Source organism: Streptomyces sp. NPDC050485 (genome assembly GCF_044458185.1).
GTDB lineage: Bacteria > Actinomycetota > Actinomycetes > Streptomycetales > Streptomycetaceae > Streptomyces.
In genome coordinates this window covers 1-57,671 of sequence record NZ_JBITHR010000002.1, presented here as the reverse complement: position 1 = coordinate 57,671, position 57,671 = coordinate 1, and the positions used below count along the sequence as shown (strand labels likewise).

Genomic DNA, 57,671 nt, shown 5'->3' with positions numbered 1-57,671 from the left:
TCTGCTACTGAACTACACCCGCACGCTGCGTGAGGTTTGGGGCCTTGCGGCCTCGCCCCTCGGCGTGTTCCAGACTCTAGCCGATCAGCAGGGGGGGTTTGCAACTCCGTTGGCCGGGGCGGCCGCAGAGCAGCCCCGGCCGGGGGGATCAGCCGGCCTGGGCGAAGGCCTCGTAGACCTTCTTCGGGATGCGGCCGCGGGCGGGCACGTCCATCTTGTTGGAGCGGGCCCAGGCGCGGACGGCCGCCGGGTCGGGTGCGACGGCGGTGTGCCTGAAGGTCTTCCCGGACTTCGACCGCTTGCGGCCCGCCGACACGTAAGGCGCGAGCGCCTTGCGCAGTTTCTTTGCATTGGCGGGATTGAGGTCGATCTCGTAGACCTTTCCGTCCAGGCCGAACGTGACCGTTTCCGCCGCTTCTCCGCCGTCGATGTCGTCGAAGAGTGTGACCACTACGCGCTGAGCCACGGATATCGGTTCCTTCCTACGGTGTCACCAGTCGCATGTCGCCAGTGGCGCATGCCTGACGTGCGGTGATACCGGCCTTCCGGCTGTTTTGGAGCAATGTTGCTTTCGCTGGGATTCCTTTGTACAGCGGCACCCATTGCAATGTGAAGCCCAGCCAATTGCATCAGCGTGTCTCAACGCAATGACTTCGGCGACTTTTTCTTGGGATTTTTCCCACGTGTTGTCGCTGCCGAAACCGGAACGTGATCAGGCCTTACCGATATCTACCCGCGTAGATTTTCTGGGCGGGTACTCTGAGGGAACCGCCTTCGCACCACACCACACCGGGAGTGCCAGTGGCACGCGTCGTAGTCGACGTCATGCTCAAGCCGGAAATCCTCGACCCGCAGGGACAGGCGGTGCAGCGTGCACTGCCCCGTCTCGGCTTCCAGGGGATCGGCGACGTACGTCAGGGAAAGCGTTTCGAGCTGGAGGTGGACGGGCCGGTTGACGAGGCCGCCCTCGCCCGCATCCACGAGATGGCCGAGACCTTCCTCGCCAACACCGTCATCGAAGACTTCACCGTCAAGGTCGAGGAGCAGTCCAAGTGACTGCTCGCATCGGCGTTGTCACCTTCCCCGGCACTCTGGACGACCGGGACAGCCTGCGGGCCGTCCGCATCGCGGGCGCCGAGCCGGTCTCGCTCTGGCACCGCGACAAGGACCTCAAGCAGGTCGACGCGGTCGTCCTCGCCGGTGGCTTCTCCTACGGCGACTACCTGCGGGCCGGGGCCATCTCCCGCTTCTCGCCGGTGATGGAGACGATCATCGAGCAGGCGAAGGCCGGTCTGCCGGTCCTCGGCATCTGCAACGGCTTCCAGATCCTCACCGAGTCGCACCTGCTGCCGGGCGCCATGCTCCGCAACAACCACCTGCACTTCATCTGCCGCGAGCAGAAGCTGCGGGTGGAGAACGCGGACACCGCCTGGACCGCCGACTACTCGGCCGGCCAGGAGATCCAGGTCCCGCTCAAGAACATGGACGGCCGGTACGTCGCCGACGAGCGCACGCTGGACGAGCTGGAGGCCGAGGGTCGCGTCGCCTTCCGGTACCTGGCCCGCGGCGAAGCCGCTGACGGATACGGCAACCCGAACGGCTCGCTCCGTGACATCGCCGGCATCACCAACGCCGCCGGCAACGTCGTCGGCCTGATGCCGCACCCCGAGCACGCCGTGGAGCCGCTGATCGGTACGGGACGTACCGACGGCCTCGGATTCTTCACCTCGATCCTGAAGAAGTTGGTCAACGCATGACGCTGGACACCGTCAAGCACGCCGCCGAGACGCCCGACGTCGAGCAGCCCTGGAAGGAGCTCGGCCTCAAGGAGGACGAGTACGCGCGCATCCGGGAGATCCTCGGCCGCCGCCCCACCGGTGCCGAGCTCGCCATGTACTCGGTCATGTGGTCCGAGCACTGCTCGTACAAGAGCAGCAAGGTCCACCTGAAGCAGTTCGGCGACAAGGTCCCGGCCAACGACGCGATGCTCGTCGGCATCGGCGAGAACGCGGGCGTCGTGGACGTCGGCCAGGGGTACGCGGTCACCTTCAAGGTCGAGTCGCACAACCACCCCAGCTACATCGAGCCCTACCAGGGCGCGGCCACCGGCGTCGGCGGCATCGTCCGCGACATCCTCGCGATGGGCGCCCGCCCGGTCGCGGTGGTCGACCCGCTGCGCTTCGGCGCGGCCGACCACCCCGACACCAAGCGCGTCCTGCCGGGTGTCGTCGCGGGCATCGGCGGCTACGGCAACTGCCTGGGCCTGCCGAACATCGGCGGCGAGGTCGTCTTCGACGCCTGCTACCAGGGCAACCCGCTCGTCAACGCCGGCTGCATCGGCGTGATGAAGCACGAGGACATCCACCTCGCCAAGGCGAGCGGTCCCGGCAACAAGGTCATCCTGTACGGCGCCCGTACCGGCGGCGACGGCATCGGCGGCGTCTCGGTGCTTGCGAGTGAGACCTTCGAGTCGACCGGTCCGGCCAAGCGGCCCGCCGTCCAGGTCGGCGACCCGTTCCAGGAGAAGCTCCTCATCGAGTGCACCCTGGAGATCTTCCAGGAGAAGCTCGTCGCGGGCATCCAGGACCTCGGTGGTGCCGGGCTGTCCTGCGCGACCTCCGAGCTGGCCTCGGCCGGTTCCGGCGGCATGCGCGTCGAACTGGACACCGTGCCGCTGCGCGACGCGACGCTCTCGCCCGAGGAAATCCTCATGAGCGAGTCGCAGGAGCGCATGTGCGCGATCGTCGAGCCCGGCAAGGTCGAGCGGTTCCTGGAGATCTGCGAGAAGTGGGACGTCATCGCCACCGTCATCGGTGAGGTGACCGAGGGCTCCCAGCTGGAGATCTTCTGGCACGGCGAGCAGATCGTGGACGTACCGCCGCGCACGGTGGCGCACGAGGGCCCGGTCTACCACCGGCCGTTCGCGCGCCCCTCCTGGCAGGACGCGCTCCAGGCCGACGACGCGGGCAAGCTGCCGCGCCCGACGACCGGCGACGAGCTGAAGGACCAGGTCCTCAAGCTGGTCTCGTCTCCCAACCAGGCCTCCAAGTCCTGGATCACCGACCAGTACGACCGTTTCGTGCAGGGCAACACGGTGCTCGCAATGCCCGAGGACGCGGGCATGGTCCGGATCGACGAGGAGTCGAACCTGGGCGTGGCCATGGCGACCGACGGCAACGGCCGGTACGCCAAGCTCGACCCGTACACGGGCGCCCAGCTCGCGCTGGCCGAGGCGTACCGCAATGTCGCCGCCTCCGGCGCCAAGCCGCTCGCGATCTCGGACTGCCTCAACTTCGGCTCCCCCGAGGACCCGGACGTGATGTGGCAGTTCGCGGAGGCCACCCGCGGCCTCGCGGACGGCTGCTTCCAGCTCGGCACCCCGGTCACCGGCGGCAACGTCTCGCTCTACAACCAGACCGGCGAGACCGCCATCCACCCGACGCCCGTCGTCGCGGTGCTCGGCGTGATCGACGACGTGAACCGGCGCACCCCGATCGCGTTCGCGGAGGAGGGGCAGCTGCTCTACCTCCTGGGTGACACGAACGAGGAGTTCGGCGGCTCGGCCTGGTCCCAGGTCATCCACGACCACCTCGGCGGTCTGCCGCCCAAGGTCGACCTGGACCGCGAGAAGCTGCTCGGCGAGATCCTGATCTCGGGCTCCCGCGACGGCATGATCGACGCCGCGCACGACCTGTCCGACGGTGGTCTGGTGCAGGCCGTGGCGGAGTCCTGCCTCAAGGGCGGTAAGGGCGCACGGCTGGTCGTTCCCGACGGGCTCGACGCCTTCACCTTCCTCTTCTCCGAGTCGGCGGGCCGCGCGATCGTCTCCGTCCCGCGCTCCGAGGAGCTGCGCTTCACCGACATGTGCGGTGCGCGCGGGCTTCCGGCGACCCGGATCGGTGTCGTGGACGGCGAATCCATCGACGTCCAGGGCGAGTTCACCCTCGAACTCAGCGAACTGCGCACGGCCCACGAGGCGACCATCCCGGGCCTGTTGGCCTAGGTACGTATCAACTCCTCGGCCCCGTACGTCTGTTGAAGACGTACGGGGCAGCGGGGTGTCCAGCCGGAGACGAGCGCGCTCCCGGCCCGGCTGAGCGGTCTTGTGGAACTCCGGTGCAGCACCGCGCCCTGAAGGGGCGCGGGGAACTGCGCGACCAGCCACGGTCGCCCCGCAGCCGACGAAGATCGTCTCTATCGCCACTTCCCGCGGAGCGCTTACGCTCGGGTTCATGCCTCCGGCCAAGAAGCGCACCCGCAGCTACGACCCGGTGAAGATCCGGGCCGCCGTTCTCGCCCAGTTCGGCCACGTACGCGACGCCGTGCGTGCGCTCACGCCCGAGCAGCTCGCCCGGCCCACCCGGCTCGGCGACTGGACGGTGCGCGAGCTCGCCGTGCACCACACCATGGCGCTCGGCATGCTGGAGCGCCATCTCGCCGAGGACGAGCCGCTCAAGCAGGAGGTCGCCCTGCTCGATTGGCCGTTCGCGACGGCTGCCGCAGCTGGCCAAGTCGCCGACGGTACAAGGGAGTTGGCGGCAGAAGTCGCCGACCTCGACGCGCTGTACGAGGAGCGGGCGGTCCGCACCGCGGAGCTCTTCGCCGGCACTGCGGACAGCCGGCTGATGCCGACCCGGTTCGGCGCGATGACCTTCGCCGACGTCCTGGTCACCCGGACCGTCGAGCTCTGCGTCCACACCGACGACCTGAACGACGCGGTGCCCGGTCTTGAGGTCCCCTACGACCGGCAGGCGCTCGCCGCGTGCACCCGGCTGCTCGCCGACGCGCTCGCCGTGAAGGCGCCCGGCGGCTCGGTCGAGGTGCGGATCCCGCCGTACGCGGTGGTGCAGTGCGTGGCCGGCCCCCGGCACACCCGAGGCACCCCGCCGAACGTCGTCGAGACCGACCCGCTCACCTGGCTCCGCCTCGCCACCGGGCGTACGGGCTGGGCCGAGGCGCTGGACGCGGCGAAGGTCGCGGCGAGCGGGGAGCGGGCCGACCTGTCGGCGCTGCTGCCCGTGATGTCGTAACAGCCGGTGCTGTCGTAACAGGAGCCTCACGCAGCGCACGCGCCCCGCGTCAACGACCGTCCCCAACCCCAGACGCGAAGCGAACTCGGTCACACTCGGCCCGGTCGCGATCCGTCACCGCAAGCAGTCGCAAACACTGCGAACGGCCCTGGCGCAGCCGGGCCCACCTGCGGTGACGCCGTGTCGGGGGCGGCGCAGGTCCGCCGCCGGAGCCCGAGGCGCGAAAGCTACAAAGGCGGCTGTCGCGGCCACCTGTCGGTATCCCCAATTCGGACCAGTGGTCGATCTCGCCTACACTCGGTGGCGTGCCACGTGGTGACGGACGACTCAACCACGACCTGCTCCCCGGTGAGAAGGGCCCCCAGGACGCTTGCGGCGTCTTCGGTGTCTGGGCTCCGGGTGAAGAGGTCGCGAAGCTCACTTACTTCGGGCTCTACGCCCTCCAACATCGGGGCCAGGAATCCGCGGGCATCGCGGTCAGCAACGGCTCCCAGATCCTCGTCTTCAAGGACATGGGACTTGTCTCCCAGGTCTTCGACGAGACCTCGCTCGGTTCCCTCCAAGGTCATATCGCGGTCGGTCACGCCCGCTACTCGACCACCGGTGCCTCCGTGTGGGAGAACGCTCAGCCGACCTTCCGGGCGACCGCCCACGGCTCGATCGCTCTCGGTCACAACGGCAACCTGGTGAACACGGCGCAGCTGGCGGAGATGGTCGCCGAGCTGCCCAAGGAGAACGGCCGCGCCACCCAGGTCGCTGCCACCAACGACACCGACCTGATCACCGCGCTGCTCGCGGGCCAGACGGACGACGACGGCAAGCCGCTGACCGTCGAGGAGGCGGCCGCCCAGGTCCTTCCGCAGGTCCAAGGCGCCTTCTCGCTCGTCTTCATGGACGAGCAGACCCTCTACTGCGCCCGTGACCCGCAGGGCATCCGCCCGCTGGTGCTCGGCCGCCTGGAGCGCGGCTGGGTCGTCGCCTCGGAGACCGCCGCCCTCGACATCTGCGGCGCCAGCTTCGTCCGCGAGATCGAGCCGGGCGAGCTCGTCGCCATCGACGAGAACGGACTCCGTACGTCCCGATTCGCAGACGCGAAGCCCAAGGGCTGTGTCTTCGAGTACGTCTATCTGGCGCGCCCCGACACCGACATCGCCGGCCGGAACGTCTACCTCTCCCGGGTGGAAATGGGCCGCCGTCTCGCCAAGGAAGCACCGGTCGAGGCCGACCTGGTGATAGCGACTCCGGAGTCCGGCACCCCCGCCGCGGTCGGATACGCGGAGGCCAGCGGCATCCCGTACGGCTCGGGACTGGTGAAGAACGCCTATGTCGGCCGTACCTTCATCCAGCCCTCGCAGACCATCCGCCAGCTCGGCATCCGGCTCAAGCTGAACCCGCTGAAGGAAGTCATCCGGGGCAAGCGCCTGGTGGTCGTCGACGACTCGATCGTCCGCGGCAACACCCAGCGCGCGCTGGTGAAGATGCTCCGCGAGGCGGGCGCCGCCGAGGTCCACATCCGGATCTCGTCGCCGCCGGTGAAGTGGCCCTGCTTCTTCGGCATCGACTTCGCGACCCGCGCGGAGCTGATCGCCAACGGCATGACCATCGAGGAGATCGGCACGTCCCTGGGCGCCGACTCGCTCTCGTACATCTCGACCGACGCGATGATCGAAGCGACCACGATCCCCAAGGACAACCTCTGCCGCGCCTGCTTCGACGGCGTGTACCCGATGGAGCTCCCCGACCCCGAGCTGCTCGGCAAGCAGCTCCTGGAGTCCGAGCTGGCCTCCGGCCCCGCCGCGACCGCGGCCGCCGACGCCCTGCGCCGTCCGTAAGACCCTGCAGTACGACACGAAAGTTCTCCAGAGCCATGTCATCTGCTGAATCTGATCAGCGTGCTCCGCACTCGGGCACTGGTGCCAGCTACGCCGCGGCGGGCGTCGACATCGAGGCGGGCGACCGCGCCGTCGAGCTGATGAAGGAGTGGGTGAAGAAGACGAAGCGCCCCGAGGTCCTCGGCGGCCTCGGCGGGTTCGCCGGACTCTTCGACGCCTCGGCCCTCAAGCGCTACGAGCGCCCGCTGCTCGCCTCCGCCACCGACGGCGTCGGCACGAAGGTCGACCTCGCCCGCCGGATGGGCGTGTACGACACCATCGGCCACGACCTCGTCGGCATGGTCGTGGACGACCTGGTCGTGTGCGGCGCCGAGCCGCTGTTCATGACCGACTACATCTGCGTCGGCAAGGTCCACCCCGAGCGGGTCGCGGCCATCGTGAAGGGCATCGCCGAAGGCTGTGTCCTGGCGGGCTGCGCGCTGGTCGGCGGCGAGACCGCCGAGCACCCGGGCCTGCTCGGCCCCGACGACTTCGACGTCGCCGGCGCCGGTACGGGCGTGGTCGAGTACGACCGGCTGCTCGGCGCGGACCGCATCCGCGAGGGTGACGCGGTCATCGCCATGGCGTCCTCCGGTCTTCACTCGAACGGGTACTCACTCGTACGTCATGTGGTGTTCGACCGGGCCGGGATGACCCTGGACCAGCACGTCGAGGAGTTCGGCCGCACGCTCGGCGAGGAGCTCCTGGAGCCCACCAAGATCTACTCGCTGGACTGCCTGGCCCTGACCCGCACCACCGAGGTGCACGGTTTCAGCCACATCACCGGCGGCGGCCTTGCCAACAACCTGGCCCGGGTCATCCCGGACCACCTGCACGCCACCGTCGACCGCTCGACGTGGACGCCGGGCGCGGTCTTCGACCTCGTCGGCACGGCGGGCAGGGTCGAGCGGCTCGAACTGGAGAAGACGCTCAACATGGGCGTCGGCATGATGGCGATCGTCCCCGAGAGCTCGGTCGACGTCGCGCTCCAGACCCTCGCGGACCGGGGCGTGGACGCCTGGGTCGCGGGTGAAATCCTGGAGCGGGGCGACCACCGCGACGGCGCCGAGCTGACCGGTGACTACAGCAAGTAAGCCGCTACAGGCAGCACGAAACCCGGTCTGGGGCGAAGGCCCCGGACCGGGTCGGTGTGCTCAGAGCAGCGGAAACGAAGGCTGCTGCGGAAGCGGGATCAGCGAAGTCAAGCGCCGCGGCGCTGCGACGACGGACTGGACTCTTCGTCCTCGTCTTCGTCGTCATTCCCGTACAGGTCCGCATAGCGGGCGTACGGGTCGTCCTCCTCGTCCTCCAGTGGCTCCGCGTTCGGCGGTTGGCTCACTGTCGGGTTCGGAGTAGATGCGCCCAGCTCGTTGGCCAGACGCGACAGGTCAGTCCCGCCGCTGCTGTACTTCAGCTGGCGGGCGACCTTCGTCTGCTTGGCCTTTGCCCGGCCGCGCCCCATGGCTCGACCCCCTCGGTGACGGGGCTCGACGGCCCCAGAGTCTTGACACGCGTTCATGATCCGGAACGGACTCTCCATGGAGAGACCGTGTCCGTAGGGCTTCAACGGTACCTGCTTCCGCGGCCATACGGTACGCCGCCCGCATGACGCGCCACTTGGCAGAACCAACAAAGAGCCCTGTCCTCGCTGGTCAACCGCGATTTTAACCTCTTATTGGCGCCCGACCCGCCGACCGGCGTGAGTCATGTCTCTCAGCCCGGTCGGCGGGCCCTTACGAGGCTCAGTGTTGACGTGCCTCCGCCATCCGCTGTTCGGCGATCCGGTCGGCCGCGGCGGCCGGCGGAATGCCGTCTTCCTTCGCACGCGCGAATATGGCGAGCGTGGTGTCGAAGATCTTCGCCGCCTTCGCCTTGCAGCGCTCGAAGTCGAAGCCGTGGAGCTCGTCGGCGACCTGGATCACGCCACCGGCGTTCACCACGTAGTCGGGCGCGTACAGGATCGAGCGGTCCGCGAGGTCCTTCTCGACGCCCGGGTGCGCGAGTTGGTTGTTGGCCGCGCCGCACACCACCTTCGCGGTGAGCACCGGCACGCTGTCGTCGCTCAGGGCGCCGCCGAGCGCGCACGGGGCGTAGATGTCGAGCCCCCCGGTACGAATCAGGGCGTCCGTGGAGGCGGCGGTGGCGACCTCGGGGTGCAGGTCGGTGATGGTGCGTACCGACTCCTCGCGGACGTCCGTGATCACGACCTCGGCGCCGTCCGCGAGCAGGTGCTCCACCAGGTGGCGGCCGACCTTGCCGACGCCCGCCACGCCCACCTTGCGGCCGCGCAGCGTCGGGTCGCCCCACAGGTGCTGGGCGGAGGCCCGCATGCCCTGGAAGACGCCGAACGCGGTGAGCACCGACGAGTCGCCCGCGCCGCCGTGCTCGGGGGAGCGGCCGGTGGTCCACTGGCAGGTGCGCGCCACGACGTCCATGTCGGCGACGTAGGTGCCGACGTCGCAGGCCGTCACGTAACGCCCGCCGAGGGAGGCCACGAACCGGCCGTAGGCCAGCAGGAGTTCCTCGCTCTTGATGGTGTCGGGGTCACCGATGATGACGGCCTTGCCGCCACCGTGGTCGAGCCCGGCCATGGCGTTCTTGTACGACATGCCCCGCGAGAGGTTGAGGGCGTCGGCGACGGCCTGCGCCTCGGTCGCGTACGGGTAGAAGCGCGTCCCGCCCAGGGCCGGGCCCAGGGCGGTGGAGTGGATCGCGATGACTGCCTTGAGCCCACTGGCTCGGTCCTGGCACAGCACGACCTGTTCGTGGCCGCCCTGGTCGGAGCGGAACAGGGTGTGCAGTACGTCATCGGCGCCGGTCACATCGGTCACGGTGGTGACTCCCAAGTACGAAGCGGCGGTTGGCGGCCCGCCGGTGGGTGGTGGCGGGCCTGGTTGTGGAGCAGATTAAGTCCTACGCGGCCGTAGATCAGGCGCAGTGCTGAGGATCACCCCCGCGGGCGCGCACGGGCGCGCACCCGTGGGACGATGCGGCACATGGCGCTGGTGTCCTCGCTGATCGTTCCGTACGCGTCCTACCTGCGGGTGTACGAGCCGCTGGCCGCCTTTCCCGAACCGGAACGCGACCACTGGCTGCGCTACGCCGAGCGCGGGCGCACCCCAACCGCCCAGGACGAACTCCGGCGCGCGCTGGCCGACTTGGTGCCCACGCCGCCGGTCCCGGTGCCGGTGCACGAGAGCGCGGACGCCTTCGTGGCGGAGGTCGACGGGGTGGTGTGCGTCTGCCCGTGGCGGACCCGGCTGCGCGGCTGGCAGGCGCTGGAGGGTCTGGAGGGCCAGTTCCCGGCGCCGGTGCTCGACGCGCTGCTGCCCGAGGTGGTGCGCCGGCAGGCCGCGGCCGACTACGAGCGCTGGCGGGAGAGGAACCCGGACGCCCGGCCCTGGATCTTGACCAGTGTTTGGCACATTCCTGTGAGCTGGTTCACAGTCTTTTCGGATGAAGAGCGGGAGTATGTCCGAGGTAAGGGCGCGGCGGCGCCCGTGCTGCGTTACCGCACCCCGATGGTCCAGGCCCGCCGGCGCCTGGCCAGGTCGCTCAAGGCGGTGCGGGACCACATCGACGAGGGGCCGCTGACCGAGGGCCTGGTGGATGTCGGGCGGTGGCTGGAGGAATTCCATCCGCGCTCGATGGTCGAGCTGGACTACGGCGGTCTGGTGCACGCTCTTCCTCCGGCGAGTCTGGAGGCGGACCGCTCGGCGGCCGATGTCGCCGAAGGGGTCGCCGCACTGCGGGCCGGTGACGAGGCGGGCGCGGAGGAGGCGTACAGCCGCTTCACGGAGCGCTGGCGGGTCGTCAAGGAGCGCCGGATGGCCAACTGAGGCCGTGGGTCCCTTTCTGAGGGGCCTTCGCGTGTTTGCCTCGGGACGTAGGTCCTGATACGGGCCTTTGCCTCAAGCGTGACGGAACGCACTTATCTCACCCTTGCGCCCAGACCCCACCCTCGTGCCAAAATAGGACAAGGGGTCCGGGGAGGATCCCTTCCGCCCAACTAAGGGCGGATTGCTCGGTATTGCTCGCTATGGGGGGTCTGACGACTCCTGATCGCTCTGTGACTGATCGTCACTGTGGCGTGACTGTCCGCTATGGCATGGTCCATCGGCTTCCGTCGCTGATGAACACCTGGGAGGGCAATTCCATCGGTTTGGCCGACGTGGCTGGACGGATGGTGTAGTTGTAGTGCCGAGGACAAGCCGTTCGTCCTATAACCGACTCGGCTCGCGTCCGCCATTTCGGGCAACGCGGGTCAAGGTGCAGAATTTAGAGGAAAGAACCGAGAAGGTTCGGTTCTCCCGAGGAGGCCGCTCATGACCGCTCGCACCCCTGATGCCGAGCCGCTGCTGACCCCGGCTGAGGTCGCCACGATGTTCCGCGTGGACCCGAAGACGGTGACCCGCTGGGCCAAGGCTGGCAAGCTCACGTCCATCCGCACGCTGGGTGGGCATCGCCGGTACCGCGAGGCAGAGGTCCGCGCACTGCTGGCGGGTATTCCGCAGCAGCGCAGCGAGGCCTGAACAACACCCCAATAATCCGGGCGTACCGGGGCCCCCACCCCGGCCAGGCCCGCCTATAGCTCCACATGACGCATGCCCGCCCCAACGGGCCGCGTCGTTGATCGCGCTGGACTCCGCCGGGTCCAGCGCGATCTTTTTATGTCCGGGCTTGTCCGGCACGTCCGGCAGCTCCCCGGGCCGGCTGGCGGCCATTCGGCGGTCACTGCGGAGGGGGGAATTCCGCCGGCTCGCACCGGCCACCGTTCGAGGTGGTGCAATTGCACATATTAAATGGGAGCGTTGTATGAGGTGTGTAAGTTCACCCGTTCCGGAAACTCATTCCGTGACTCCCGTCACACCGTCAAGGCTCCTCTTGTTAGAGCCTGCCACTGCCGGGGCGGTCGCCGGCCCGCCAATGGTCACCGCTTGGAGGGTCTTTCGTCCTCGGGGTGCGCGGCCTCGGCGGGGTCCATGGCGAGCCGCAGCAGCCGGTGGCAGACCGGGCAGTGGCGGGTGAGGTGGCGGTAGCCCGAAGCGGCCGCCAGGTGGGCGCGCAGCAGCGCCCGCGTCTCGTGCCTCGACGACCCGGTCATGCGCCACCTCCTGGGGAGGGCCCGGCCTCCCCTCCTTGCAGGGGTACCGGCGGCAGGTGCCCCCGTCAAGACGGAAGCTCCCGGGAAAGCGCTGAAGCCCCGCTTCCGTTACCGGAAGCGGGGCTTCAATTGCTGCGGTCCTGACGGGATTTGCTGTGTCGTTTCGCGGCTCCGCCGCGGGGGCGCGGCCTGGCGGGCTGCGCCGAGAACACCGAAGCCCGCATCCAGCGCGGATGCGGGCTTCGGCCTACTGCGGTCCTGACGGGATTTGAACCCGCGGCCTCCACCTTGACAGGGTGGCGAGCACTCCAAACTGCTCCACAGGACCTTGTTTCGCAGCCCGTTGGCGCTTGGCTGCGAAACAGACTGTACAGCAGGTCAGCGGGTCAGGTCGAACTCACTCACAGCGATGCCCGCGCTACGGCGCCGCCGCGTCGATCGCCTTCGCGATGCGCTTGTCGGAGACCGGGTACGCGGTGCCCAGCGCGTGCGCGAAGTAGCTCACCCGCAGCTCCTCGATCATCCAGCGGATGTCCAGGACCTGCTGCGGCACCGGCCGGCCCTGCGGCAACTGCTCAAGCAGCCACGCGTACTCGTCCTGCATCTCGTGGACCTTCTCCATGCGCGTGGTGTCGCGCTGGACGGCCGTCGGCATCTGCTGGAGCCGGCGGTCCACCGCGACCAGGTAGCGCATCAGGTCGGGCAGGCGGCGCAGCCCCGTCTTCGTGACGAAGCCGGACGGCACGAGGACCGCCAGCTGGTCGCGTACGTCCGTGACGTTGCCGACCAGGGTCAGGCTGCTGGTGGCCTTCAGGCGGCGCTCACAGGCCTGCCAGGCGGCCAGGATCTGCTGGACCTGGCCGACGGTCCGCACCGTCGCGTCCACAAGGTCCGCGCGGACCTTGTCGTACAGCTTGCGGAACGATTCCTCGTCCCAGGCCGGGCCCCCGTGGTCCGCGATCAGCTTGTCCGCCGCCGCCGTCGCGCAGTCGTCGAAGAGCGCCTGGATCGAGCCGTGCGGATTGCGGGACAGGGCGAGCTTCTGCTGGTTGGTGAGCTTGTCCGAGGCGAACTTCGCGGGGTTCACCGGGATGTTCAGGAGGATCAGCTTCCGGGTGCCGCGCCACATCGCCTGCTGCTGCTCGGCCTCGGTGTCGAAGAGCCGTACGGAGACGGTCTCGCCCGCGTCGACGAGCGCGGGGAAGGCCTTCACCGGCTGGCCGGCCCTCCGGGTCTCGAAGACCTTCGTCAGGGTGCCGATCGTCCACTCCGTGAGGCCCGAGCGCTCGATGGACTCGCCCGAGGGACCCGCGGTCGCCGCGGCGGCCTGGGAGAGGGCCTGACGGGCCTTCGGGCGCAGCTGCAGCTTGAGCGCCTCCAGGTCCTTGTCCTCGGCGAGCTTGCGGCGCCGCTCGTCGACGATCCGGAAGGTGATCTTCAGGTGGTCCGGGACGCGGCTCAGGTCGAAGTCGTCGGCGGTGACCGGGACGCCCACCATGCGCTGGAGTTCCCGGGCGAGGGTGACCGGGAGCGGCTCCTGCTGCGACATTTGGCGGCCAGAGGCCGACGGCACCGCCCGCTCCAGGAACTTCGAGGCGTAGTTCGGCGCCGGCACGTAATGGCGGCGGATCGGCTTGGGGAGGGAACGGATCAGCTCCGTGACGACCTCCTCGCGCAGACCGGGGATCTGCCAGTCGAAGCCCTCGTCGGTGACCTGGTTCAGGACCTGGAGCGGTACGTGCACGGTCACGCCGTCCGCGTCCGCGCCCGGCTCGAACTGGTAGGTCACCCGGAACTTCAGCGGGCCCTGGCGCCAGGAGTCCGGATAGTCGTCCTTGGTGACCGCCCCGGCCTTCTCGTTGATGAGCATCTCGCGCTCGAAATCGAGGAGTTCGGGCTCGTCGCGCTTCTTGTGCTTCCACCAGGAGTCGAAGTGCGCGCCGGACACGACGTGTTCGGGCACCCGCTGGTCGTAGAAGTCGTACAGCGTCTCGTCGTCCACCAGGATGTCGCGGCGGCGGGCGCGGTGCTCCAGCTCCTCGACCTCGGTGAGGAGTTTGCGGTTGTCGGCGAAGAACTTGTGGTGCGTGCGCCAGTCGCCCTCCACGAGGGCGTTGCGGATGAACAGCTCGCGGGACGCCTCGGCGTCGATGCGGCCGTAGTTCACCTTGCGGTTCGCCACGATCGGCACGCCGTACAGCGTCACGCGCTCGTACGCCATCACCGCGGCCTGGTCCTTCTCCCAGTGCGGCTCGCTGTAGGTGCGCTTGACCAGGTGCTGGGCGAGCGGCTCGATCCACTCCGGCTCGATCTTCGCGTTGACCCGCGCCCACAGCCGTGAGGTCTCCACCAGCTCCGCCGACATGACGAGCTTGGGCTGCTTCTTGAAGAGCGCCGAGCCCGGGAAGATCGCGAACTTGGCGCTGCGGGCGCCCAGGTACTCGTTCTTGTCGGTGTCCTTGAGCCCGATGTGCGAGAGCAGACCGGCGAGCAGGGAGATGCGGACGGACTGCTCGGGGGCATCCTCCTCGTTGAGGTGGATGCCCATGGTCTTGGCGACCGTACGCAGCTGCGAGTAGATGTCCTGCCACTCGCGGATGCGCAGGAAGTTCAGGTACTCCTGCTTGCACATCCGGCGGAAGCTGGAGGAGCCGCGCTCCTTCTGCTGCTCGCGGACGTACCGCCACAGGTTGAGGAAGGCCAGGAAGTCGCTGGTCTCGTCCTTGAAGCGGGCGTGCTGCTGGTCGGCCTGCGCCTGCTTCTCGCTCGGCCGCTCGCGCGGATCCTGGATGGAGAGCGCGGCGGCGATCACCATGACCTCGCGTACGCAGCCGTTGCGGTCGGCCTCCAGGACCATCCGGGCCAGGCGCGGGTCGACGGGGAGCTGGCTCAGCTTCCGCCCCTGCTGCGTAAGGCGCTTCTTCGGATCCTTCTCCGTCGGGTCCAACGCGCCCAGTTCCTGGAGGAGTTGGACGCCGTCGCGGATGTTGCGGTGGTCCGGCGGATCGATGAAGGGGAACTTCTCGATGTCGCCGAGGCCGGCCGCGGTCATCTGGAGGATGACGGAGGCCAGGTTCGTCCGGAGGATCTCCGCGTCGGTGAACTCCGGCCGGGTGACGAAGTCGTCCTCGCTGTACAGGCGGATGCAGATGCCGTCGGACGTACGGCCGCAGCGGCCCTTGCGCTGGTTGGCGCTGGCCTGGCTGACCGGCTCGATCGGCAGCCGCTGCACCTTGGTGCGGTGGCTGTAGCGCGAGATGCGGGCGGTGCCGGGGTCGATGACGTACTTGATGCCCGGGACGGTGAGGGAGGTCTCGGCGACGTTCGTGGCGAGCACGATCCGGCGGCCGGCGTGCTGCTGGAAGACGCGGTGCTGCTCGGCGTGGGAGAGCCGCGCATAGAGCGGGAGCACCTCCGTCGACCTGAGGTTCTTCTTGATCAGCGCGTCCGCGGTGTCGCGGATCTCGCGCTCGCCGGAGAGGAAGACCAGGATGTCGCCGGGGCCCTCGGACTGGAGCTCGTCCACCGCGTCGCAGATCGCGGTGATCTGGTCGCGGTCGCTGTCGTCGCTGTCCTCTTCGAGGAGGGGGCGGTAGCGCACCTCGACGGGATACGTACGCCCGCTGACCTCCACGATGGGCGCGTCGCCGAAGTGGCGCGAGAAGCGCTCCGGGTCGATGGTCGCCGAGGTGATGACGACCTTGAGGTCGGGGCGCTTGGGCAGCAGCTGAGCCAGATAGCCGAGCAGGAAGTCGATGTTGAGGGACCGCTCGTGGGCCTCGTCGATGATGATCGTGTCGTAGGCGCGCAGCTCGCGGTCCGTCTGGATCTCGGCGAGCAGGATGCCGTCCGTCATCAGCTTCACGAAGGTCGCGTCCTGGTTCACCTGGTCGGTGAAGCGGACCTTCCAGCCGACCGCCTCGCCGAGCGGGGTCTTCAGCTCCTCGGCGATCCGGTCCGCGACCGTGCGGGCCGCGATCCGGCGGGGCTGGGTGTGCCCGATCATCCCGCGCACCCCGCGGCCCAGCTCCATGCAGATCTTGGGGATCTGGGTGGTCTTGCCGGAGCCGGTCTCGCCCGCGACGATCACGACCTGGTGGTCGCGTATCGCCTGAAGGATGTCCTCCTTCTTCTGGCTGACCGGGAGCTGCTCGGGGTACGTGACCTCGGGCATGCGGGCGGACCGCCGGGCGATGCGCTCGGCGGACCGCTGGGCCTCGGCGGCGATCTCGTCGAGCACGGCCTGCCGGGCCTCGGGCTTGCGGATGCGGCGGGCGCCTTCGAGACGGCGGCCGAGCCGGTGGGCGTCGCGCAGCGAGGACCCGTCGAGCAGCGTCTGGAGATCGGCGAAGGAAGTAGACATACCTGATTCAGGATCTCACCCGCCGCGGACGAGTGGCGAACGCATTTCGGTGTCACGTGGTGAACACCCCGTACCATTTCGGGCATGCCCCGCTCCCGTGCCCCGCGCCGCCGCCTCACCGCGGTGCTGGTGATGGTGCTCGGGGTGCTCGCGGTGGCGCTGTGCGGGCCGGCCCCGACGGCTTCGGCGGCGCCCGGTGGCGTACCGGCGCAGAAGGCGTCGGCTCCCGCGTTCACGGACGGTCCGGCCACGCCCGGCTGCAAGAAGCGCGGCCAGAACGAGGGTTCCGAGCCCGCCGCGCCGGTCCGCGCCCGCACCGCCCACGACCAGGCGCCGGTCCTGGAGGACCGCATCGCACCGGCCGCCCTGTGCGGGCTCTACGCGGCGCACCGCAACCCGCCGGCGCGCGGGCCGACGCTCGCCGCACCCTCCCCCGTCGAACTCTCGGTGCTCCGGGTCTAGACGGCCGGTCCGCCCCACCCGGCGACCGCCCGTCCCTTTCCCGTACGCGTCTTTCTCGTACGCGCCATTCGTACGCACCGGAGTTCCCGCATGCCCAAGAACACGAAGTCCACGAAGAACACGAAGACCGCCAAGGCCGCGCAGTCGACGAAGGCCCGCAAGCCCGGCACGGCGTCGCCCGCCAAGTCCCGGAAGCCGTTTCTGATCGGGGCGGCCGTGGTGGCCGCGGCCGCCGTCCTCGGAATCGCCTCCTACCAGGCGACCTCCCCGGACCCCAAGCCCGCGGTCAACGACTCCGCCGCCGCCGACGCGCCCGCCGACACCCACCCCGAGCTGACGAAACTGGCCCGCCGCGACGCCAAGGACCCGCTGGCCCAGGGCCGCGCGGACGCGCCCGTCGTGATGATCGAGTACGCCGACTTCAAGTGCTCGTACTGCGGGAAGTTCGCCCGCGACACCGAGCCGCAGCTGGTGAAGAAGTACGTCGACAACGGCACCCTGCGCATCGAGTGGCGCAACTTCCCGATCTTCGGCGCCGAGTCGGAGGCCGCCGCGCGCGGGGCCTGGGCGGCCGGGCAGCAGGGGAGGTTCTGGCAGTTCCACGCGGCGGCGTACGCGGAGGGCTCGAAGGAGAAGGGGTTCGGCGCGGACCGCCTCAAGGAGCTCGCCAAGGAGGCCGGCGTGCCGGACGCGGCCCGCTTCGCGGCCGACCTCGACGGTGACGCGGCCAAGGCGGCGGTGAAGAAGGACCAGGACGAGGCGTACGGCCTGGGCGCGAGCTCGACCCCCTCCTTCCTGATCAACGGCACCCCGCTCGCGGGCGCCCAGCCGATGGACTCGTTCGCCCAGGCCATCGACGCCGCGGCGAAGGCGGCGGCGAAGAAGTGACCCCGGACATCGGCTACTTGGCCGCTTTCCTCGGCGGTCTCCTCGCGCTCCTCAGCCCGTGCAGCGCGCTGCTCCTGCCCGCGTTCTTCGCGTACTCCATCTCCAGCCGCACCAAGCTGCTCGCCCGCACCGGCATCTTCTACGCGGGACTGGCGACCACCCTCGTCCCGCTGGGTGCGGCGGGCTCGTACGCGGGGCGGCTCTTCTACGGCCACCGGGACCAGCTGGTCCTGATCGGCGGCTGGCTGATCATCGCGCTGGGTCTCGCCCAGATCGTGGGCATGGGCTTCGCGAGCCGCCGCATGACGGAGCTCTCGGGGAAGATCCGCCCCACGACCGCCCTCTCCGTGTACGCGCTGGGCGCGGTCTACGGTCTCGCGGGCTTCTGCGCGGGGCCGATCCTGGGCAGCGTCCTCACCGTCGCGGCGGTGAGCGGCAGCCCGGTCTACGGCGGCCTGCTGCTCGCGGTGTACGCGCTGGGCATGGCGGTCCCGCTGTTCCTCCTGGCCCTGCTCTGGGAGCGCTTCGAACTGGGCGGCCGCAGGTGGCTGCGCGGCAGGGCCGTGAAGCTGGGCCGCTTCGAACTCCACACCACGTCACTGCTGTCGGGCCTGTTCTTCATCGCCCTGGGCGCGCTGTTCCTCGCGTACGACGGCGCGACGGCCCTGCCCGGCCTGCTCGACGTCGACGACTCGTACGCGGTGGAGGAGTGGACCAAGAGCATCGGCGACGCGGTCCCGGACTGGGCCCTGCTGGTGGGCCTGGTGGCGCTGGCCGCACTGGTTCTGGGCGTACGGGGCTGGCGGGGCCGGACCCGCGCGCCGGAGGAAACCTGAGCCGAGGGGGCCCGCCCAGGGGGCGGGTCCCGCCCGGGTACGGCGAAAGCCCCGACCGGATCGGTCGGGGCTTTCGGGTGGTGGCTGGGGCCGGGGTCGAACCGGCGACCTATCGCTTTTCAGGCGATCGCTCGTACCAACTGAGCTACCCAGCCACGGTGTTTCACGTGAAACACCAGCGGTCCTGACGGGATTTGAACCCGCGGCCTCCACCTTGACAGGGTGGCGAGCACTCCAAACTGCTCCACAGGACCAAGCTGTTGTGTGAAACAGTGTCTCACACGATGTTGCGTGCCCCCAACGGGATTCGAACCCGTGCTACCGCCTTGAAAGGGCGGCGTCCTGGGCCACTAGACGATGAGGGCTAACTGACCAGTACTGCCTTGCTTCTTAAAGTTTCCCGGGTGCGAGCCCCGAGGACGTGAGAAGCATGTGACTCCGCTTTCCCCCGGAGGGTTCGGCTTTTCCTTCGACCGTGTGGTCTCGGGACGGTCAAGCCCTGACCGTTGCCCTTGGGCAGGTCAAGACTTTACACGGCGCTGGGCGGACGGCCAAACCGAATAGATCACGGGCCGCTCAAGGCTGGTTCCCCTTCAGCCGGGTGCCCTGAGGACGCGCCCGTGTGCCGGTGTGTGACCGACAATGGGCGGGTGCTGGAGATGACGCGCGAGGAGTTCGAGGAACTGGTCGGCGAGGCGCTGGACCGGATCCCGCCGGAGCTGACGCGGCTGATGGACAACGTCGCGGTGTTCGTCGAGGACGAGCCCGCCGCGGACCACCCCGAGCTGCTCGGCCTCTACGAGGGGACCCCGCTCACCGACCGCGGCGAGTGGTACGCCGGTGTGCTCCCCGACCGGATCACCATCTACCGGGGCCCGACGCTGCGGATGTGCGAGACGCGCGAGGAAGTGGTCGCCGAGACGGAAGTGACGGTGGTTCATGAAATCGCCCACCACTTCGGCATCGATGACGAACGGCTGCACGCGCTCGGGTACGGGTGAGACCGGGTACGGGTATGGGTGAGCTCGGCGGCGGGTGAGGTCCGGCTGGGTGAGGCCGGCCAGTCCGGCCAAGGCCCCGGCCGGGGTTTTTGACGTGGCTCGGACGAATGTCGGGGGCAAGCCGGGTGCGGCCCGGGCGTGTCCCTGGTGGGGGCGCGGGAGTTGGGAAGTACGACCCCGCTGCTCCCCGTGTCCCGGAGGTGCCCCCCGTGCGCCAGTTGACCACCCCTGTCCGCCTGGCCGAGCTGGCCGTGACCGTCCTGGTGCTCACGGCGTCGGCGGGCTGCATGAGCGTGAGCGACAACGGGGGCAGGCCGAAGCCCTCGGCGCCGGCCGGGCAGCACGGCGAGGGGGCCAGGTCCGGCGGCGGCAAGGGGGCGCCCGAGGCGTACCGGGGGCGTACCGGCAAGCACGACCCGAAGGAGCCCGAAGGGGCGTCCGGAACGCCCAGCCCCAGCGGGTCCGCAGCGGCGCCGGGTGCGGCCACGCCGCCGGTGGGTGCCCCGCCGAAGCCGGTCGGCCCCGGCCCGGCCAGGCCCTCGCGGGGTCCCTCGCAGCCGCCGCCCTCGCCCAGCCGCCCGGCGCCGACCCCGCCGCCCCCCTCGCCGACCCCGCCGGCGCCGACCCCGGACCCCTCGCCGTCCACGACCCCGGGAGCCGACACCCACAACAGCGCGCTGCGCCGCAGCGGGGCCGCGGTGGAGAAGGAGCCGACCGCATCGCCGCAGGTGGGACCGGTTTAGGGGGACTCGGTTTGCCTTAGGGGGGTGAGGGTGCGTATGGTAGTAGATCGTTTGATCCCATTGCCCGGCGCCGACACAGAAGAGCGCCGTGTGGCGCGTACTCTCCCTAGCCGTGGCTGACCGCATCGAGGCGGTCGAATTGCGAATCACGGAGTTGACGGGCGCGTGCCGAGACTCCGGAAGGTTTCGCATTTCGCATGTCCATTTCCAGCACTGATCACTCCGTCCTGCCCGAGAACGAGAACATCGCCCTTGAGAACGACGTCGTGGAGGCCGTAGCGGCCTCCGACGTCATCGAGGTTGTCGAGATCGTCGAGACCGAGGCGGACGAGAACACCGAGCCCACCGTCACCTTCGCGGACCTCGGTCTGCCCGAGGGCGTCGTGCGCAAGCTCGCCCAGAACGGGGTGACCACCCCCTTCCCGATCCAGGCCGCGACCATCCCGGACGCCCTGGCCGGCAAGGACATCCTCGGCCGCGGCCGCACCGGCTCCGGCAAGACCCTCTCCTTCGGTCTGCCGACCCTGGCCGCGCTGGCCGGCGGGCACACCGAGAAGAAGAAGCCCCGCGCGATCATCCTCACGCCGACGCGTGAGCTCGCGATGCAGGTCGCGGACGCCCTCCAGCCGTACGGCGACGTACTCGGCCTGAAGATGAAGGTCGTCTGCGGCGGTACCTCGATGAGCAACCAGATCTACGCCCTGGAGCGCGGCGTCGACGTCCTCGTCGCCACCCCGGGCCGACTGCGCGACCTCATCAACCGCGGTGCCTGCTCGCTCGGCAACGTCCAGGTCGCCGTCCTCGACGAGGCCGACCAGATGTCCGACCTGGGCTTCCTGCCCGAGGTCACCGAGCTGCTCGACCAGATCCCCGGCGGCGGCCAGCGCATGCTCTTCTCCGCCACCATGGAGAACGAGATCAGCACGCTGGTCAAGCGCTACCTGACCAACCCGGTCACGCACGAGGTCGACAGCGCGCAGGGCAACGTCTCGACCATGACCCACCACGTCCTGGTCGTGAAGCCGAAGGACAAGGCGCCGGTCACGGCCGCCATCGCCGCCCGCAAGGGCCGCACGATCATCTTCGTCCGCACCCAGCTGGGCGCGGACCGCATCGCCGAGCAGCTGTGCGAGTCGGGCGTCAAGGCCGACGCGCTGCACGGCGGCATGACCCAGGGCGCGCGTACCCGAGTCCTGGAGGACTTCAAGAAGGGCTACGTCAACGCGCTCGTCGCCACCGACGTCGCCGCGCGCGGCATCCACGTCGACGGCATCGACCTGGTCCTGAACGTGGACCCGGCCGGGGACCACAAGGACTACCTGCACCGTTCGGGCCGTACCGCCCGGGCCGGCCGGTCCGGCGTCGTCGTGTCGCTGTCCCTGCCGCACCAGCGCCGCCAGATCTTCCGGCTGATGGAGGACGCGGGCGTCGACGCCTCGCGCCACATCATCCAGAGCGCCGGCGCCTTCGACCCCGAGGTCGCCGAGATCACCGGCGCCCGTTCGCTGACCGAGGTCCAGGCCGACTCGGCGAACAACTCCGCCAAGCAGGCCGAGCGCGAGGTCGCCGAGCTCACCCAGCAGCTGGAGCGCCTGACCCGCCGGGCCGGCGAGCTCCGCGAGGAGGCCGACCGCCTGGTGGCGCGTGCCGCCCGCGAGCGCGGTGAAGACGCCGAGGGCGTGGCGGCCGCGGTCGCCGAGGTCGCCGCCGAGGCCGAGGCCGAGGTCGCGGCTGCTGCCGCTGCCGCCGCCGTTCCGGCTCAGCCGGAGGCCCGCGAGTCCCGCGACGACCGCGGTGGCTTCCAGCGCCGCGACGACCGGGGCAACTTCGACCGCCGCGACAACCGCGGTGGCGACCGTGGTGACCGTGGCGGCGACCGTGGTGGCTTCAACCGCGACCGTCGTGACGACCGCGGTGGCTTCCAGCGCCGTGACGACCGTCCTTCCGGTGGCTTCCGTCGTGACGACCGCCCCTCGGGTGGTTTCCAGCGCCGTGACGACCGTCCGTCGGGTGGTTTCCAGCGCCGTGACGAGCGTCCCTCCGGTGGCTTCCGCCGTGACGACCGTCCCTCCGGTGGCTTCCGCCGCGACGACCGCCCCTCGGGTGGTTTCAACCGTGACGACCGCGGTGGCGACCGTGGCGGCTTCCGCCGCGACGACCGCCCCTCGGGTGGTTTCAACCGCGACGACCGTGGCGGCGACCGCGGCGGGTTCAACCGCGACCGTCGTGACGAGCGTCCCTCGGGCGGCTTCAACCGCGGTGGCAGCGACCGCCCGTTCAACCGCGACCGTCGTGACGACCGCCCCGCGGGTGGTGGCTTCCGCACCGGCGGCCACGACCGCCCGTACGGCCGCCGTGACGACCACCGCGGTTCCGGTTCCAACACCGGTACGAACACCGGCTCCTTCGGCCGCCGCGACGACAAGCCCCGCTGGAAGCGCAACGGCTGACGCACTGGCTGAAGCCGTCGCCTGATGGCTCAGAGCCTCAACAGGGCCCGTACGACACCTGGTTGGTGTCGTACGGGCCCTGTTCGTATGGTGATCCACCGGATTTCGGCCACTCAACGGCGCATGCGGTCCCCCCGGCGAGGGAATCGCTGGGGGCATGACAAACGACGCCAGCTCCACCTCCCCAGGGAAGCAAGGAACCGCCGGCGTACCGACCGACGAGGAACGCCTGGCGCAGCTGGGCTACAAGCAGGTCCTCGCCCGCCGCATGTCGGCCTTCTCCAACTACGCCGTCTCGTTCACGATCATCTCGGTGCTCTCCGGCTGCCTGACGATGTACGCGTACGGCATGAAGACCGGCGGTCCGGCCCTCATCACCTGGGGCTGGGTCGCGGTGGGTCTGATGACGCTGGTCGTCGGGCTCGCGATGGCCGAGATCTGCTCGGCCTACCCCACCTCGGCGGGCCTGTACTTCTGGGCCCACCGGCTGGCGCCGCCGCGCAGCGCCGCGGCCTGGGCGTGGTTCACGGGCTGGTTCAACGTGCTCGGCCAGATCGCGGTGACCGCGGGCGTCGACTTCGGCGCGGCGTCGTTCCTCGGGGCGTACCTGAACCTCCAGTTCGGCTTCGTGGTCACCCCGGCCCGCACGATCCTCCTCTTCGCGGCGATCCTGCTCCTGCACGGCCTCCTGAACACCTTCGGAGTGCGCATCGTCGCGTTCCTCAACGGCGTGAGCGTGTGGTGGCACGTGCTCGGCGTGGCGGCCATCGTCGCGGCGCTGGCGTTCGTCCCCGATACCCACCGCTCGACGTCGTTCGTCTTCACTCACTTCGTGAACGAAACCGGCTTCACGAACAGCGTGTACGTCGTGCTGATCGGCCTGCTGATGGCGCAGTACACCTTCACCGGGTACGACGCCTCCGCGCACATGACGGAGGAGACCCACGACGCCTCGACGGCGGGCCCGCGGGGCATCGTCCGCTCCATCTGGACGTCCTGGATAGCGGGGTTCGTGCTGCTGCTCGGCTTCACGTACGCGATCGGCGCGTACGACACCCAGCTGAACTCCGACACCGGCGCGCCGCCCGCCCAGATCCTCCTGGACTCGCTGGGCGAGACGGGCGGCAAGCTGCTCCTGCTGGTCGTGATCGGTGCGCAGCTCTTCTGCGGAATGGCCTCGGTGACCGCCAACTCCCGCATGATCTACGCCTTTTCACGCGACGGCGCGCTTCCGTTCTCGCGGCTCTGGCACACGGTGAGCCCCCGCACCCGCACCCCCGTGGCGGCGGTCTGGCTGGCGGCGGGGGCGGCCCTCGTCCTCGGCCTGCCGTACCTCATCAACGTGACGGCGTACGCGGCCGTGACCTCGATCGCGGTGATCGGCCTCTACATCGCGTACGTGATCCCCACCCTGCTGCGCCTGTTCCGCGGCGACTCCTTCACCCGGGGCCCCTGGCACCTGGGCCGCTGGTCCCGCCCGGTCGGCATCCTGGCGGTGGCCTGGGTGGCGCTCATCACAGTCCTCTTCATGCTCCCCCAGCTCTCCCCGATGACCTGGGAGAACTTCAACTACGCCCCGGTCGCGGTGCTGGCCGTCCTGGGCTTCGCAACGGCCTGGTGGCTGGTATCCGCACGGCACTGGTTCCTCCGGCCGACGGGCGAGGCTGAGCCTCGCGGGTAGCGGGCGCGGCGGCGGGGGTTGCTGATGCGGATGCCCTCGCGGCGGTGCGGCTTGGTGATGGCGGCGCCCTCGCGAGGGCACGGTGGCTGATACTGAATCTCCTCGCGAGGGCGCGGCGGATGACGAGGATGCCCTCGCGACGGGCCCGACAACCGATACCCGATCGGCTGCCGGGCGCTGTCGGGCTATGCTCGTGGGTGACTCGCCAAGGGCCATTAGCTCAATTGGCAGAGCAGCGGACTTTTAATCCGTTGGTTGTCGGTTCGAGTCCGACATGGCCTACCAGCAGTGGGGGAGGGGTTCGCCCCCTCCGACCTGCGAAAGGAACGCCCCAGCCGGGGATCATCGGCTGGGGCGTTGCGGCGTTCTGGGGTCGCTCGGGGTCTGTGACCGCCCTTCAACTCGGCTGTGCCGCAGGTCACATCGGCTCCATGTCACGGATGGGCGGGCAGCTCCCATCTGGTGGTCGTCAGCAGCGAGCGACGGAAGGCAGAGCGATGAGCACGCAGCACGAAGCCGGCCCGGCGACCACCCACCGTGTCCTGATCCTGGGGGCGGGATACGCGGGCCTGTCCGCGGCGATCCAGTTGGCGGCCCGGGTCAAGCGGGGCGAGGGCGTGGAAGTGACCCTGGTCAACCCGCAGGAGCGGTTCACCGAGCGGCTGCGGCTGCACATGGCCGCGACCGGGCAGCAGCTCGCCGAGCTGAGCATCCCGGAGCTGCTGGCGGGTACGGGTGCACGGTTCGTACGGGGCTGGGTGACCGCGGTGGACGCGGACGCGCGGACGGTGCGGATCGATGACGACCGGGTGCTCTCCTACGACACGCTGGTGTACGGGGTGGGCAGCGTGGCCGACACGGCGGCGGTGCCGGGTGCCGAGGACCATGCGTACACCCTCAACACTCCCCAGGACGCCGAGGTGCTGGCCGGCCGGCTCGCCCGGTTGGGCAGCGGCACGGTGGTGGTCGGCGGCAGCGGACTGACCGGCATCGAGTCGGCCGCGGAGATCGCCGAGCAGTACCCGCGGTTGGACGTGGTGCTGCTGGGCCGGGGCGAACCCGGCGCGGCCATGAACCGGAAGGCCAAGGCGTACCTGCACGCCGCGCTCGACCGGCTTGGCGTGCGGGTACGCAGCGGGGTCGAGGTGATGAAGGTGCTGCCCGGTGCGGTCGAGCTGGCGGGCGGGGAGAGCGTCGCCGCCGATGTGGTGGTGTGGACCAGCGGTACGCGGGTGTCGCCGCTGGCGGCCGCCGCCGGACTGGCCGTCGACGAGCGCGGCCGCATCGTCACCGACGCGGCGCTGCGGTCGCTGTCGCACCCGGAGGTGTTCGCGGTGGGCGACGCGGCCGCGATCCGCCAGGGCTACGGCGTCCTGCACGGCACCTGCCAGGGCGGCATGCCGACCGGCGTGCACGCGGCGCTGTCGATCCTGCGCGTACTGAAGGGCAAGCAGCCCAAGCCGTTCCGGTTCGGCTACTACCACACGCCGGTGAGCCTGGGCCGGGCGGATGCTGTCGTGCAGTTCACCCGCCCCGACGACAGTGCCCGGCGGATCTGCCTGACCGGCCGCACGGCGGCCCGGTATAAGGAGGCGGTGACCGCTTCCCCCTGGCCGACCTTCGGCCGCATGAAGAAGATGCCCGCCTCGGGCGCGTTCTGGCCGCACGGCGGCCGCTTCACCCGGATACGGGTGGCGCGGTGACCCGGCCGGTCCCGGAACACCCGGATACCGGTGGCGCGGTGACTCGGCCAGTCCCCGACCACTCGGATACGGGTCGCGCGGTGACCCAGTCGTTCCCGGACGTCGACCAGCAAGTGTTCCACCAGCACCGCAACCTGCTGTTCTCGGTGGGCTACCGCATCCTCGGCAGCGCGGCCGATGCCGAGGACGCGGTCCAGGACGCCTGGATCAAATGGTCGGCCGCCGACCGCTCCCAAGTGGCCGAACCCAAGGCGTACTTGACGCGGATCGTGTCGAACCTCGCGCTGGAACGACTGCGCTCCACCCGGAACAAGCGGGAGACCTATGTGGGCCCCTGGCTTCCGGAGCCCATCCTCACCTGCGGCGACACCGCCGAGACCGTCGTGGACGCGGAGTCCGTGTCGATGGCGGTACTGGTGGTGCTTGAGACGCTGAGCCCGCTGGAGCGCGCGGTGTTCGTACTCAGAGAGGTCTTCGGCTTCAGCCACGCCGAGATCGCGGAAGCGGTGGAGCGTTCCGAGTCCGCGGTGCGGCAGGCCGCCCACCGCGCCCGCGAGCACGTGCGGGCCCGGCGGCCGCGCTTCACCACGGACCGCTCGCAGCAGCGCGAGGCCACCGAGCGGTTCTTCGCCGCCGCGACTGGCGGTGACGTCAACGCCCTGATGGAACTGCTGTCCCCGGACGTCACCCTGTGGACCGACGGCGGCGGCAAGGTCCGCCAGGCCCTGCGGCCGGTCGTGGGCGCGGCCACGGTGGCCGCATGGTTCGCCGCCATCGGTACCGTCACCTACCAGGGCATCGAGCCTGCTGACATGAACGCCGAACTCGTCGAGATCAACGGCGGGCCGGGCATGGTCTTCACCGGACCGGAACGCGTGATCGCCACGGTCACCTTCGACTTCGACTCCGACGGCCGCATCACCGCCATCCACAACGTGGCCAACCCCGACAAGCTGCACGCCGTCACCAAGGGCACCGCCCACGACGTCGGCACGCGGTAAGACCTGCCTCAGGCTGCCGGCGCCCCGGTCCACAGCCAGGCCAGGGCGCACGCAGGCCACCAGGAGCTGCGTGGTCAGCGCGTCAGGCGTTCCACGAGGAGGAACGCGCCAATGGCGATCATCATGGCGCCGGAGGCACGAGTGACCGCGCGAGCGGCGGTCGGCCGGGTCTTCAGTACGGTGCGGGCAAGGACGCCGACAGCGAGGTAGACCACGGCGCACACTGCCATGTGGAGGGTGCCGAACAGACCGGTCTGGGCGGCGACGGGCCAACTCGCCGCGGGGTCGATGAACTGCGGGAACAGCGAGAAGTACAGCAGCAGCGCCTTGGGGTTCAGGCCGCTGGTCCCGACTCCCTTCAGCACGATCTGCCGGCGCGAGGAGGCCGCGGACTCCGTGGCGGCGCTCAGTGCGGCCGGCCGTGCCAGGACGCTCCCGCCGAGCCACACCAGATAGGCGGCGCCGAGAACGGTCAGTGCGGTGAGCAGGGTCGCGGAGCTCGCGACGATCACCACCAGGCCGGCCACGGCGAGCAGGGTGTACCCGGCGTATCCGGCTATCAGCCCGGCGACCGCGGGAACGACCGACCGGTCCCGCAGCCCCGCCGCGATCGCAAAGGCCCAGTCCGCGCCGGGGGTGAACACCAGCAGAAGATCCACTGCCAGGAAAGCCGCCAGCGTGGTCGTGTTCATGGATCGGTCCTTCTCGCGTTGTGCTGTTACGAGAGGAAAGGCTAGGTTCGTTGTGCCCGAAAGTGTTTCTGTATTTACCCCATGATCGCGAAATTTGGGGGAGAATCTTCTCCATGGATGCCCTGGACCGGAAGATTCTTACCGAGCTGCAGCTGGACGGCCGTCTGACGGTGACCGAGCTGGCGGCCCGCGTGAAGCTGAGCGTCTCGCCGTGCCACCGTCGCGTGCGCGACCTCGAACGCGAGGGCGCGATCCGCGGCTACCGCGCCGTCGTGGACGCGGCCACGGTCGGCCTGAACTTCGAAGCCCTGGTCTTCGCCACCCTGCGCTGGGAGGACCGCGACACCGTCACCGAATTCGAGAAGGCCGTGTCCGCCGTCCCGCACGTGATCCAGGCCCAACGCCTGTTCGGCGAACCCGACTACCTCCTGCGCGTGGCCACCACCGACCTGGCCGCCTTCCAGCAGCTCTACGACCAGCGGCTGGCCACCCTGCCAGGTGTCCAGCGCCTGACGTCCACCCTCGTCATGAAGCACGTCGTCGAGGACCGCCCACTGCCCGAGTAGCCACCCCGGCGAGCCATGTTCCGCGCCGTCGGCATGAGCAACTGCCGGGCCTCGTAAGCCACTTCGTGCGCCGCCACGTACGCGACCCCGCACGGCTGCTGCGTACGGCCGCCTCCCGATCGGCGGCCTGTTCGCCGGGCGGCCGTAAAGTACCGGCACGTGACCGACACCACCGACCTCGGCCGGGCGGACCTCGCCGGGCTCCTCGATGCCGTCCGCGGTTCCGTCACGCGGCTCGGCGACACCCTCGACGGGCTGACCGACCGTCAGGCCCGCGAGCCGTCCGCGCTGGCCGGATGGAGCCGCGGGCACGTCCTCACCCACCTCGCCCGCAGCGCCGACGTCTACTGGTGGCTGCTGACCCTGGCCCGCACCGGCGCCGAGCCCGGGCCCCGCGCCGACGGCCCCGCGCTGGAGCGCGCGCTGCGCGAGGGGGCCGGACGCGACGCCGTCGGACTTGTCGGTGACGTGTCCGGCAGCCTGGACCGGTTGCTCGGGGTGGCCGCGGCGATGCCGACTGGGCGATGGAGCACGCTGGTCAGCGCCCTCGCGGGCTGGCGGCACCCCGCTTGGTTCACCCTCCACCGGGCGTGGCGCGAACTCGAAACCCACCACGTCGACCTGAGCCTCGGCTACAGCACCGCCGACTGGCCCGCCGACTACGTCGCCTGGGCCCTCGACAGCACCGTCGCGGCGCTGGCGGTACGCGGCTTCCCGGTCGCCCGCATCGAGGCGACCGACCTCGGCCGCTGCTGGCCCCTTGCCCGGACCGGCCCCACCGCCACGGGCCCGGGGCGGGACCTTCTCGCCTGGCTCTCCGGCCGCGGCACGGCCGCCCGCCTCCCGGCGGATCACCCGCTGCCGACCCCGCCGACCTGGCCGCTTCCGCCGTCCCCGGGCTGGTCCTGACACCTGCCCGCGCGCTACGGGTGCGGGAGCCGTGCACTCCTACGGTCAGGGCGACTCGGGCAGGATCTCCTTGATCAGCCCGTCGATACGCTTCTTGATCTCGTCCCGGATGGGGCGGACCGCCTCGACGCCTTGACCCGCCGGATCCTCAAGCTGCCAGTCGAGGTAGGTCTTGCCCGGGAAGACGGGACAGGTGTCGCCGCAGCCCATGGTGATCACCACGTCGGACGCCCGCACCGCCTCGACCGTGAGCACCTTGGGGGTCTCGGCGGAGATGTCGATGCCGACTTCCGCCATCGCGGCGGCGACAGCCGGGTTGACCTGATCGGCGGGGGCCGACCCGGCGGAGCGGACCTCGACGCGGCCGTCCGTGAGATGGGTGAGGAAGGCAGCCGCCATCTGCGAGCGGCCGGCGTTGTGGACGCAGACGAACAGCACGGACGGCTTGGCATCAGACGTGTCGGATGCGTCCGGCGCGCTGGGCGCTTCAGGTGATGCGGGTGATGCGGGCGATGTAGGCAGTGCAGGCGATTCAGACATGGGCGGGACCTTCGGTGGTGGCGGCCAATGGAGGGGCCGGAGCAGGGGAGTTGGGGAAGTAGCGCCGGGCGGCGAGGGCGACGTACACCAGGCCGATGAGGACGGGCACCTCGATGAGGGGGCCGACCACTCCGGCCAGGGCCTGCCCGCTGGTGGCGCCGAAGGTGGCGATGGCGACCGCGATGGCGAGTTCGAAGTTGTTGCCCGCGGCGGTGAACGCGAGGGTGGCGGCGCGCGGGTAGCCGAGTCCGACCGCGCGGCCCAGGGCCAGCGAGCCCGCCCACATGACCGCGAAGTACACCAGGAGCGGCAGCGCGATCCGTACGACGTCCAGGGGCTGGGAGGTGATCGCGTCCCCTTGCAGGGCGAAGAGCACCACGATGGTGAACAGCAGCCCGTACAGGGCGAACGGGCCGATGCGTGGGATGAGTCGGGTCTCGTACCAGGTGCGGCCCCTGGCCTTCTCGCCGAGCCGGCGGGTGAGGAATCCGGCCAGCAGGGGGATGCCGAGGAAGATGAGGACGCTGCGGGCGATCTCCCATACGGATACGTCCAGGGCGGTCTGCTCCAGGCCGAGCCAACCGGGCAGGACGGAGAGGTAGAACCAGCCGAGCAGGCTGAACGCCAGTACCTGGAATACGGAGTTGAGGGCGACCAGGACGGCGGCTGCCTCGCGGTCGCCGCAGGCCAGGTCGTTCCAGATGATGACCATGGCGATGCAGCGGGCGAGGCCGACGATGATCAGGCCGGTGCGGTAGTCGGGCAGGTCCGGCAGGAAGATCCAGGCGAGCGCGAACATGAGGGCGGGGCCGACGACCCAGTTCAGGACCAGGGAGGGGATCAGCAGGCGCCGGTCGGCCGTTACGGTGTCGAGGCGGTCGTAGCGGACCTTGGCCAGGACCGGATACATCATCACCAGCAGTCCGAGCGCGATCGGCAGCGAGACCCCGGTGACGGTGACCTTGGCGAGCGCGTCCCCGAGCCCCGGAACCAGGCGTCCGAGCCCCAGCCCGGCCGCCATCGCGGCGAGAATCCACACCGCCAGGAAGCGGTCGAGGAACGACAGGCGCCCCGCCACCGGGGCGTTCTTGCTCATGGGGCGGTCCCGGCGGGCGCGGTGGGGCGGGTCAGGATGCCGGCGAGCTTGTCGGTCGTCTCGGGCAGCAGCCAGTAGTAGACCCAGGTTCCGCGCCGTTCGCAGTCGATGAGCCCGGCCTGCCGGAGCAGCTTGAGGTGGTGGGAGATCGTCGGCTGGGACAGGTTGAAGGCCGGGGTGAGGTCGCAGACGCAGATCTCCCCGCCGTCGCGCGAGGCGATCATCGACAGCAGCCGCAGCCGCACGGGGTCGCCGAGCGCCTTGAAGACCTTCGCGAGCTCTACCGCCTGCCCCTCGTCCAGTGGGGCGGTCAGCAGGGTCGGGCAGCATTCGTCGGCGTCGTCCTGGCCGAGCACCACAAGCTCTTGTTTCGACATGCTTCTATGTTGACGTTTTTCGATCCAGGGCGCAAGGTTGCATCGAGGAACGTCAATGCAGCCCGATCGGGGTCCCGCCAGGCCCTGGCATCGAGGAGTGAAGGCCATGAGCGAGCAGTCCACCGACCTGCGCGAGACCGTCCGGCGCCGGTACGCGTCCGCCGCCGTCCAGGTCACCGAAGGCGGCACCGCCTGTTGCGGACCGGCCGCGATCGAGGTCGACGAGAACTTCGGCCCCACCCGCTACGCCGCCGCCGAGCGCGAGGCGCTGCCCGCCGAGGCCGTCGCCGCCTCCCTAGGCTGCGGCAACCCCACCGCCGTCGCCGACCTGCGCGTTGGCGAGCGGGTCCTGGACCTCGGCTCGGGCGGCGGCATCGACGTCCTGCTCTCCGCGCGCCGGGTCGGCCCCACGGGCAAGGTGTACGGCCTCGACATGACCGAGGAGATGCTCGCCCTGGCGCTCGCCAACCAGAAGAAGGCCGGCGCCACCAACGTCGAGTTCCTCAAGGGCACGATCGAAGCCGTCCCGCTCCCCGCCAACACCATCGACGTCGTCATCTCGAACTGCGTGATCAACTTGTCCACCGACAAGTCCGCCGTCTTCGCCGAGGCCTTCCGCGTCCTGGTCCCCGGCGGCCGGATCGGCGTCTCGGACGTCGTCGCCGACGACACCCTGACCCCCGAGCAGCGGGCCGAGCGCGGCGACTACGTCGGTTGTATCGCCGGTGCGCTCTCCTTCGCCGAGTACCGGCAAGGCCTCGAAGACGCCGGGTTCACGGACATCGGGATCACACCCACGCACGCGGTGGCCGACGGCATGCACTCCGCCATCGTCCGGGCAACCAAACCCGACACACCCTAAGACTTGAGGTCGATCCGGCGAACGGGCTGGGCCGTTGTCCGGGCGATCGTCTCGAAGTCCTGGTCGTAGTGGAGCGGTGGGCGGCGGGCACCTCGGACGCCGTGGGTCGTAAATGGTTCGGAGCACCCCTCCGGATGGCGTACAGTTGTGTTTACCGACGCGGGGTGGAGCAGCTCGGTAGCTCGCTGGGCTCATAACCCAGAGGTCGCAGGTTCAAATCCTGTCCCCGCTACTGAACGAAGAGGACCGGCACTTTCAAGTGCCGGTCCTCTTCGCGTTCCCGGATGCGGCCCGCGAACCCGCCCGTTGCCCGGCGCGCATGAGTGGAGCACGTGGAGTAGCCTCGCGTGCGCCATGAGTGAGTGTGCGGTGGTTCTGCGGAGATGGGTGCGGGCGCGGGACACCGTGCTGCTCGCGCTCCTCCTCTGTGTGGTCGGGCTGAGCGGGTGCGATCGGGTGGGGGAGGCCGGGCTCGTCACGGGGGGTGGTGCGCGGGCTCCCGTGTACGTCGATCCCGGGCACGGGTGCCGGCTGAGTGCCGGCGACTGGGGCGCGCTGCCGTGCGGTGCGGCCGACCAGGCGGCCAACCACCGTCACACCAGGGGGAGTTGCGGCCGGGGTCGGCCGGGGCCGCATCGCTGCCGCCGCCATTGACGGCGGGTTCGGTCCGGCTGCCGCTGATCTTGACGCGTCCCCCGGCGCCGACCCTGCCCTGCGGATCCCGCCGTTCCCTGGCGCCGACTCTGCCCGCGGGATCCCGCCGTCCCCCGCCCCGCCCCGCCCGGCACCGGGACCCGCACCCGCTCGGCCGCTCCGGAGTCGCCGTCGGCGGTCGGGCGGGGCAGGCTGGACGGGTGCGGCAGCGAGCAGAGGGCGAGAGGCGCCTGGTACGGGCGCTCCCCGTACTGCTCATCGTCGTCGGCTTCGTTTTCGACGCCTCGACCCCGCCCGACCTGACCGCCGTCGCCCTGTTCGCGGGCGCCCCGGTGGTCGCCGCCCCGTTCTACTCGGCCCGCGCCACCGCCGTCGTCGCGGCCCTTTCGGTGCTCGCCGTGGTGGGGCTCTGGTTCCTACAGGGCATCCCCAGCCTCGGCGAAGGCGCCAGCGAGCTGTTCACCGTGCTGTTGGTGGGCGGCCTGGCCCTCGTCATCAACCGCATCCTGCGCCGCAGCGGCGAACAGCTCGCGTCGGCCCGCGTCATCGCGGAGACCGCGCAGCGCGCCGTGCTGCCCACGCCTGCGGCCCGCATCGGCGGCCTCCACGTCGCCGCGCGGTACGAGGCGGCGCAGGCGGACGCGTTCATCGGCGGGGACCTGTTCGCCGTGCAGGAGACCCCGCACGGGGTGCGGCTCATCGTCGGTGACGTACGCGGAAAGGGGCTCCAGGCGGTGGAGGCCGTCGCCGTGGTGATCGGGGCGTTCCGGGAGGCCGCCGAGCAGGAGTCCTCGCTGGAGGCGGTGGCCCAGCGCCTGGAGCGGGCGCTGGCCCGCGAGGGCACCCGGCGCGACCGGCTCGACGCGGTCGAGGGGTTCACCACCGCGGTGCTCGCCGAGATCCCCCGCGGCGACGGCACCGTACGCCTGGTCAACCGGGGGCATCCCGAGCCGCTGCTGCTGTACCCGGACGGGTCCGTGGACATGCTCGTCCCGGCCGAGCCCGCGCTGCCGCTCGGCATGGCGGACCTGGGCGTGTGGCCGGACCGGTCCGATGCGCGGCCGTTCCCGGCCGGGGCGACGCTGCTGTTCTACACCGACGGGCTGTCCGAGGCGCGCGACGGGCGGGGCGTCTTCTACGACCCGCGGGCCCGGCTGCGCGGCGCGGTCTTCCCCGGCCCGGAGGCGGTCCTGGACGCGCTCGTGGACGACGTACGGCGCTACACCGGCGGCGGCGCGAACGACGACATGGCGCTGCTCGCGGTGGCCCGGCCCACCGAGGGGCAGCCCGACCGCCGCCGCACCGTCAGGATCGTGAAATGAGCCCGGCCGGAGCCTGCCACGGAGGCCGTCCCGGATCCTGTCACCGTGGGTGCCCGAAAGGTGTCCCTCCGCATAACATTTGACACACCGTCAGGAAACGCTGTGAACGCGAGTCGCGCTGAATCGCCGTCAACTCGTCCGGTTTGACCCGGCTGTGGCCGCTAAGTCCAGGCCAAGACCGTTAACGATCAGTGGGAACGGCTTGGAATCCGGACCGGGTGTCTATTAACGTTCGATAACGCAGCGCGGTCGGCCCAGCCGCCGCAACGGCGGCACCGCGCGCACGCGCCGAATCCCGAAAGGGAACCGGGGAACCACCAACTTGGGGTGAATCAGGCGCCTTTACGGGTGCCTGTAGGAGACCTTCCTGCTCCGAACCCGTCAGCTAACCCGGTAGGCGAGAAGGAAGGAAAGGAGCGCGCCCTCGTGGCGTCCAACGAGCCTGCCCTCGACACCCCCATACCTCTCGATTCCCGGTACGGCGACGTGCCCGGCGACAGCGAGAGCTGGGAGGAGTGGGACCCGACCGCGGAGTCCGTACGTCCGGTACGCGGCCGGCACCGGGTGGCCAAACAGCGCGGCGGACTCGCCCGCAGCTCCACCGTGCTGGGCGTCGGCGTCATCGCCGCGGTCGGCGCGGGCGGCATGGCCACCGCGCAGCCCAAGCCGCCGGTCTCCATCTCGCTGCCCGACTCCCTCACCCAGAACCTGCCGGACCTCGGGTCGCTGCCCGGCGTCGGCGAGCTGGTCTCGCACAACGCCCCGGACACCCCGAAGAGCGAGGCCGCACAGGCCGACCAGAAGATCGCAGCCTCCCCGCTGACCATGACCGGCCTCTCCACCGCCGAGGCCGAGCAGGGCGCCACCGACGCCGGTGAGGCGCTGCGCGCCCGCATCCTCCAGCAGGCCGAGCAGCAGAAGGCGAGCGCCGTCGCCGAGGCGAAGGCGGCCGCGCAGAAGGCCGCCGCCGAAAAGGCCGCGGCCGAGGCCAAAGCCAAGCAGGACGCGGCGACGGCCAAGGCCGCGGCCGAGAAGAAGGCGGCCGAGGAGGCCGCGGCGAAGAAGGCGGAGGAGGAGCGGCTGGCCAAGCTGGCCGCGAGCTACTCGCTGCCGGTCGGCTCGTACACGATCACCTCCACGTTCGGCGAAGCCGGCTCGATGTGGTCCTCGGGCCACCACACCGGCCTGGACTTCGCGGCCCCCACGGGCACGCCGCTCAAGGCGATCCACTCCGCGACGGTCAAGTCGGCGGGGTGGGCCGGTGCGTACGGCTACCGCACGGTGCTCACCCTCGACGACGGCAGCGAGCTCTGGTTCTGCCACCAGTCGTCCATCGCGGTCAGCGCGGGGCAGAAGGTGGCGACGGGGGACGTCATCGGGCGGATCGGCGCGACCGGCAACGTCACCGGGCCGCACCTCCACCTGGAGGTCCACACCCCGGACGGCACCGGCATCGACCCCATGACCTGGCTCCAGTCCAAGGGGCTCAACCCCTGATCGATCCGAACGGGTCCGGAGTCGTCCATGGGGCTCGACCGCTGATCGATCCGAACGTGTCCGGAATCAATCGTCCATGCGGCTCGACCCCTGATCCGAACGGATGCGGAATAGCGCCCGGCGCACGGGAGTTGATCACCACATGACCTCTCTCCGTGCGCTCGGCGGCTCCGATCTGTCCGTCTTCCCGCTCTCCCTCGGCGGCAACGTCTTCGGCTGGACGGCCGACCAGGACCAGTCGTTCGCCGTCCTCGACGCCTACACCTCGGGCGGCGGCAACTTCATCGACACCGCCGACGCCTACTCCCAGTGGGCCCCCGGCAACTCCGGCGGCGAATCCGAGACGATCATCGGGAAGTGGCTGGCCGCCCGCGGCAACCGGGCCGATGTCGTCGTCGCCACCAAGGTCGGCGCCCACCTCCAGCACAAGGGGCTGGCCGCGAACACCATCAAGACCGCCGCCGAGGAGTCGCTGCGCCGCCTCGGCACCGACTACATCGACCTGTACTACACGCACTACGACGACCCCACCGTGCCCGTCGAGGAGATCATCACCGCCCTCGACCAGCTGGTCCAGGACGGCAAGGTCCGCGCGATCGCCGCCTCCAACATCACCCCGGAGCGGCTCCAGGAGTCCCTGGACTTCTCCGACCGCGAGGGCCTCGCCAAGTACGTGGCGCTCCAGCCGCACTACAACCTGGTCTCCCGCGACACCTACGAGGGCGCCCTCCAGGAGACCGCGTCCCGCGCGGGCCTGGCCGCCGTCCCCTATTACTCGCTCGCCTCCGGCTTCCTCACCGGCAAGTACCGGCCGGGCCAGACCGTGGACAGCCGACGCGCCGAGGGCGCGGGCAAGCACCTGGAGACCGAGCGGGGCCGCAAGGTGCTCGGCGCGCTCGACCGGATCGCCCAGGAGCGCGGCGCCGAGATCGCCACGGTCGCGCTGGCCTGGCTGGCCGCCCGGCCCACCGTCGCCGCCCCCATCGCCTCGGCCCGTACGGTCGAGCAGCTGCCGGCGCTGCTCGCCGTCGCCGACCTGGAACTCACCGACGCCGAGGTCTCCGAGCTGACGGCCGCCTCGGCATAGGCCTCAGCGTAGGTAGGGGTTGTACTGCGCCGGGCCCGGCAGCGGGCCCGGCTGACCGTACGGCGCGTACTGCGCGTGCTGGGTATAGGGGTGCGGCGGGGCGAACTGCGGGGGCAGCCAGATCCGGCCCGTCGCCTGCGCCGCGTACAGCAGCGCCGGGGCTGCGACCGGCTTGCGCTCCCACAGATGGTGGAGGAGCTCCTGCTCGCGGGCCGCGAAGTCGGGGTCCGGGCCGGTCGCGCCCGCGCTCCGGTAGGCCCGGTGCCGCAGGAAGGCGAGCGAGGTCGCGAACGCCTCGTACTCGGCGACCGCCCGCGCCGCGGGCTTCCCGCCGAAGCTGTGGTGGGCGAAGTCCCGCGCGGTGGCGCGGGCCCGCATCGAGGACAGGGCGAGCGGCTCCACTGGCCCGAGCCAGCCGGCCGCCGCGTACGCGGGCAGCTCGGCGGCGACCGTACGCAACTCCCGCTGCCGGCTCCAGATCGCGAGCCAGGTGAGCAGCCCGAACACCGGCACCATGAAGGCCCCGTACACGATGTAGAAGCCGTACACCCCGAACAGCGTCGAGCTGTTCCACAGGGCGTGCATGCCCATCGCGAGCACCAGACCGAACAGCGGGAACGCGATGCGGCGCAGCCGCTTTGCCGGCGGCGAGAGCGCGGCCGCGCCGAAGCCGATGCCGGTCAGCACGGTGAACAGGGGATGCGCGAACGGCGACATGACGACCCGGACGAAGAAGGTCGCAGCCGTGGTCGAGGCAAGGCCAGCGCTGTGACTTGCCTGGTCCTCGCCGAAGGCGTTGCCCAGGTAGAGGATGTTCTCGGTGAAGGCGAAGCCCGTCGCGGTGAAACCGGCGAAGACCACGCCGTCGACAATGCCCGTGAAGTCGCGTCGGCGGAACAGGAACAGCAGCAGTACGGCCACCGCCTTCGCGCTCTCCTCGACAACCGGGGCTATCACGCCGGCGCCCAGGTGATCGGCCGAGGAAGGGTCGGCGGTGGCCGTGGCTATCCAGCGCGTCGCGAACGAGTTGGCGATGATCGCCACCAGCGCGGCGGCGCAGGCGCCCCACGCCAGGGCGAAGAGCAGGTTGCGCCAGGGGCCCGGGTCCACCCGGTCCAGCCAGCGGAACGCGGCCCCGAGCAGCGGCACCGGCAGCACCGCGAGCCCGAGCCCGACCAGGAAACCCTCGGTGCCGGTCTGTGCCCGTACGAGCGCGAGGATGACCAGACCGCACAGCGCGAGCAGGGTGATCAGCGCGCCCGCGCGGACCGCTTTGGAGCGCCAGAAGTCGCGGCGCGGCCGGTAGCGCCACTTCGCCCGGTCGGGCGGCACGGCCTCGAACCGCGGCTCGTCCGCGCACGCCGGAACCGGCCGGCCAGGACAGGCCGGGCCGGCCTGCTGGGGCGGCTGCCCGGGGTGCGGGCGATGCGGAAGCGGCTCGAAGGACACCAGACGACCCTAACGAGGGTCACTGACAATGCGCGACGGTGTCCGCACTACCCGCACTACCCGCACTACCCGCTGTGCCCGACCCGGCGGAAGAGGAGGTCGTGCACGACGTGGCCCTTGTCGAGGCCCTGCCCCTCGAACCGGGTCAGCGGCCGGAACGCGGGCCGGGGCGCGTAGCCGCCGCCCGCCACCGTGTTCTCGAAGTCGGGGTGCGCGGTCAGCACTTCGAGCATCTGCTCGGCGTACTCCTCCCAGTCCGTCGCGCAGTGCAGTACGGCGCCGGGCTTCATCCGCGTCGCGGCGAGCGAGAGGAACTCGGGCTGGATCAGGCGGCGCTTGTGGTGGCGCTTCTTGGGCCAGGGGTCCGGGAAGTACACACGGAGCCCGTCCAGGGCGTCCGGCTCCAGCATTTCGCGCAGCAGGATGATCGCGTCGCCGTTGGCCACCCGGATGTTGCTCAGACCGGCCCGCTCGGCGAGGCCGAGGAGGTTGCCCTGGCCGGGGGTGTGCACGTCCACCGCGAGGATGCCGGTCGACGGGTCCTCCGCGCCCATCTGCGCGGTGGCCTCGCCCATGCCGAAGCCGATCTCCAGGACGACGGGAAGGCCGTCGAACATCTCGGCCGGATCGATCTTCCGCAGCCCGTCGATGTCGAAGCCCCAGACCGGCCACAGCCGCTCCAGGTACTCGCCCTGGCCGGTGGTCACCCGGCTGCGGCGGGGCTGGAAGCTGCGGATGCGGCGTTCGTGGTGCGAGCCCGCCGGGTCGGCGGCGGGGCCGCCGGGGAAGCGGGGCGCCTTGTCGCGCGGCAGGACTTGGCGGGCGGGGTCTACTGGGGTGCGGATTGGCTCAGACACAGTGCCGTCAATTCTACGACCCTGCTGTCGGCGGGGCCCGGCCCCGGACCCCGGGCTGCCCCGGTGGGGCGGGGTGCTTCCGCGGCTGATCGGTTGGGTGCGGGTTGTGGGTGGCTGGTCGCGCAGTTCCCTGCGCCCCTTTAATGCGCGCCCAGGGTTGCGAGGACCCGGTCCGCGACCTCCCTCCCGATCGGCAGCGATGCCGTCGCCGCCGGGGACGGGGCGTTCAGGACGTGGACCGTGCGCGGGGTCTCGCGGATCAGGAAGTCGTCCACCAGCGTGCCGTCGCGCAGCACCGCCTGGGCTCGCACGCCCGCCGGGGCGGTGCGCAGGTCGGTCTCCTCGACGGCGGGGAGCAGTCGGCGCACCGCTTCGGTGAAGGCGCGCTTGGAGAGCGAGCGGTGCAGTTCGCCCGCGCCGTACCGCCAGTGTCTGCGGGCTATGTGCCAGGTGCCGGGCCAGGCGAGGGTGCCGGCCAGCTCGCCGGGGCGCACCGTCCGCCAGTCGTAGCCCTCGCGGGCCGCGGCCGGCACGGCGTTGGGGCCGACGTGGACCGAGCCGTCGACGCCCCGGGTGAGGTGGACGCCGAGGAACGGGAAGGCGGGGTCGGGCACCGGGTAGACCAGGCCCTTGACCAGACCGGGCCGGGCCAGCTCGTAGTACTCGCCGCGGAACGGCACGATCCGCACGCCCGGCTCGTCGCCCGCGAGCCGGGCCACCCGGTCGCAGTGCAGGCCCGCGCAGTTCACCAGGGCCCGGGCGCGCAGCACCGTGCCGTCGGCGGTGCGCACCGCGACGCCCTGCGCGGGGCGCCGCGCGATGCGTACGACCTCCGCGCCGTACCGCACCTCGGCGCCGGAAAGCTCCGCGAGGCGGGCCGCCACCGCCCGGTAGTCGCACACCCCCGTCGTGCCGACGTGGATCGCCGCGAGGCCGCGGACCTCCGGCTCGTACTCCGCTATCTGCGCCGGGCCGAGCTCGCGCACCGGGATGCCGTGCTCACGGCCGCGCTGGACCAGGGCGTGCAGCCGCGGCAGCTCGGCGCGCTCGGTCGCCACGATCAGCTTGCCGGTCACCTCGTGCGCGATGCCGTGCCGCGCGCAGAACTCCACCATCTCGGCCGCGCCCCGCACCGCGAAGCGCGCCTTCAGCGAGCCCGGCCGGTAATAGATGCCGCTGTGGATGACTCCGCTGTTGCGCCCGGTCTGGTGCCGGGCGGGGCCGCTCTCCTTCTCCAGGACGACCACCCGTGTCCCGGGCGCGGCCCGGCTCAGGGCGTAGGCCGTCGACAGGCCGACGATTCCGCCGCCGACCACCAGCACATCGCAGTCGTACGTCGTCACCCACACACCTCCCGCCCCGGCCGCGTCTTTCCCGGAGGACCGCCCCGGATCCCCTCCTCCACATACTGCACTGACCCACTGACAATCCCGGTAAACGCCCAGTGGAAGTGATCTACGCCGGAGCCACCAGAAGCGGCCGCGCCCGCTCCCGCAGTTCGGCGACCCGCGGCTCGTCCCCGTACGGCTCCAGGCGGTGCAGCAGATCGCGTACGTACTCCGTGGTGCGGGCCGAGGAGATGCGGCCCGCCACCTCCACCGCCCGGGTGCCCGCCGCGCACGCGGCGTCCAGGTTCCCCGACTCCAGCTCGGCCACCGCGCTCACCACCAGACGCAGCCCGTGCGAGCGGACGAACTCCTCGGTGGGCCGCGACAGCGCCTGCTCGGTGAAGCGGCGCACCTGCCGGGGCGCCTTCAGGTCGCGGTAGCACTCCGCGGCGTCCGCCGCGAAGCGGTCGTAGGAGTAGAAGCCGAGCCAGGACGGGTCGCAGTCGCCCTCCCGCGAGCGCTCCAGCCAGGACTCGGCGGCCTTCAGCGCGGCCTCGGCCGGGTGCCCGTCGCCCGCCTTGGCGTGGGCGCGCGCCTCCACCAGGCGGAAGAAGGACATGGTGCGGGCGGTGGCGAGCCCGCGGTTGCGTTCGACGGCGGCCTGCGCGAGGTCGACGCCCTCGTCGGCGAAGCCGCGGTAGGTGGCCTGGAGCGACATCGAGGCCAGGACGTAGCCGCCGAGCGGGACGTCGGCCGCCGCGCGCGCCAGGCGCAGCGCCTGGATGTAGTAGCGCTGGGCGGCTTCCTGCTGGCCGGTGTCGAAGGCCATCCACCCGGCGAGCCTGGTCAGTTCGGCGGTCGCGCCGAACAGTCCGCGCCCCACCTCGTCGCTGTACGAGCCGAGCAGCAGCGGGGCTGCGTCGACGCGTAAGCATTCGGGGACCATGGACGAACGCCAGTCGCCCCCGCCGTACTTGGAGTCCCATCTGCGCGCGTCCTCGGCCGCCTCGCGCAGCTTGGCGACATCGCTGTGGCCGACTTTCAGCGGTGGCAGATCGCCGGGTTCGGCACTGCGGGCCACCGAGGAGTCGGCGGGGGTTATGAGCCAGCGGGAGGCGGGTGTCGCATAGGCGCTGACCGCGAAGGAACCGGCGAGGGACTGCCAGATGCCGCCGCTGCCGGCCCGCCGCCCGGCCAGATCCAGCCGGTACAGGTCGGTCGCCGAGCGCACCGCCTCCGACACGTCGCGCGGGAAGGCGAGCCCGACCTCGGGGGCCGGGTCCGCGTCCGCGAGGCCGATTTCGTGCAGCGGGACGGGCCGGCCCAGCTTGGCGCCGATCGCCGCCGCGATCAGATGGGGCGCGGCGCCCTGGGGCACCATGCCCTTGGAGACCCACCGGGCCACGGAGGTCTTGTCGTAGCGAAGGGTCAGACCGCGCTGCGCGCCGAGGTCGTTGACCCGTCGCGCGAGGCCCGCGTTGCTGATTCCCGCGAGGGCGAGAACGGTGCCGAGCTTCTCGTTCGGCCCGCGTTGCTCCCTGGACATGAGCCACCCCTCGACACAGACGGCGTTCCCCGGGTGGTGTGGTGTCCGGTTCGTCGGCCGCAAAAGCATGTGGCCGAGCCCCCGGGAATATGCCACCCGTGGAGAACAGCAGTAAACACAGCGTAGTTCGCCGCATCCCGACCGTTAAGAGGCGGTCTTCCGTATGGCGAGATTGCTTTCCGTACGGACGACTGCCGACACCTGTCGTCGCGAAGTGGTCGCGGTCGCCGTTGCGCCGGGGGTGCGGCGGGCCGGCCGCCGTCGCGCTCCCGCCGTGTGGCCGTGCGCCCGGCCGTGCGCTCTCGCCGGTCCGCCGGGGGAGCGCTTCCATGTGTGGTGCGTGGGTCGGCCCGCTGTACTGGATCCAGTGGGCTGGGGGAAGCCGCCGCCTCAATCCCCGCGGGCGGCGGACCGGTCCGGGAGGCGGACAGCGTCTCCCGGACTGTGTTTTCGGTGTCCCCCGAGCCGGTGGTGGTGAAGCTTCAGCCGCCCGAGAATGGCTGAATATCGACCGTCGCCCGGAGGCTCAGGGGGGCCTCCGTGATCGCGCGGGCGCTGTCCCGTACGCCCCCGGAACGACGCCAATCGGCCATCGGCCGGGGCGAATTCACTTGTTGCGCGCGATACCCGGGGTCCCTCCCGGGCGCCGTTGTCGTGGCAGCATGGGGTCCCGGACCCTTCGGTCCGTGCTGAATGTTGTCCACGAGTTGTCCACAGCCTGTGGAGGCGGCGATGCGGTGGTTGGTGGGGTGGAGCAGCGTCGCCGCAAGTTTCCGCGCGGGCTCCTCCTTCGATACGGCCTCCTTCGGTACGGCCGGCTCCAGTACGGCCGGCTCCGTCGGCGAGCCCGAGGAGGGCCGCACCGTCCACCCCGTCGGCGCCCAGCTCCTGTGGGGCGACCCCGATCCGCTGTGGGCGGTGGGCGACTGGCGCCCCGACGAGATCCGGGTGGTCAGTGTCGGCGCCGACACCCGCCTCGCCGTACTCGGCTGCTGCGCCGCCACCGACGAGGAGCTCAGGGTCGGCCTGTTCGCCGCGCGCGGCGGCGCACTGCGCCACCTCTCCGCCTGGCCGGGCAGCTACACGGCCATCGCCCAAGTGGCCCGCCGCGTCACGGTCGTCGGCGATCTCGCGGGCGCCCGGCCCGTCTTCTACACCCCCTGGGCGGGCGGAACCGCCTACGGAACGGCGGCACTTCCGCTCGCCGACCTCATCGAGGCCCAGCTCGACATCGGCCACCTCGCCGCCCTGCTCGCCTGCCCCGACGTGCCGGAGGCGCTCGGCGACTCGACCCCCTACGCGGGGGTCCGGCGCATCCCGCCCGGCCACGCGCTCGTCCTGCGCGAGGGCTCGCGCGAGATCACCGGGTACGAGCCGGTCGCCTCCCTCGCGGTGGCCGCGCCCCAGCGGGAGACCGCCGCCGCGGTGGACGGCGTGCGCGACGCCCTGGTGTCGGCGGTACGGGCCAGACTCACCGCGCCGCGGCACGCCCCCGAGACCCTGCCGCCCGACCCCGGCCCGGTCCCCGGCATGGGCCCCGCCGAGCGGCGCGCCGCCCGCGGGGGCCCGGCCCCCGGCATCGGGTCCGACCTCTCCGGCGGCCCCGCCTCCGCCACCCTCGCCCTGCTCGCCGCCGGACTCCCGGGCGTACCCGGCACCGTCCTCGGCCACGGCACCGGAGCGGGCGAGCGCCTGCTCGCCGTCACCTTCAACGACCTCGCCGTGCCCGGCGCGGGCCGCCAGGCCGAACTGGAACGGGCCGGCGCGATGGCCGCCAACCCGCGCCTGCACCACGTCGTCGTCACCGGGTCCGAAGAGTCGCTGCCCTACGCCGAGTTGGAGGGTCCGCTCACCGACGAGCCCGGTCCCTCGCTGATCGCCGCCGCCCGCCACCGGCGCCGCCTCCTGGCGGGCAGCGCCGACCACTTCACCGGCAGCGGCGCCCGCCAGGTCCTGGACGCCCATCCGGCGCGCCTGGCCGACCTCCTGATGGATCGTCAGCGCCGCCATCTGCTCCGCCCGGCCACCGCCCTGGCGAAGGCGGGCGGCCCCTCGGCGAACTCCCTCTTCGTCCCGCTCACCGTCTACCGCGCCGCCCGGCGCCTGGCCCGTACGCCCTACCGCACCGGCATCGAATCGGCCGCCGACGCGCTGCGCGAGCCCCAGTTCGACGATCCAGGAAGCCCGCTCTCGATCTCGCTTGCCGCCCTGTCCTGGACCCGCCCGGGTCCGGCGGCCCGCTGGCTCACCGGGGAAGCACTCGCCGAAGTATCGGTTCGCCTGATGGCCTCGGCGACCCGCCCGGCCCCCTCGCAGCGCCCCGGCGAAGCCCGCGCCGGAGCGGCCCTCGCCCGCTACGCCGCCGACCACCGCATCCTCGAACAGGCTGCCGAGGTACGCAGTCAGCGCCTGCACGCGCCCTTCCTCGACAACCAGGTCGTCCGCGCCTGCCGCGCCCTGCCCGAATCCCTGCGGGTCCAGCCGGGCGCCCGCGCCACGATCCTGCGCACGGTGCTCTCGGCGTCCGGCGTACGAGACCTGCCGCCCGGCTGGGGCGCCCCCTCGCACGCCCCCTCGGCGGCCGCCGCCCGAGCGGGCCTGCGGCTGGCCGCCGACCCGCTGGTCTCCCTCTTCGAAGCCCCGCTGCTCGCGGACGCGGGCCTGATCGAGGCCCGCACCGTACGCAAGGCGGTGCGCGCGGCGGCGGCGGGCGAGCCCCTCCCGCTGGACGGCCTGGCCGACCTGATCTCCACGGAACTCTGGCTCCGCCGCCTCCTCTCCCGCCGGGGCACCTGCTGGACGGGTACGGCCGCGCCGCGGCAGCGGGCGGTGGCGGGCGGAGTGGCGCCACCGAGGCGCCCGACGCTGCGCTCCTGACGCGAGGGCCCGCGTGCCACCGGCGGACGGCCGCCAAGGGGGCGGCACCCACCCACTGGTGGCCAGGCCTGTGCATGGGCAGAACGGGCGGGCGGGAAACGTCTGCCCGCCGCAGGCGGGTGTCGTCCCACCGGCGGGCGGGACCCGGCGGCGGCACCGCGCACGGGTGAAGCCCGGCCTCGGGGGAGGGCCCGCCCCTCAACTCCGCCCCGCACGACACAATGGCCTCGTGCGGTACCTGATCCTGGGCGTCACGGAGGCGCGAGACGACACCGGCACCGCCATCCCCCTCGGCGGTCCCCGCGTGCGCGCCCTGCTGGCCGCCCTCGCCCTGCACCCCACCCGCCCCGTGCCCGTACCCACGCTGATCGACGACGTATGGGCGGACGATCCGCCCAAGGACGCGCCCGCCGCGCTGCAGGCCCTCGTCGGCCGGCTCCGCCGCGCCCTCGGCAAGGAGGCCGTCGAGTCCGGCCCGGCGGGCTACCGGCTGGCCGCGGCGCCGCACGAGATCGACCTGTACGCATTCGAGGAGCGGGCGGCCGAGGGCGCCGCCCAGCTCGCCGCGGGCGACCCCCAGACCGCCGCCCGCACCCTGCGCGCCGCCCTCGCGCTGTGGCGCGGCCCCGCCCTCGCGGACCTCCCCGAACGCGACGCCGCGGTACGCCCCGAGGCCCAGCGCCGGGCCGCGCTGCGCGACCGCGTCGAGGCCGACATCCAGCGCGGCGCCACCGGCGGGCTGCTCCCCGAGCTGACCGAACTGCTCGCCTCGCACCCGTACGACGAAACCCTGCACGCCCAGTTGATCCGCACGCTGCGGGCCGAGGGCCGCCGGGCCGATGCCCTCGCCGCGTACGAGAAGACCCGCCGCACCCTGGCCGAGTCCCTCGGCACCGACCCCGGGCCCGAACTGGCCTCCCTGCACGCCGAGTTGCTGGAAGAGCCCGCCGCGCCCGCATCGCCGCTCGCAGGCAACATCCGCCCCCGCCTGACCTCGTTCGTGGGCCGCGAGCCCGAACTGGCCGCGATCCGCGCGGAGTTGCGCGGATCCCGCCTGGTCACCCTGACCGGCCCGGGCGGCACGGGGAAGACCCGGCTTGCGGAACAGGTGGCGTCGGGGGCGTTCGCGACGACCCCGGGCGCCCCCGCGAAGGCCCGCCCGGCAGCCGCCTCCGCCTGGCTCGTGGAGCTCGCCCCGCTGGACCACCCCGAGGCCGTCCCCGGCGCCGTGGTCTCCGCGCTCGGGCTGCGCGAGACGGCCCTGCTGGGGCGGGAGGGTCAGCAGGCCGCCCCCGGCGACCCGACCGCCCGCCTCATCGAGGACCTCTCGCGGCGCCCGGGCACCCTGCTCGTCCTGGACAACTGCGAGCACGTCATCGACGCCGCCGCCCACCTCGCCGAGACGCTGCTCACCCACTGCCCGGACCTCCGCGTCCTGGCCACCAGCCGCGAACCCCTCGGCGTTCCCGGCGAGGCGGTCCGCCCGGTCGAGCCGCTGCCGCCCGCCCCGGCCCACCGCCTCTTCGCCGAACGCGCCCGCGCCGTGCGCCCCGACTTCGACCCCGGCGCAGACCCCGAGGCCGTCGCCGAGATCTGCCGGCGCCTCGACGGACTGCCCCTCGCCATCGAACTGGCCGCCGCTCGGCTGCGTCTGCTGACCCCGCGTCAGATCGCCGACCGCCTGGACGACCGCTTCCGCCTCCTCACCAGCGGGAGCCGTACCGTACTGCCCCGTCAGCAGACCCTGCGGGCCGTCGTGGACTGGTCCTGGGACCTGCTCGACGAACCCGAACGCGCGGTCCTGCGCCGCGCCTCCGTCTTCGCGGGCGGCTGGGACCTCGCCGCCGCCCAGGCGGTCTGCGCCGGCCCCGACGACCTCGCGGCCCTGGTCGACAAGTCCCTGGTCATCGCGGTCCCCGCGGACGACGGCAGCGGCATGCGCTTCCGCATGCTGGAGACGATCCACGAGTACGCCGCCGAACGGGCCGCCGAGACCCCCGAGGTGCTGCGCGAGGCGGCCGACGCCCACACGGCGTACTACCGCGAACTGGTCCGCCGCGCCGAGCCCCACATCCGCTCGCGCGAGCAACTCCCGTGGATCCGCCGCCTGGAGACGGACCTGGACAACATCCGGGCCGCGCTGCGCCGCGCGACCACCGGGCCCGCCGCCGACGAGCCCGCCGCCACCGAACTCGCCCTGGCCATGGGCTGGTTCTGGTGGCTGCGCAACTACCGGGCCGAAGGCGCCGCCTGGGCCGGGGCCATCGCCGCGCTCTCGCCGACCCCCTCCGACGAGCACGGCCCCGGCCACTGGCCCCGGCTCCGCCTCGATCTGCTCCGCTACTTCCTGCTCGCCGACACCGTCGACATCGAAGAGCTCACCGCTCCGGCCGCGCAGGAGCGGCTCGGACAGCTCGGGGAGGTATTCGGGGCGGGCGGGCCGGAGGCGGCCCGCTTTCCGGGGCTGCTCTGGCCGTTCACGTCCTTCCACACCGCGACCCCCGCCGGGGTGCGCAAGTCGATCGACGCCGCTGTCGCCAACTGCCGAAAGTACGGCGAGGACTGGGCGACCGGTGTGGCGCTGCTGTTCCGCGCCCACCTCACCGTCGACAGCCCCGGCGGCTTCGACGGCATCGACGCCGACCTGGCCGAACTGCGCGAACTCGGCCGCCGCGTCGGCGACCGCTGGTTGCGCGCCCAGGTCGCCGGCGCCACCGGCGAGGCCGCGATGATGCGCGGCCGGCCCGAGCAGGCGCGCCCCGCGTACGAGGAGGCGCTGCAGCTCGCCCGCGAGCTGGGCGCCCACCACGAGACCCCGTTCCTCACCGCCCGCTCCGGCGAAATCGCCTACCGGACGGGCGATGTGGAGTCCGCCGAGAAGGCACTCGCCGAAGCGGAGGCGGAGGCGGAGCGCTACCGCGCGCCCGACGCCGTGCCGTACGTCCACTCGCTGCTCGCCACCATCGCCCTGGACCGGGGCGACACCGCCGCCGCGCGCGCCCTGAGCGACCGGGCCCGCGGCGGTGTCCGGGCCGGCTCGGCCCCCGCGCACTTCACCGCGGTGCTCGACGCCCTGAACGCCCGGGTCACCGCCGCCGAGTCCGGCCCCGCGGCGGGCCTGCGGGGCCTGGCCGATGCCCTGCGCGCGGCGGTCGGCGCCGAGTGCCCGGAAGCGGTCCTCGCCTACCTCGCCGAGTGCGCGGCCCAGTTCATCGGCGACCTCGGCGAGCACGCCCGCGCCGTACGGGTGCTGGCCGCGGCGACCGCCTGGCGGGCCCAAATACCCCGTTCCGTACCGGAGTTGGCGATCGAGGAGTCCGTCACGGCACGAGCCCGCCAGGCGCTCACCCCCGAGACGTACGAGGCCGAGCACACCGGGGGCGCCGCACTCACGCCCGCGCAGGTCCCACCCGTACTGGACGCCGTGACCGCACGGGCGGCCTCACGTCCCTGACCGGCGGCTCCCGTCACTGGCAGCTGATCTCCGACTGGGCCCAGTCGGCCAGTGCCGCCCCGCCGAACGCGCCCTGCGGTTCCACGACGAGCCGGATCGTCCGGCGGCCCGTGAGGTCGGCGTGCACCGGCACCGCCGGGTCGCCGCCGCGCAGCACCGGCGACTGCCACAGCCTGGCCCCGTCCCCGTACACCGAGAACCGCACGGTCCCGAGCCCCATCGTCAGATGGTCCAGGCCCGCGAAGGCGTCGTACGTACGGCACTGGCGGTTCAGGTCGATGGTCACCGAGGACCGGCCGTGCACGGTCACCCCGTGCGGATACCTCTTGTCGCCGATCCGCATGCCCGAGCGCTGCCACAGCCAGCTCGACTCGCCGAGCCGCACCTCGGGCTTGGTGCCGTCACCGAAGGCCCCGTACTGCAGGCGGTTCACCTGGTACACGGTCGCGGCGGGCGGCGGGGGAGGCGGCGGCGTCGGCTCGGGCGGCGTCGGGCGGGGTGGGGTCGGCTTGGGAGGGGCCGGCTTCGGCGGCGCGGGCCGGGGCGACGGCTTGTGCACCGGCTTGGGCGGCGGTGTGGGCGCCGGCGCGGGCGGGGCGGGCGGCTCGGGCGTGGGCGGCGGCTTGTGCGGTACGACCGGAACCACCGTGGGCGGCTTCGCGTCGGGCTTCGGCGGCGCCGCGTGGTTGCCGGTCAGCGCGAACACGACACCCGCCGCCACCGCGACGGCGACCGCCGCCGCGATACCGGCCTTGGCCGGGGCGCCGAGCCCCTCGGCGGCGGCACCCCCCGCCGTACTGCCGGACGAACCGCCGCCCGTCGCGGCCGCCGCGCCCGCGGCCCCGGCGGCACCGCCCGCCACCACTCCGGCGGCCTTGAGCGAGAACCCGGCGGCGAACCAGCCGATGACCGCGACCGGAAGCAGCGCCGGAATCCCGGCGTTGACGTCTTTGAGCTCGACGACCGCCAACCGGCACTTCGCGCACTCCTCCAGATGCTTGCTGAGCCCGCGCTCGGCCCGCATCCGCAGCCCGCCCCGTGCGTACGCGCCGAGCCGGTCGGCATAGTGCGCGCAGTCCCCGCCGGAGGTCAGCGCGGTCGACACATGCGCCTGGAGGTACGCCTGCTTGAGGCCCTCCCGGGCCCGGCTGGCCAGCACCGCCGTGGCGTTGGCGGTGAGTCCGAACAGCGGCGCGATCTCGCTCGGCGACTCCTCCTCGACGGTGGTGTGCCACAGCACCGCCTGCCAGCGCTCCGGCAGCGAGCGGAACGCCTGCATGGCCAGCGTCTGCTCGGCCTCGTGCATGGCCCGCACATCCGCGCCGAGGTCGACGGTGTCGTCGTCGGACACCTCCGATGAGCGCGCGGCCTCCTGCGCGAAGACCGCGAAGTCGTCCACCAGCTGCTCGCGCCTGGCGGTCCGCGTCCAGGAGGCCGCGACCCGGCGCACGGTCGTCATCAGATAGGCGCGCACGGCCTGTTCGGGCCCGGCCCCGCCGCGCACCGCCTGGAGCGTGCGCGCGAAGACCTCCGCCGTCAGGTCCTCGGCGGTGTGCGCGTCCCGGCAGCAGCTGCGGGCGTAGCGCCGCACCGCGTTCGAGTGGCGCCGGAAGAGCTCTTCGTACGCACCGTCGTCGCCGGCCCGCATCGCATGGATCAGATCGGCGTCGGACTTCCCGAGCTCCGCGATCTCGATCAGCGCACCCTCGCGCAACCCGCCCTCGCGCTGTGGCGGCACGCTCGTGCCCGGGTCCCCGATGCCGTCCATGGGCCCCCAGGGCCCCGGCAGCACCGTCCCGCCGAGCCCGGCGTCGCCGCCGGGACCGGAAGCGGATTCTCCGGAACTCGGCCCGGGAACGGGCGCGGGCCCGCCCGCCGAACCGCTCGGTCCGCCCTGGCTCGGCACCTGCGGGGACGGCGGCGAGCCGTCCGGCCCACCGGATTCCGGACCGCCGCCTGAGCGCGACTCGTCCCGCTCTTCAACGCCCATAGCGGAAGCTCCCGTAAGCACGCCCAGACCCGACCACCGGGCAAGCGTGCCACAGAGCGCAAGCGGAGCCGAGTCTCAGGCCCGGCAACCACTCATCCGGGGAGACTTACCGCACCCGAGCACTAGCCATCACCCTTTCGGGGAAGTCCCGAAGGCTCGGCCGCTCTGGTCGCCGCGCCCAACTGCCGTATTACGTACGGCAGTTGGCGCGGCGGTCAAGGCTCAGGACGGGCGGGAGCGGAGCCCCTCCAACAGGATGTCGAGGAGCCGCGCCGACGCGGCGGCCTGCTGGGCGGCATCCGGCAGTGAGGGCGCCGCCGTGGCTATCACGAGGAGCACATCGGCGACGGTCACATCGCCGCGCAGCTCGCCGGCCGCCCGCGCCCGGTCCACCAACTGGCCGACCACTTCCAGCAGTTCGGCCGCGCCCGCGTCGTCGAGCCCCTGCTCCGGAGACGTCCGCGGCTCGATCACCCGGCCCCAGCCCGGCCCCTGCTCGGCAGCCGGTCCGGCCGAGCCGACCTGACGCTGCTGCGGCACCCGCACCTCGTCAACGCCGTCCCGTACGGCCTCGGGCTCCTCGGCGTCCACCCCGACCCGCAGCACCTGCGGCGGAAGCAGCCGGCCCGCGCCCGAGGCCACCGACGTGCGCAGGAACCGGGAGAGCGCCGACCAGGGCTCCTCCTCCTGGCCGAGCGCCGTACGCGCCTGGTCGGTCAGCCGGGAGGTCTCCTCCTCGGCTATCCGGCGCACCAGCACGTCCTTGCTGGGGAACCGCCGGTAGACGGTGCCCACGCCGACCCTGGCCCGGCGGGCCACGTCCTCCATCGGCGCCCCGTAACCGAGCTCGCCGAACACCTCGCGGGCGGCACGCAGTACGTGCTCAAGATTGCGCTGGGCGTCCACCCGCAGCGGCGCGGAACGCGATCCGCCCGCGCTCAGGCCGGTGGCCACCCGGCCGTTGCCGTCGGACGATGCGACGGCGGTCTGCCAATGAGAGTCCTGAATGTGCATTTATCCCCCGGTAATTACGTCTCCCCCCGGAGACTCCCCGCCCTGACAGCCGGAGACCGGTCCCTGACCCGACACTCCGACGAGATACGAACATAGTTGAGCCGGAGTCAATTCAGAAGGGGTTCTTCCGCACGGTGTGCCCCCCGATCGGACCAAGGACCGAAACCTGACGGAATCGGACCCCGCACATCACGTGTCACCCACCCCCTGACCTGCACATTTCTCACCCCGGAGAGGAGAATGCGCCAGCCGCCGCAGCAGCGCCTTCCAGTCACACAATTTGTCGGGCCTGTGGACAAAGCCCGGGGCCCGTTGCGTCATGGGGTAGTGACAGAACCTGCGCGCATTCTCGTGGTCGGCGGCGGATACGTCGGGATGTACACAGCGCTGCGCCTGCAACGGAAGCTGAAAGCCGGGCTGAAGAGCGGCGCCGTCGAGATCACCGTGGTCACGCCCGAGCCGTACATGACGTACCAGCCGTTCCTGCCCGAGGCGGCGGCCGGAAACATCTCCCCGCGCCATGTCGTGGTCCCGCTGCGCCGGGTCCTGGACAAGTGCCGGATCGTCATCGGCTCGGCCGACCGGATCGACCACGCCCAGCGCACCGCCACCGTCACCACCCTCGCCTCGCCCGAGGACGGCACCGGCGCCGTCCGGCTCACGTACGACGAACTCGTCATCGCGCCCGGTTCGGTCTCCCGCACCCTCCCGGTCCCGGGACTCGCCGACTACGCCATCGGCTTCAAGACCGTCGAGGAGGCCATCGGCCTGCGCAACCACGTCATCGAGCAGATGGACATCGCCTCCTCGACGCGCGACCCCGCCATCCGCGACGCCGCCCTCACCTTCGTCTTCGTCGGCGGCGGCTACGCGGGCGTCGAGGCGCTCGCCGAGCTGGAGGACATGGCCCGCTACACCGCGCGGTACTACCACAACGTCAAGCCCGCGGACCTGAAGTGGATCCTCGTCGAGGCCAGCGACAAGATCCTGCCCGAAGTCGGCGCGGAGATGGGCCGGTACGCCATCCGCGAGCTGCGCGCCCGCAACATCGACGTACGCCTGGAGACCCGGCTCGACACGTGCGAGAACCGGGTCGCCGTCCTCAGCGACGGCTCCCGCTTCCCCACCCGCACCGTCGTGTGGACCGCCGGCGTCAAGCCCGCCCCGATCCTCGCTGCCACCGACCTGCCGCGCAACGAGCGCGGCCGGCTCGTGTGCACCGCCGACCTGCGGGTCGAGGGCGTCGCCCACGCCTGGGCGGCCGGCGACGCCGCCGCCGTCCCCGACCTCACGTCGCAAGAGAAGGGCAAGGAGTGCGCGCCCAACGCCCAGCACGCCGTACGCCAGGCGAAGGTGCTCGCCGGGAACATCGCCGCGGCCCTGGCCGGCACCCCGCTCAAGGAGTACCGCCACACGTACGCGGGCTCGGTCGCCTCCCTCGGCCTCCACAAGGGCGTCGCCCACGTCTACGGCCGCAAACTCAAAGGCTACCCGGCCTGGTTCATGCACCGCGCCTACCACCTGAGCCGCGTCCCGACCTTCAACCGCAAGGCCCGCGTCCTGGCCGAATGGGCGCTCGCCGGGCTCTTCAAACGCGAGATCGTCTCGCTCGGCTCGCTGGAACACCCGCGCGCCGAATTCGAGATCGCGGCCGGCGGCGGCCCGCCCGCCAAGGGCCCCGCCCCCCAGGAGAACTGACGGTTGTCAGTGCGGTCGGTCACACTGGACGTGTGACCATAGGTGGACCCACACCTGCACAGAGTGATCCGCGACCAGCAGCACCGCACCAGCACCGGCAGCACAGCACCCGCAGCAACACACGAGGCTTGGAACACCGTGAACTTCACGCGTTGGAGCGCCCGGCTCCCCGGTACGCAGCGCCGCTCCGCAGCACGGACCGACCGCGCCGACCGGGGCTCCGTGCCCGCGGCCCGCGGTGAGTCGGGGCCGCAGCCGCAGCCCTGGCCGGACGATGCGGCCCAGCCACCCGTCCTGGACGACCTCTCCGTGCGCGACGTCCTGGGCCAGCTCCCCGCCCTGGTCGCCCTGCTCCACGGCCCCGAGCACCGCATCGCGTACGTCAACGACGCCTACGCCGCGGCCTTCGGCACCCGCCCGCTCGGCGCCCCCGCCGCCAAGGTCTCGCCCGAGCTCGCCGAGCTCGGCCTGCTCCCGCTGATGGACCAGGTGCTGCGCAGCGGCAAGCCCCGTACGGTCAAGTCCCGCAAGACCCAGGGCGCCGGCTCGTACACGGTGACCTGCACCCCGGTGGAGATCCCGGGCCGGAGCGAGGGCGGCGTGCTCGTCTTCGCCGCCGACGTCACCGACCACGCCGAAGCCGCCGAACGGCTGCGCGCCAGCGAACGGCGCCACCGCGAAACCGCCGTCACCCTCCAACGCTCCCTGCTCCCACAGGAGTTGGAGCAGCCCGACGACCTGCGGGTGGCCTGCACGTACCAGCCCGGCGGCACGGACGCGGCGGTCGGCGGCGACTGGTACGACGTGATCACCCTCGGCGCCGGCCGCACCGCCCTGGTCATCGGCGACGTGATGGGCCGCGGCGTGCGCGCGGCCGCCGTGATGGGCCAGCTGCGCACCGCGGTCCGGGCGTACGCCCGCCTCGACCTGCCGCCGCACGAGGTGCTCCAGCTCCTGGACGGCCTGGCAGCCGAGATCGACGCCAGCCAGATCGCCACCTGCGTCTACGCCGTGCACGACCCCAACGAAGGCCGCCTGGTGTACGCGTCCGCGGGCCACCTGCCGGTTCTCGTACGCCATGAGGACGGCACCGTCCACCGCGCCGAGGACCCGACGGGCCCCCCGCTCGGCACCGGCGGCTGGCTGCACACCTCCGGCACCATCGCCCTGCCGCCCGGCGCGACCGCCGTCCTCTATACGGACGGCCTGGTCGAGCGCAGGGGAGAGGACATCGACGAGGGCATGGCCGCGCTGGAGCGGGCGCTGTCCGGGGCGGCCGGCACCCCGCAAGTGGTGTGCGACCGCCTGATCCGCTCGCTGGGCGTCACCGCCGAACACGACGACGACGTGGCGGTCCTGGTCTGCCAGCACCCCGCCCGCACCGGCCCCGCCGCCGAGCTCTTCCACAACGCGGCGCTCGACCTGCTCGGCGGCATCGAAGCCGCCCCGCGCGCCCGCGCCTTCGCCTCCGGCGTCCTCGCCTCCTGGCGCTTCCCGGTCGAACTGCGCGACCTGGGCGTCCTGGCCACCAGCGAGCTCGTCGCCAACTCCCTTCAGCACGGCACCCCGCCGATGCGCCTCAGACTGCGCCGCACCGACCGGCGCCTGATCATCGAGGTGACGGACGGCGACGACCACCTGCCGCGCCGCCGCCGCGCCGACCCCGGAGACGAAGCAGGACGAGGCATCTCGATCGTCGCGACGATCGCCTCGTCCTGGGGTTCGCGCCGCACACCGGGCGGCGGAAAAGCGGTGTGGTGCGAGTTCGCCCTGCCGGGCTAGGCACCTTTCAGGCAGGCACCTGCTCCGCTTCGGGCTTGTGCACGGCCACCACGCGCGAGCCCGCCGCGCGCAACGGATGGTCCTGCGCGGGCGTCAGGTTCTTGCCGAGCCGCAGCGCGAGCACGGTGATGCCGAGCGAGAAGAGCACGAACGTCACGATGTACGGGCCGTGCAGCGCGGCCCCCATCGGCCCGCCCACCGCCGGACCGACCGCCAGCGCCAACTGCTTGACCAGCGCGAACGCCGAGTTGTACTGCCCGACCATCGACTCCGGGGCGAGGTCGGCGACCAGCGGCGCCACGGTCGGCGACAGCATCGCCTCGCCGAGCCCGAAGAGCGCGTACGTCGAGACGAAGGCGGCGGTCGCCATCGCCTGGCTGCCGTGCCCGAGCCCGGCGTAACCGGCCGCGATCCACGCCACGGCCCAGATGAGACCGACCGACGCGATGACGCGGCTGCGGCGCCGGCGCTCGACAAACCTCAGCACCAGGAACTGCGCGACCACGATGACGGCCGTGTTGGCGGCCAGCGCGATCCCGAGCGTGGCCGGCTGCACCCCGGCGGCCTCGGTGCCGTACGCCGCGAGACCCGACTCGAACTGCCCGTAGCAGGCGAAGAACAGCACGAACCCGAGCACGCACAGCTGCACCATCGCCCGGTGCCCCAGGATCGCCCGGATCCCGCCGCCGGAGCCCTGCTCACCCTTGGGACGCGCGTCCGAGAGGACCGCCGAGTGCGGCATCTTCACGGAGGCGGCGATCCCGGCGAGCACCAGGAACATCACCGCTTCGATGGAGAAGAGCAGCGTGAAGCTGGAGGGGTGGCTCTTGTCCACGATCTGGCCGCCGATGAGACCGCCGATGCCGAGACCGAGGTTCTGCAGGAAGAACTGCATGGCGAAGGCGCGGGTGCGGGTCGTGGTGCCGGAGCACCAGACGATCATCGTGGCAAGTGCGGGCTGCATCACGGCGGTGCCCGCGCCGAGCAGCGCGGCCGAGGCCACCGCCGCGGGCACGCCGGCGGCGAAGCCCATGCTCAGCGCACCGAGGGAGGCGAGCACCGCGGCGCCCACAAGCACCGGCAGCGGCCCGCGCCGGTCGATGACGCGGCCGGTGAACGGCAGCACGACGAGCGCGGCCATGGCGAAGACGGCGAGCACGACACCGGCCGTCGTCGCACCCAGATCCCGCACCTGAGCCACGTACACATAGAGGTACGGAACGGTGAACCCGAGTCCAAACGCGCTCAGCGCGTTACCTGCCTGGATCCGGCGCATCGCTGCACCCATCGCCTTGGTCACACTCACCACCTTGAGGTCTGGAAGCTTGGAGGACTTGAACCTGAAGGGCTCAGCTCTGAAGACTTCAACACTAAAATTAGATCCTTAACAATACACACTCAAGGACTTAGATGCCAACGCACCCCGTGCCATACTCGCGACATGCCTGAGACCACCGAGCCCACGGAGCCCGACGGCCCCCAGGAGCCGACCCTCGACGAGCAGATCGCCGCGTACCAGCGGGAGTACCGGGACCTCGACCCCCAGGTGGAAAAGGTCGTCTCGGCCCTGGGCCGCCTGAACCGCCGGATGAACGTGGCGTACGGCCGCCAGGTCGCCGCCCTCGGCATCAGCAACGCCGAGTGGGAGGTCCTCAAGACCCTGCTCCTGGCGGGGGAGCCCTACCGCCTGGGCCCCGGCGAACTCGCCAAGCGCCTCGGCCTCACCCCGGCCGCCATGACCCACCGCATCGACCGCATGGCCGGCGAGGGCCTGGTCACCCGCGACCGCGACGAGAACAACCGGGTCCGCGTCATCGTGGAGCTGACCGACGAGGGCCGTACGAAGTGGCTCGAAGCCATGCGGATGGCCAGCGACTTCGAGGAGGACCTCCTCCAGGACCTCTCCCCCGAGGAGCGCGGCCTCCTCGGCGGACTGCTGATCCGCCTGCTCCGCCGGGTGGAACACGCACAGCCGGACGCGGGCGGACGCCTCACCGACCTGGACTGAGGACCTCCGGGCCCGAGTTGACACGGCCCTCCCCGATCCGTAAGGTTCTTCGAGTTGTCGCGGAGCCGGTACGGTTCTGCAACAACCGTCCGCCGCAGATTCTGCGGCAACCCAACTCAGCACGATCCCCGACCGGGGCTTTTTTCGGCTTGCCGAAAATAATTCGATCGGGCCCGAAACCTCGATTACGAGTAACCGGGAAAGTCCGCTAGAGTTCGGGAGTCCGAACGGCCCAACAGCCGGGAAGACAAGCCGACTTGGCCCCGGGAGACCGGGAATCAGGCCCGAAAGGATCTGATAGAGTCGGAGCCGCCGGAAAGGGAAACCCGAGAGGGAGAACCCGAAAGGCGCCGAGGAAGTCGGACACGAAAGAGTCTGATAGAGTCGGGAACACGAAATACCGAAGGGAAGCGCCCGGAGGAAAGCCCGAGAGGGTGAGTACGAAGGAAGCGTCCGTTCCTTGAGAACTCAACAGCGTGCCAAAAGTCAACGCCAGATTGACAACCCCGTCCACTTCGGTGGATCGAGGTTCCTTTGAAAAGTCCTGTTCCGCCCTGGTGGCTGGGCAGGCAATTTACACAGCGAGGACGCTGTGGACGACCGGCCTTATTCCGGTCTGGTCGTCCCGCTCTTTCGTGTGTGTGCACCCGATTACGGGTAAACATTCATGGAGAGTTTGATCCTGGCTCAGGACGAACGCTGGCGGCGTGCTTAACACATGCAAGTCGAACGATGAAGCCCTTCGGGGTGGATTAGTGGCGAACGGGTGAGTAACACGTGGGCAATCTGCCCTTCACTCTGGGACAAGCCCTGGAAACGGGGTCTAATACCGGATAACACTTCCTGCCGCATGGCGGGGGGTTAAAAGCTCCGGCGGTGAAGGATGAGCCCGCGGCCTATCAGCTTGTTGGTGGGGTGATGGCCTACCAAGGC

Annotated in this window: 44 protein-coding genes, 7 tRNA genes, 1 rRNA gene and 1 riboswitch (1 of these 53 running past the window's edge); of the genes, 31 read left to right on the top strand and 21 right to left on the bottom strand. The window is 71.3% G+C overall.

Annotated features, from left to right (window positions below; all coding sequences use genetic code 11):
• Positions 1 to 22: transfer RNA gene (locus ACIBK6_RS03950), tRNA-Gly, on the bottom strand; it reaches 50 nt to the left of the window's first position.
• Between the two features lie 126 nt (positions 23 to 148).
• On the bottom strand, positions 149 to 466 hold the full coding sequence (locus ACIBK6_RS03945) for an Lsr2 family protein (RefSeq protein ID WP_399048547.1): 318 nt from the start codon (positions 464 to 466) through the stop codon (positions 149 to 151).
• Positions 467 to 801: 335 nt separating this feature from the next.
• On the opposite strand from ACIBK6_RS03945, the gene purS reads away from it, so the two are divergent.
• From purS to purM, 6 genes are all read left to right on the top strand, one after another.
• Complete coding sequence (purS, locus tag ACIBK6_RS03940) at positions 802 to 1,056, top strand: phosphoribosylformylglycinamidine synthase subunit PurS (protein WP_399048546.1); 255 nt, start codon at positions 802 to 804, stop codon at positions 1,054 to 1,056.
• A complete protein-coding gene (gene purQ, locus ACIBK6_RS03935) occupies positions 1,053 to 1,757 on the top strand; it encodes a phosphoribosylformylglycinamidine synthase subunit PurQ (RefSeq protein WP_399048545.1) in 705 nt (234 codons plus the stop codon). Before purS ends, purQ begins: the two co-directional genes overlap by 4 nt.
• Positions 1,754 to 4,003, top strand: a complete 2,250-nt coding sequence (gene purL, locus ACIBK6_RS03930) for a phosphoribosylformylglycinamidine synthase subunit PurL (RefSeq protein ID WP_399048543.1) — start codon at positions 1,754 to 1,756, stop codon at positions 4,001 to 4,003. Before purQ ends, purL begins: the two co-directional genes overlap by 4 nt.
• Positions 4,004 to 4,232: 229 nt before the next feature.
• Complete coding sequence (locus ACIBK6_RS03925) at positions 4,233 to 5,030, top strand: sterol carrier family protein (RefSeq protein WP_399048541.1); 798 nt, start codon at positions 4,233 to 4,235, stop codon at positions 5,028 to 5,030.
• A gap of 305 nt (positions 5,031 to 5,335) precedes the next feature.
• Positions 5,336 to 6,862: an amidophosphoribosyltransferase gene (gene purF, locus ACIBK6_RS03920; RefSeq protein WP_399048540.1), complete on the top strand. Its 1,527-nt coding sequence runs from the start codon at positions 5,336 to 5,338 to the stop codon at positions 6,860 to 6,862.
• Between the two features lie 35 nt (positions 6,863 to 6,897).
• Entirely contained in the window at positions 6,898 to 7,995 is a 1,098-nt protein-coding gene (gene purM, locus ACIBK6_RS03915) for a phosphoribosylformylglycinamidine cyclo-ligase (protein ID WP_399048539.1), read from the top strand.
• 107 nt (positions 7,996 to 8,102) lie between these two features.
• Here purM and ACIBK6_RS03910 read toward each other — a convergent pair whose 3' ends face one another.
• Both ACIBK6_RS03910 and ACIBK6_RS03905 read right to left on the bottom strand, forming a co-directional pair.
• Positions 8,103 to 8,363: a DUF3073 domain-containing protein gene (locus ACIBK6_RS03910; RefSeq protein ID WP_399048537.1), complete on the bottom strand. Its 261-nt coding sequence runs from the start codon at positions 8,361 to 8,363 to the stop codon at positions 8,103 to 8,105.
• 280 nt (positions 8,364 to 8,643) lie between these two features.
• A complete protein-coding gene (locus ACIBK6_RS03905; protein ID WP_399048535.1) occupies positions 8,644 to 9,732 on the bottom strand; it encodes a Leu/Phe/Val dehydrogenase in 1,089 nt (362 codons plus the stop codon).
• A gap of 165 nt (positions 9,733 to 9,897) precedes the next feature.
• Here ACIBK6_RS03905 and ACIBK6_RS03900 point away from each other — a divergent pair, with 165 nt between their 5' ends.
• Together ACIBK6_RS03900 and bldC are read left to right on the top strand one after the other, a co-directional pair.
• Positions 9,898 to 10,740: a hypothetical protein gene (locus ACIBK6_RS03900; protein ID WP_399048534.1), complete on the top strand. Its 843-nt coding sequence runs from the start codon at positions 9,898 to 9,900 to the stop codon at positions 10,738 to 10,740.
• Positions 10,741 to 11,226: 486 nt separating this feature from the next.
• Complete coding sequence (bldC, locus tag ACIBK6_RS03895; protein ID WP_003949541.1) at positions 11,227 to 11,433, top strand: developmental transcriptional regulator BldC; 207 nt, start codon at positions 11,227 to 11,229, stop codon at positions 11,431 to 11,433.
• Positions 11,434 to 11,831: 398 nt separating this feature from the next.
• Here bldC and ACIBK6_RS03890 read toward each other — a convergent pair whose 3' ends face one another.
• From ACIBK6_RS03890 to hrpA, 3 genes are all read right to left on the bottom strand, one after another.
• Complete coding sequence (locus tag ACIBK6_RS03890) at positions 11,832 to 12,005, bottom strand: DUF6274 family protein (protein ID WP_399048532.1); 174 nt, start codon at positions 12,003 to 12,005, stop codon at positions 11,832 to 11,834.
• Between the two features lie 253 nt (positions 12,006 to 12,258).
• Positions 12,259 to 12,333: transfer RNA gene (locus tag ACIBK6_RS03885), tRNA-Asp, on the bottom strand.
• Between the two features lie 90 nt (positions 12,334 to 12,423).
• Entirely contained in the window at positions 12,424 to 16,368 is a 3,945-nt protein-coding gene (hrpA, locus tag ACIBK6_RS03880; RefSeq protein WP_399048530.1) for an ATP-dependent RNA helicase HrpA, read from the bottom strand.
• Positions 16,369 to 16,452: 84 nt separating this feature from the next.
• Between hrpA and ACIBK6_RS03875 the strand changes: the two genes are divergently transcribed.
• From ACIBK6_RS03875 to ACIBK6_RS03865, 3 genes are all read left to right on the top strand, one after another.
• Positions 16,453 to 16,830: a hypothetical protein gene (locus ACIBK6_RS03875; RefSeq protein ID WP_399048528.1), complete on the top strand. Its 378-nt coding sequence runs from the start codon at positions 16,453 to 16,455 to the stop codon at positions 16,828 to 16,830.
• A 90-nt stretch (positions 16,831 to 16,920) separates the two neighbouring features.
• Positions 16,921 to 17,718 carry a DsbA family protein gene (locus ACIBK6_RS03870; RefSeq protein ID WP_399048527.1) on the top strand — a complete coding sequence of 266 codons (798 nt, stop codon included), beginning with the start codon at positions 16,921 to 16,923 and terminating at the stop codon, positions 17,716 to 17,718.
• Positions 17,715 to 18,554: a cytochrome c biogenesis CcdA family protein gene (locus ACIBK6_RS03865; protein WP_399048525.1), complete on the top strand. Its 840-nt coding sequence runs from the start codon at positions 17,715 to 17,717 to the stop codon at positions 18,552 to 18,554. The genes ACIBK6_RS03870 and ACIBK6_RS03865 overlap by 4 nt, the downstream gene beginning before the upstream one ends.
• Before the next feature lie 78 nt (positions 18,555 to 18,632).
• Here ACIBK6_RS03865 and ACIBK6_RS03860 read toward each other — a convergent pair.
• The 3 genes from ACIBK6_RS03860 to ACIBK6_RS03850 form a co-directional block, all read right to left on the bottom strand.
• Positions 18,633 to 18,709, bottom strand: a tRNA-Phe gene (locus ACIBK6_RS03860).
• A gap of 24 nt (positions 18,710 to 18,733) precedes the next feature.
• Positions 18,734 to 18,808 (bottom strand) — tRNA-Asp (locus ACIBK6_RS03855).
• Between the two features lie 38 nt (positions 18,809 to 18,846).
• Positions 18,847 to 18,919: transfer RNA gene (locus ACIBK6_RS03850), tRNA-Glu, on the bottom strand.
• A 285-nt stretch (positions 18,920 to 19,204) separates the two neighbouring features.
• Between ACIBK6_RS03850 and ACIBK6_RS03845 the strand changes: the two genes are divergently transcribed.
• The 7 genes from ACIBK6_RS03845 (at position 19,205) to ACIBK6_RS03815 (ending at position 27,133) form a co-directional block, all read left to right on the top strand.
• Positions 19,205 to 19,555 (top strand): metallopeptidase family protein, encoded by a 351-nt coding sequence (locus ACIBK6_RS03845; protein ID WP_399048523.1) that lies wholly within the window; start codon positions 19,205 to 19,207, stop codon positions 19,553 to 19,555.
• A 209-nt stretch (positions 19,556 to 19,764) separates the two neighbouring features.
• A complete protein-coding gene (locus tag ACIBK6_RS03840; RefSeq protein ID WP_399048521.1) occupies positions 19,765 to 20,298 on the top strand; it encodes a hypothetical protein in 534 nt (177 codons plus the stop codon).
• A 197-nt stretch (positions 20,299 to 20,495) separates the two neighbouring features.
• Positions 20,496 to 22,748 (top strand): DEAD/DEAH box helicase, encoded by a 2,253-nt coding sequence (locus tag ACIBK6_RS03835; RefSeq protein WP_399048519.1) that lies wholly within the window; start codon positions 20,496 to 20,498, stop codon positions 22,746 to 22,748.
• Between the two features lie 157 nt (positions 22,749 to 22,905).
• A complete protein-coding gene (locus ACIBK6_RS03830) occupies positions 22,906 to 24,429 on the top strand; it encodes an amino acid permease (RefSeq protein WP_399048518.1) in 1,524 nt (507 codons plus the stop codon).
• Between the two features lie 209 nt (positions 24,430 to 24,638).
• Positions 24,639 to 24,714 (top strand) — tRNA-Lys (locus ACIBK6_RS03825).
• Positions 24,715 to 24,926: 212 nt separating this feature from the next.
• Complete coding sequence (locus tag ACIBK6_RS03820; protein WP_399048516.1) at positions 24,927 to 26,132, top strand: NAD(P)/FAD-dependent oxidoreductase; 1,206 nt, start codon at positions 24,927 to 24,929, stop codon at positions 26,130 to 26,132.
• Between the two features lie 80 nt (positions 26,133 to 26,212).
• Positions 26,213 to 27,133, top strand: a complete 921-nt coding sequence (locus tag ACIBK6_RS03815; RefSeq protein ID WP_399048514.1) for an RNA polymerase sigma-70 factor — start codon at positions 26,213 to 26,215, stop codon at positions 27,131 to 27,133.
• Positions 27,134 to 27,207: 74 nt separating this feature from the next.
• Here ACIBK6_RS03815 and ACIBK6_RS03810 read toward each other — a convergent pair whose 3' ends face one another.
• Positions 27,208 to 27,825: a LysE family translocator gene (locus ACIBK6_RS03810; RefSeq protein ID WP_399048512.1), complete on the bottom strand. Its 618-nt coding sequence runs from the start codon at positions 27,823 to 27,825 to the stop codon at positions 27,208 to 27,210.
• Between the two features lie 113 nt (positions 27,826 to 27,938).
• Between ACIBK6_RS03810 and ACIBK6_RS03805 the strand changes: the two genes are divergently transcribed.
• Both ACIBK6_RS03805 and ACIBK6_RS03800 read left to right on the top strand, forming a co-directional pair.
• Positions 27,939 to 28,391, top strand: coding sequence for an Lrp/AsnC family transcriptional regulator (locus tag ACIBK6_RS03805; RefSeq protein WP_399048510.1), 453 nt, complete (start codon positions 27,939 to 27,941; stop codon positions 28,389 to 28,391).
• Positions 28,392 to 28,550: 159 nt separating this feature from the next.
• Positions 28,551 to 29,300 carry a maleylpyruvate isomerase family mycothiol-dependent enzyme gene (locus ACIBK6_RS03800; protein WP_399048508.1) on the top strand — a complete coding sequence of 250 codons (750 nt, stop codon included), beginning with the start codon at positions 28,551 to 28,553 and terminating at the stop codon, positions 29,298 to 29,300.
• Positions 29,301 to 29,345: 45 nt separating this feature from the next.
• Here ACIBK6_RS03800 and ACIBK6_RS03795 read toward each other — a convergent pair whose 3' ends face one another.
• From ACIBK6_RS03795 to ACIBK6_RS03785, 3 genes are all read right to left on the bottom strand, one after another.
• Positions 29,346 to 29,738: an arsenate reductase ArsC gene (locus ACIBK6_RS03795; protein WP_399048506.1), complete on the bottom strand. Its 393-nt coding sequence runs from the start codon at positions 29,736 to 29,738 to the stop codon at positions 29,346 to 29,348.
• 94 nt (positions 29,739 to 29,832) lie between these two features.
• Positions 29,833 to 30,936, bottom strand: coding sequence for an ACR3 family arsenite efflux transporter (arsB, locus tag ACIBK6_RS03790; RefSeq protein ID WP_399048504.1), 1,104 nt, complete (start codon positions 30,934 to 30,936; stop codon positions 29,833 to 29,835).
• A complete protein-coding gene (locus ACIBK6_RS03785) occupies positions 30,933 to 31,313 on the bottom strand; it encodes an ArsR/SmtB family transcription factor (protein WP_399048502.1) in 381 nt (126 codons plus the stop codon). The genes arsB and ACIBK6_RS03785 overlap by 4 nt, the downstream gene beginning before the upstream one ends.
• Before the next feature lie 106 nt (positions 31,314 to 31,419).
• Here ACIBK6_RS03785 and arsM point away from each other — a divergent pair, with 106 nt between their 5' ends.
• The 5 genes from arsM (at position 31,420) to ACIBK6_RS03760 (ending at position 36,735) form a co-directional block, all read left to right on the top strand.
• The gene (arsM, locus tag ACIBK6_RS03780) at positions 31,420 to 32,175 is read left to right on the top strand and encodes an arsenite methyltransferase (protein WP_399048500.1); all 756 of its coding nucleotides are present in this window, start codon (positions 31,420 to 31,422) and stop codon (positions 32,173 to 32,175) included.
• 158 nt (positions 32,176 to 32,333) lie between these two features.
• A tRNA-Met gene (locus ACIBK6_RS03775) sits at positions 32,334 to 32,407 on the top strand.
• A gap of 622 nt (positions 32,408 to 33,029) precedes the next feature.
• Entirely contained in the window at positions 33,030 to 34,151 is a 1,122-nt protein-coding gene (locus ACIBK6_RS03770) for a PP2C family protein-serine/threonine phosphatase (RefSeq protein ID WP_399048498.1), read from the top strand.
• 276 nt (positions 34,152 to 34,427) lie between these two features.
• A riboswitch (cyclic di-AMP (ydaO/yuaA leader) is annotated at positions 34,428 to 34,566 on the top strand.
• Between the two features lie 11 nt (positions 34,567 to 34,577).
• Entirely contained in the window at positions 34,578 to 35,648 is a 1,071-nt protein-coding gene (locus ACIBK6_RS03765) for a M23 family metallopeptidase (protein WP_399048496.1), read from the top strand.
• 142 nt (positions 35,649 to 35,790) lie between these two features.
• Positions 35,791 to 36,735: an aldo/keto reductase gene (locus ACIBK6_RS03760; protein WP_399048495.1), complete on the top strand. Its 945-nt coding sequence runs from the start codon at positions 35,791 to 35,793 to the stop codon at positions 36,733 to 36,735.
• A gap of 3 nt (positions 36,736 to 36,738) precedes the next feature.
• On the opposite strand, the gene ACIBK6_RS03755 is transcribed toward ACIBK6_RS03760, so the two are convergent.
• The 4 genes from ACIBK6_RS03755 to ACIBK6_RS03740 all read right to left on the bottom strand — a co-directional run bounded on the left by ACIBK6_RS03755 (position 36,739) and on the right by ACIBK6_RS03740 (position 41,915).
• The gene (locus ACIBK6_RS03755; RefSeq protein WP_399048493.1) at positions 36,739 to 38,184 is read right to left on the bottom strand and encodes a PrsW family intramembrane metalloprotease; all 1,446 of its coding nucleotides are present in this window, start codon (positions 38,182 to 38,184) and stop codon (positions 36,739 to 36,741) included.
• A gap of 65 nt (positions 38,185 to 38,249) precedes the next feature.
• Positions 38,250 to 39,029: a tRNA (guanosine(46)-N7)-methyltransferase TrmB gene (trmB, locus tag ACIBK6_RS03750; RefSeq protein WP_399049295.1), complete on the bottom strand. Its 780-nt coding sequence runs from the start codon at positions 39,027 to 39,029 to the stop codon at positions 38,250 to 38,252.
• 152 nt (positions 39,030 to 39,181) lie between these two features.
• Entirely contained in the window at positions 39,182 to 40,384 is a 1,203-nt protein-coding gene (lhgO, locus tag ACIBK6_RS03745) for an L-2-hydroxyglutarate oxidase (protein WP_399048491.1), read from the bottom strand.
• 112 nt (positions 40,385 to 40,496) lie between these two features.
• Entirely contained in the window at positions 40,497 to 41,915 is a 1,419-nt protein-coding gene (locus ACIBK6_RS03740) for an MFS transporter (protein ID WP_399048489.1), read from the bottom strand.
• Between the two features lie 732 nt (positions 41,916 to 42,647).
• Here ACIBK6_RS03740 and ACIBK6_RS03735 point away from each other — a divergent pair.
• Positions 42,648 to 44,792 carry an asparagine synthase-related protein gene (locus tag ACIBK6_RS03735; RefSeq protein ID WP_399048487.1) on the top strand — a complete coding sequence of 715 codons (2,145 nt, stop codon included), beginning with the start codon at positions 42,648 to 42,650 and terminating at the stop codon, positions 44,790 to 44,792.
• A gap of 229 nt (positions 44,793 to 45,021) precedes the next feature.
• A complete protein-coding gene (locus ACIBK6_RS03730; protein WP_399048486.1) occupies positions 45,022 to 48,246 on the top strand; it encodes an ATP-binding protein in 3,225 nt (1,074 codons plus the stop codon).
• Positions 48,247 to 48,259: 13 nt separating this feature from the next.
• On the opposite strand, the gene ACIBK6_RS03725 is transcribed toward ACIBK6_RS03730, so the two are convergent.
• Together ACIBK6_RS03725 and ACIBK6_RS03720 are read right to left on the bottom strand one after the other, a co-directional pair.
• Entirely contained in the window at positions 48,260 to 50,236 is a 1,977-nt protein-coding gene (locus ACIBK6_RS03725) for a sigma-70 family RNA polymerase sigma factor (RefSeq protein ID WP_399048484.1), read from the bottom strand.
• A gap of 222 nt (positions 50,237 to 50,458) precedes the next feature.
• Positions 50,459 to 51,250, bottom strand: a complete 792-nt coding sequence (locus ACIBK6_RS03720; protein ID WP_399048482.1) for a TetR/AcrR family transcriptional regulator — start codon at positions 51,248 to 51,250, stop codon at positions 50,459 to 50,461.
• 327 nt (positions 51,251 to 51,577) lie between these two features.
• Between ACIBK6_RS03720 and ACIBK6_RS03715 the strand changes: the two genes are divergently transcribed.
• Both ACIBK6_RS03715 and ACIBK6_RS03710 read left to right on the top strand, forming a co-directional pair.
• Positions 51,578 to 52,948 carry an NAD(P)/FAD-dependent oxidoreductase gene (locus ACIBK6_RS03715; RefSeq protein WP_399048480.1) on the top strand — a complete coding sequence of 457 codons (1,371 nt, stop codon included), beginning with the start codon at positions 51,578 to 51,580 and terminating at the stop codon, positions 52,946 to 52,948.
• Positions 52,949 to 53,086: 138 nt separating this feature from the next.
• The gene (locus tag ACIBK6_RS03710) at positions 53,087 to 54,730 is read left to right on the top strand and encodes a SpoIIE family protein phosphatase (protein WP_399048478.1); all 1,644 of its coding nucleotides are present in this window, start codon (positions 53,087 to 53,089) and stop codon (positions 54,728 to 54,730) included.
• A gap of 7 nt (positions 54,731 to 54,737) precedes the next feature.
• Here the strand turns inward: ACIBK6_RS03710 and ACIBK6_RS03705 are convergent, their stop codons facing one another.
• Complete coding sequence (locus tag ACIBK6_RS03705) at positions 54,738 to 56,018, bottom strand: MFS transporter (protein ID WP_399049294.1); 1,281 nt, start codon at positions 56,016 to 56,018, stop codon at positions 54,738 to 54,740.
• A 153-nt stretch (positions 56,019 to 56,171) separates the two neighbouring features.
• Between ACIBK6_RS03705 and ACIBK6_RS03700 the strand changes: the two genes are divergently transcribed.
• Complete coding sequence (locus ACIBK6_RS03700) at positions 56,172 to 56,738, top strand: MarR family winged helix-turn-helix transcriptional regulator (RefSeq protein ID WP_399048476.1); 567 nt, start codon at positions 56,172 to 56,174, stop codon at positions 56,736 to 56,738.
• A 664-nt stretch (positions 56,739 to 57,402) separates the two neighbouring features.
• A 16S ribosomal RNA gene (locus ACIBK6_RS03695) occupies positions 57,403 to 57,671 on the top strand; the annotation flags it as partial.

What these genes read in the sequence shown, in the direction of transcription:
- hrpA (WP_399048530.1), bottom strand. Translation starts at nt 16,368, where the DNA reads ATGTCTACTTCCTTCGCCGATCTCCAGACGCTGCTCGACGGGTCCTCG.
- ACIBK6_RS03830 (WP_399048518.1), top strand. Translation starts at nt 22,906, where the DNA reads ATGACAAACGACGCCAGCTCCACCTCCCCAGGGAAGCAAGGAACCGCC.
- ACIBK6_RS03720 (WP_399048482.1), bottom strand. Translation starts at nt 51,250, where the DNA reads ATGCACATTCAGGACTCTCATTGGCAGACCGCCGTCGCATCGTCCGAC.
- ACIBK6_RS03785 (WP_399048502.1), bottom strand. Translation starts at nt 31,313, where the DNA reads ATGTCGAAACAAGAGCTTGTGGTGCTCGGCCAGGACGACGCCGACGAA.
- ACIBK6_RS03900 (WP_399048534.1), top strand. Translation starts at nt 9,898, where the DNA reads ATGGCGCTGGTGTCCTCGCTGATCGTTCCGTACGCGTCCTACCTGCGG.
- ACIBK6_RS03705 (WP_399049294.1), bottom strand. Translation starts at nt 56,018, where the DNA reads ATGGGTGCAGCGATGCGCCGGATCCAGGCAGGTAACGCGCTGAGCGCG.
- arsM (WP_399048500.1), top strand. Translation starts at nt 31,420, where the DNA reads ATGAGCGAGCAGTCCACCGACCTGCGCGAGACCGTCCGGCGCCGGTAC.
- ACIBK6_RS03725 (WP_399048484.1), bottom strand. Translation starts at nt 50,236, where the DNA reads ATGGGCGTTGAAGAGCGGGACGAGTCGCGCTCAGGCGGCGGTCCGGAA.
- ACIBK6_RS03810 (WP_399048512.1), bottom strand. Translation starts at nt 27,825, where the DNA reads ATGAACACGACCACGCTGGCGGCTTTCCTGGCAGTGGATCTTCTGCTG.
- ACIBK6_RS03890 (WP_399048532.1), bottom strand. Translation starts at nt 12,005, where the DNA reads ATGACCGGGTCGTCGAGGCACGAGACGCGGGCGCTGCTGCGCGCCCAC.
- ACIBK6_RS03910 (WP_399048537.1), bottom strand. Translation starts at nt 8,363, where the DNA reads ATGGGGCGCGGCCGGGCAAAGGCCAAGCAGACGAAGGTCGCCCGCCAG.
- bldC (WP_003949541.1), top strand. Translation starts at nt 11,227, where the DNA reads ATGACCGCTCGCACCCCTGATGCCGAGCCGCTGCTGACCCCGGCTGAG.
- ACIBK6_RS03875 (WP_399048528.1), top strand. Translation starts at nt 16,453, where the DNA reads ATGCCCCGCTCCCGTGCCCCGCGCCGCCGCCTCACCGCGGTGCTGGTG.
- ACIBK6_RS03740 (WP_399048489.1), bottom strand. Translation starts at nt 41,915, where the DNA reads ATGTCCAGGGAGCAACGCGGGCCGAACGAGAAGCTCGGCACCGTTCTC.
- ACIBK6_RS03700 (WP_399048476.1), top strand. Translation starts at nt 56,172, where the DNA reads ATGCCTGAGACCACCGAGCCCACGGAGCCCGACGGCCCCCAGGAGCCG.
- ACIBK6_RS03820 (WP_399048516.1), top strand. Translation starts at nt 24,927, where the DNA reads ATGAGCACGCAGCACGAAGCCGGCCCGGCGACCACCCACCGTGTCCTG.
- ACIBK6_RS03760 (WP_399048495.1), top strand. Translation starts at nt 35,791, where the DNA reads ATGACCTCTCTCCGTGCGCTCGGCGGCTCCGATCTGTCCGTCTTCCCG.
- ACIBK6_RS03805 (WP_399048510.1), top strand. Translation starts at nt 27,939, where the DNA reads ATGGATGCCCTGGACCGGAAGATTCTTACCGAGCTGCAGCTGGACGGC.
- purL (WP_399048543.1), top strand. Translation starts at nt 1,754, where the DNA reads ATGACGCTGGACACCGTCAAGCACGCCGCCGAGACGCCCGACGTCGAG.
- ACIBK6_RS03835 (WP_399048519.1), top strand. Translation starts at nt 20,496, where the DNA reads ATGTCCATTTCCAGCACTGATCACTCCGTCCTGCCCGAGAACGAGAAC.
- ACIBK6_RS03735 (WP_399048487.1), top strand. Translation starts at nt 42,648, where the DNA reads ATGCGGTGGTTGGTGGGGTGGAGCAGCGTCGCCGCAAGTTTCCGCGCG.
- purM (WP_399048539.1), top strand. Translation starts at nt 6,898, where the DNA reads ATGTCATCTGCTGAATCTGATCAGCGTGCTCCGCACTCGGGCACTGGT.
- arsB (WP_399048504.1), bottom strand. Translation starts at nt 30,936, where the DNA reads ATGAGCAAGAACGCCCCGGTGGCGGGGCGCCTGTCGTTCCTCGACCGC.
- ACIBK6_RS03870 (WP_399048527.1), top strand. Translation starts at nt 16,921, where the DNA reads ATGCCCAAGAACACGAAGTCCACGAAGAACACGAAGACCGCCAAGGCC.
- ACIBK6_RS03925 (WP_399048541.1), top strand. Translation starts at nt 4,233, where the DNA reads ATGCCTCCGGCCAAGAAGCGCACCCGCAGCTACGACCCGGTGAAGATC.